Consider the following 57671-nt stretch of genomic DNA (forward strand, 5'->3'; position numbering starts at 1 on the left):
CACGATCTTGTGTGTCCATACTACCGACAACGTCGAGGTAGATGGTATCAGGTAAACCCCGTAGTACTTCTCCTAAGTCATCATCACCCATATCTTCCGTAGCGGCGGCAATAAGCTCAGGGTCCATTTTTGCGATAATGCCAAGACGCACATCTTCAGACAGTTCTTCCAGTACGTCACCTTGTATATCAGGGTCGACCAGCTTCCAAAGTTGCGTACGGACTTTGTGCGGTGAAGATTCAAGTAATAGGGCCGTATCACATGGAGCTGTTTCTGCTAAAATTCGCCTGACTTGAACAAATTGTCCACTATTAAGCGCAAGCGTGACTTGCTGGAGTTGTTGTAGCGTATAATCTTGTTCAAGCGCTTCAGGCATAGGCGTCCTAATGATGTTGTTTTGTTAGTATCTTTACGCGTACCCAGGTGATTTTATACTATATAATAAGAAATTGAGTGGTGCAGAGGTACGCAGCCTTTGGCTTGAGAGTTTAACGTACTTTAGAGTGTGTTGCCATGTGAGAGAGAGGTAATAATATTAACTTCTTGTGCTTGGAAAGTTATTCTTGCTCGTGAAATTTTTGTTCTATCAAGGTACCAATCGCGTTTAAGGCAGATTGAGCATCAGGCCCTTCGCACTTGATCCTTACGTATTTCCCTTGGCTACTTTCTAACAAAAGTAATGCCAAAACACTGTCGCCAGCAGCTTCTCTGTCATCTTGGTATAAGGTAATTTTTGCGTCGAACTTGATGGCCAGTTGTGCCAGTACTGTTGCGGCTCTGGCATGCAGACCACACTTATTCTGAATTAAGAAAGTATCCTCATAACACATTGTATTAATTGTTTTGCTCACGATGACGGATCTGAACATTTGGATGAGATCGTTGAAAACTTTCTCCAATTGTTTGCGCTAAATACACAGAGCGATGTTGCCCGCCTGTACAGCCGATAGCGATGGTAAGATAACTGCGGTTATTACGTTCAAGATGAGGTAACCACGTTTGTACAAAAGTTTGAATTTGCCAAGTGAATTTTTGTACGATGCTATGCCCAGCTAAATACTCTTGAACGGGTTGATCTAAGCCCGTTAGTGGTTTTAGTTCTGGTTCCCAATGAGGGTTAGGCAGGAAGCGTGCATCAAACACATAATCAGCATCTTTTGGCATGCCATGTTTAAAGCCAAAAGATAAAAAGGTAATAATTAGTTGTTTATCTTTTTTACCTAAAATCCGCTCACGGATAGATTCAGCTAACTGGTGGACACTGAGGTCGGTTGTATCAATAAATACATCGGCACTGGTGATCAGTACATCCAATAGCTGCTTTTCTTCTTTAATGGCTAGATCTAACGGTAAGTTATTTATAGAGAGTGGGTGTAGCCTGCGAGTTTCAGAAAAGCGTTTGATCAATGTTTGATCATCACTGTCCAAGTAAAATAATATCGGATTAGCAAACCCTGGTAAATACTCAAGAATATCGTTGAACTCTTGCTGTTGTTTTGGCAAGTTACGCACATCAATACTGACTGCAATTTTGTCATAGCTCTCAGACACGCTTCTAACCAAAGACGGAAGTAAATTGACAGGAATATTGTCAACACAATAGTAGCCTAAATCTTCTAACACTCTTAATGCAACGGACTTCCCAGAACCAGAGCGACCACTAATAATGATTAATTCCACAATTATCCCCTATTTACTAATCTTGAGCCTTAATAATACTATAGAGCTCGGTATCATTGCTGGCATGTCTCAATTGCTTACAGAACTCTTTATCTTTTAAGCTTTCAGCAATTGCAGCGAGTGTTTTCAGATGCTGTTGATTATCACCTTCAGGTACAATGAGTGCAACAAAAATATCGACTGGACGATTGTCTATGGCATCGAATGGAACTGATTTTTTACTAACTAATATCATCGCAAAAACTTGTTCGATACCTTGCATTCTGCCATGTGGAATAGCGATGCCTTTACCAATTCCAGTACTGCCTAGTTTCTCTCGAGACATGAGCGCAGATAAAACATCATGCTGTTCTAGGTGGGGTAACTGTTCATGTGTAAGTTCGCTAACGTATTCGAGAATACGTTTTTTGCTATTAAAAAGGACCGCAGCTTTACTGCAGTCCTTGTTGATTATTGAGCTAAGTTTCATGGTTAATGTCGAGTAAGCTTTTCTTTGTGTTTGATTACTTGTCTGTCTAGCTTGTCAACCAAACCATCAATAGCAGCATACATATCTTGATGCTCAGTAGAGGCAAATACTTCTGCTCCGCTTAAGTGTAAGGTCGCTTCGGCTTTTTGTACGAGTTTTTCAACATCTAAAATCACATGCACATTATTGATATGATCAAAGTGCCTTTCTAGCTTCGCAAACTTGGTGTTGACATAGTCTCTTAGTGATTCAGTTACTTCTACGTGACGACCAGTTAAATTTAGTTGCATAAGCATTTTCCTTCTTTGGTATTACGTCTTATATCAAGCTTTTACGCTGATTCGACGGTGGAATGGCTAACGACTCCCGATATTTTGCTATCGTACGTCGGGCCACTTTGATTCCTTGCTCTGCCAATATATCCGCAATTTTGCTATCACTTAATGGCTTAGCAGTATTTTCGGCGGCAATGAGCTTTTTGATCAATGCTCTAATCGCTGTGGAAGAGCATTCACCTCCGTTTTCGGTACTCACATGGCTCGAGAAGAAATATTTCAACTCAAAAATGCCCCTAGGTGTGTGCATATATTTTTGTGTTGTGACACGTGAAATAGTGGACTCATGCATCTCTACCATTTCAGCCACATCATTTAGCACCATAGGTTTCATTGCTTCAGGGCCATGTTCAAAGAATGCCTGTTGTTGCTGCACAATGCAATTAGTTACTTTCATTAACGTATCATTGCGGCTTTCTAAGCTTTTAATAAACCATTTAGCTTCTTGTAAATGCGAGCGAATAAATTGACTATCAGTGCTTGATTTCATTGAGCGAGACATCGCCGCATAGTGATCATTGACTCTAATTTTCGGCATTGAATCAGGGTTTAATTCAACTAACCATCGGCCTTTCACTTTTTTCACAGAGACATCTGGTATGACATATTCAGACTCTTCACGGATGATACTGGCCGCAGGTTTTGGATTTAAGCTGTGTATTAGAGTCATGACTTCTTTTAAATCGGACTCTTTCAGCTTAGTCTTTTTCATTAGCGTTCGATAGTCTCGACTTGCAAGTAAGTCGATATGTTCGGTGAGCACATGTTTAGTATGTTCCAGCCAAGGTGTACTTTTATCAAACTGATTAAGCTGGATACATAAACATTCTTGTAAGCTCCGAGCTGCAATGCCGACGGGGTCAAATAATTGAATGCGTTTCAGGACAGCCTCAATTTCATCAAGTTCAATGGCATCTTCTGAACTCTCGTCATTAAGGCTTTCTAAGATTTCATCGGTCGATAAGGTTAATAAACCACCATCATCCACGGCTTCCACAATGGCGACAGCGATCCCTCTATCAGTATCACTAAACGGGGTCAGTTCTAGTTGCCACATTAAGTATTCATGGAGCGATTCGGTGGTTGCGCCTTGGTACATGTTTTCGTCTTCAGGCATAGGGCCGCTGCTTGTTGCTGGTGCAGCACTCATGTATTCATCCCATGTGACATCCATCGCAAGTTCTTCGCTAACAGTGTCTTTACTCATAGCCGCGTCTGCATCAAGCTCATAGTCACTGACTGGAGCTTCTTCAATACTGTCTGAATTAGATTCTTCTTTCGAGAGCTCTTTATGTTCTTTTTCTATATTTTCGTTGTCGTTTTCATGCTCTGATTCTTCAACTTCCAGTAATGGGTTGCTGTCCAAGGCTTCTTGGATTTCTTGTTGGAGATCTAGCGTGCTCAATTGCAACAAGCGGATAGCTTGTTGTAATTGGGGTGTCATGGTTAATTGCTGACCCATGCGCAGCTGTAACGATTGCCTCATGTATCTCTAACAATCCTTTCTATTAATCAATTATTAAAATTACCTAGATACTATAACTATAGCCTGAATTGTTCACCTAGGTAGACATCTCGAACAGTTTGATCGGCAAGCACGTGTTCTGGAGTACCAGATGCAATTAATTCACCATGTGAAACTATGTATGCTTTTTCGCACACATCAAGTGTTTCTCGTACATTATGATCTGTGATCAGAACACCTATACCGCGTTTTTTTAAATGTTCGATAATTTTCTTTATATCTAACACCGAAATTGGGTCAACACCAGCAAAAGGCTCATCTAACAGGATAAATTTTGGGTTTGCGGCTAAAGCGCGAGCAATTTCGACTCTTCGACGTTCACCTCCTGACAATGCCATACCTTGACTTGTACGTATATGTTGGATGTTGAATTCATCTAATAATTCATTAAGAATTTGCTCTCGATCAGGTTTACTCAGCTCATTACGAGTTTCTAAAATAGCCATTAAGTTCTGGTAAACGGTTAACTTTCGAAAGATGGAAGATTCTTGCGGTAAATAACCTATGCCTAGCCTTGCTCGACTGTGCATCGGTAACAGGGTGATATCGTGGTCATCAATTGTTACGGTACCGTTATCGCTTGGCACTAATCCAACAATCATATAAAAACTGGTCGTTTTACCTGCCCCGTTGGGGCCTAGCAAGCCAACAATACTGCCGGCCTCGACGGCAAGGCTGACATTTTTTACGACTTGTCGTCCTTTGTAGCTTTTAGCCAAAGCGGTTGCAGTCAAAGTACTCATTTATTATTTGCCTTGTTCTTTATTCGATTTTTTTTCTGGGACTAGAATTGTGTGTACTCGGCCAGTATTTTCATTACCTTTTTCAGCATTTATTAATTGTTTATCCATATCGTAAATTATGGATTGTGCTTTTATGATTTGGCCTGCTTGGTTAATTTCTGCATCACCTTTGATTGTCAGCTTTTTATTCGCTACATCATATCGAACCTCACTCGCCGTGGCACTTAATACGGTGCCATCAACTTGTGTCTCGGTAAAACGCGCTGGATTACCTGTCGCGACAAGCAGTTGTTTATTTTCTCCTAATTCAGCCCGTCTATGCACTTCTAGGCGATCAGCGTTAATTTGTCTATTACCATGTATAATTTCAACATTTTGTTCAAAAATACCAATGTTGGTTTTTAATTGTGCGGTTTGCTTGCCTGCTTTAATTGATACTTGTGATGCAAAGTCATTATTGTTGGCCGCAAGCGCGCTGCTGAATGTAAGCCCAATAAAGGCTACGGTGACTATTAATCTATTGGTCATAATAAATGGTTCTAGTATGGTTAATTAGTTCTATAACATCGGTATTTAAATCGGCGTGCAGACCTTTACCTGTGATGAGTAAGTCTGGACCTGTGATTTCTACCGGTTGCTCCGATTGCATTAGTTTATTGATAATTTCAACTCGAATATGGTCCGCGTTGATATGTGTAATCATGGCTTTATCTGTTAGATTTTGCGCCACAACATTACCTTCCAAAATGAGTATGTTATTTTCGTATAATGTGGCTTCAGTTGCTGTGATTTTCCAGTTTTTAGGCCCGTTATATAAAGTAAAAATAGGTGCTTCAAAATGGCTAAAGCCAAGCTCTTGATATAATTCCATTTTATCCGCAGTTACTGTATGGCTACGAATACCCGTTTCATCATAAATTGTTTGTTGTAATTGTGTTGCTATATAATCTGGCTTAGCAATGACATCACTGGTACCGTTTTCTGATGAGGGGGGGTGGGTGAAGTAAGGGTACCACAACCATCCCATAATCATTGAAAAGATAATCAATAATGCAATTCGATTTATGGTCATGTGCTTGTTCCAGTGGTACCTAACGAGTGACCTTGTGCTAACATAATCAAATCGGTTAATTCACGCACAGCACCAAACCCCCCTGGTAACATGGTTGTATAATGCGCAACGCGTTTTATAAGAGGGTGGGCATCGTTAACTGCAACTGAAAAGCCCACTAATTGCATGACGGGCAAATCAGGGCCATCATCTCCGATATAAGCGATGTTTTCATCTTGTAAATCTAATGCTTGCTTTAGTGTGTCATATGCCTGCAGTTTATTTTCTTGGCCTTGATAAATATGCTGTACGTTTAAGCTAGTCATTCTTTGCTGAACAATCTGTGAATGTCGGCCAGTAATAACGGCAACTTGCACGCCACTATTGATTAGAGCTTTAATGCCAAACCCATCTTTTGTATTAAATGCTTTTAATTCTTCACCGTTGTTGCCAAGGTAAATCCGACCGTCAGAAAAAACGCCATCAATATCACATATCAGTAGCTTAATATTAGCAGCCTTGCTGTACGCAACATCACTGATAGGTTGATATAAGTCTGAGAATTGCATTATAAAACTCCTGCTCGTAGTAAATCTTGCGTATTTAAAGCACCGATCGGGTAGTGGTTATCATCTATGACAATTAAACCATTAATTCGTTTCGTTTCCATTATATTCAATGCTTCAGCTGCAAGAATATTTGCATGTACGGTTGCACAGCTTTTAGTCATTACCTCGCTAATGAGTGCGTTATGTAAATCAATTCTTTGTTCAATGATTCGCCTTAAATCCCCATCTGTAAAAATACCACATAAGCGAGATTCAGAGTTAATTACGGCTGTCATTCCTAATCCTTTGGCTGACATCTCGAAAAGCGCAGCTTTTACCGTGTCTTGAACAGTCACTACGGGTACTTCGGCGCCTTTGTGCATGATGTCATCGATGGTCAGTAATAGTCTTTTCCCTAATGCACCACCAGGGTGAGAAAGTGCAAAATCATCGGCTGTAAAGCCTCTTGCCTCTAACAAAGCGACGGCGAGTGCATCACCCATTACCAATGTTGCCGTTGTACTAGCTGTTGGAGCAAGCCCTAATGGGCAGGCTTCTTTCGATACGGCAATACATAAATGTACATCGGCTAATTTAGCAATGGTTGAGTGCGAATTACCGGTCATCGCGATCGTTTTTGCGCCAATGCGCTTAATCACAGGTATGATACTCAATATTTCGCTCGTTTCACCTGAATTAGAGATCAGCAGGACAACATCTTCTTTGGTGATCATGCCTAAATCACCATGACTGGCTTCTCCAGGGTGAACAAAAAAAGCGGGGGTACCAGTACTGGCAAATGTGGCTGCAATCTTATTCCCAATGTGACCTGATTTTCCCATGCCAATGACTATCGTTCTACCGATACAATTAAAGATAGTTTCACAGCCAGCTTCAAAGCTCTCATCGATATACTGCGTGATTTCATCTATAGCTTGGCGCTCAACTTTGATCACTTGTCGTGCAGTCTTAGAAAAATTTATTTGGCTCATCAGTGACTTCCTAGAATGAAATAATGTAATACATATAGCTAATGAAAGCGGCTAATAATAGCCCTCCTTCTATACGATTTATTTGTCTAGACCCTGTGAAACTTAGGCTCATAAGAATAAGCGCGACAGTGGCTGCTAACATGATATAGATGTCTCGCTGTGCAATATTCAAATCTAGAGAAGCTGGGTTTAAAATGCCAGCAATGGATAAAACCGCGAGTATGTTAAAGATATTAGAGCCGATGATGTTACCAAGAGCGAGGTCATCCTCTTTTTTTAATACGCCAGCAATACATGCAGCAAGTTCAGGCAAACTGGTTCCGATCGCTATGATTGTTAGCCCAATTAATAAGTCGCTCATGCCAAAAAATTTTGCGATATCTACAGCTGAACCAACAAGGTAGTGTGAGCTGACGGGTAACAATACCATACCAACGACTAACCAAAATACTGCTTTCTTCGTAGGGATATTTTCAGGTACTTCGTCACAAGCTTCATTAACTAGGGGGTCGTTTTGATTGCCTGTTTGTTTTGTGATGATGATTAACGTCAGTAAAAATAGTACAAAGCCGACTAATAGTAGGGAACCTTCAATCAAACTGAAGTAATTATCGCTTACGATGAACCACGCTGCTAATGAGACAATGACAAGTAACGGCATTTCACGCTTGAGGATCCCTGAACTAACAGATAAAGGGCGTAATAACGCAGTGATCCCTAATACGAGTAAAATATTTGCGATATTTGAGCCTATCGCGTTGCCAACAGCTGTATCCGTTTTATTAGCCAAAGCCGCTTGACCTGCTACCATCATTTCAGGTGCTGATGAGCCCATTGCTACGACTGTTAAGCCGACTATCAATGTTGGTACTCCAAAGTTACGAGCGAGTGCAGCCGCGCCAAAAACAAAACGATCAGCACTCCAGACTAGAGCTGCAAAACCAAGAATGAGGACAATAAAAGATAGAACCATTAAAATTATGCCAAGTGATAAAGTGTCATTGATGCAAATAGTAACAAATGCGACAAAAAAAGTATAAATAAAAGGAGGTTGTTCATATTGATAGCAAGGGGGCTCGGTAACATTGAAAGAGACATGTTATATTACAAAATTTTACGAAATGTATTTTCCCTCGGGCGGCAAAAAATCGTATTATGACATAATTAGTCAAACTAGATGTGGAGAGCGACTTGTCGCAAGCAATAGTTGAGATCAAGGATGTGACATTTTCACGTGGTGAAAAGACCATCTATAAGAATATGAGCTTCTCGGTACCAAAAGGGAAGATTACGGCGATTATGGGCCCCAGTGGTATTGGTAAGACAACGATGCTACGTTTGATTGGCGGTCAACTCAAGCCTGATAGTGGGGATATTTTATTTGAAGGCAAGAGCATTCCCAGTATGACACGTGCTGCATTGTATGATGCACGCAAGAATATGAGTATGCTTTTTCAAAGTGGCGCACTTTTCACAGATATGTCTGTTTTTGATAATATCGCTTTTCCGTTGCGTGAACATACTACATTAAATGAAGAATTGATCCGCTTAGTTGTATTAATGAAATTGCAAGCCGTCGGATTACGTGGGGCTCGTGACTTAATGCCATCAGAGTTGTCCGGAGGGATGGCACGTCGTGTTGCACTCGCGAGAGCGATTGCATTGGACCCTGAATTAATTATGTATGATGAACCTTTTGCTGGACAAGATCCTATTTCAATGGGGGTCTTGGTCAAGTTAATTAAATCCTTAAACGAAGTGCTCGGATTGTCATCACTTATCGTGACTCATGATGTAACTGAGGTATTAAGTATTGCCGAGCACGTAATTATTATTGCGGAACAAGGGGTTATTGGAAGTGGTACAGCGCAAGAAATGCTTGCTCATCGTTCTCCGCTAGTTCAGCAATTCTTACAAGGTTTATCTGACGGACCGGTGCCATTTCACCAACCTGCAAATCCTTATGAGCAAGAGCTATTGAGCGGAGGTGCTGTGTGATTAACTTTTTTCAGAAGTTAGGTCATAAAACACTGAGTCGATTTGCATCGTTAGGACGCTCGACTAGCATGTTATTTGGCGCATTGGTTAACATGCCAAATATAAGAAAGGGCACCCCGCTGCTCATCCGCCAGCTTTATATGATTGGTCACCAGTCACTTTTAATTATCATGGTTTCAGGACTCTTCATTGGCATGGTTTTGGCGTTACAAGGCTATACTGTGTTGGTTGGCTATGGTGCGGAGGATAGCTTAGGACCTTTGGTCGCATTGAGTTTATTACGAGAACTGGGTCCGGTAGTAACGGCATTGCTTTTTGCCGGAAGAGCGGGCAGTGCTTTAACGGCTGAAATCGGTTTGATGAAAGCAACAGAGCAACTTTCTAGTTTAGAGATGATGGCTATTGACCCATTAAAGCGCGTTATCGCTCCTCGGTTTTGGGCTGGATTTATTAGTATGCCATTGCTTGCTTTGATATTTTCCGCAGTGGCCATTTTAGGTGCGCATTTGGTTGGTGTTGATTGGTTAGGCGTTGATTCTGGTAGTTTCTGGTCGATCATGCAAGCACAAGTGTCGTTCGAAAAAGATATTCTTAATGGTATTATTAAGAGTTTTGTTTTTGCATTGGTAGTGACTTGGATCGCACTTTATAAAGGCTATGACTGTATCCCCACATCAGAAGGGATCAGTAAAGCAACAACAGAAACGGTTGTACATTCTTCATTGGCAGTGCTTGGGTTTGATTTCTTACTCACAGCTGTCATGTTTTCAGGTTAAAAGGTTTTAAATCGTCATGAATACACGGAAAATAGAAATTTTAGTTGGATTGTTTGTTGCTTTAGGCGTGCTGGCATTTGCGGTACTTGCACTGAAAGTGGCGAATTCAGGTATTAGCGGTAGTGGTGAAACATACACATTAAACGCTAAATTTGAAAATATCGGCTCCTTAAAAGCCAGAGCACCAATTAAAGTTGGTGGGGTTGTTATTGGTCGAGTTGAAGGTATTAGCATTCACCCTCAAGAGTTTGTGCCTGTGGTCAATATGACGATAGATGCAAATTATGAGTGTCAGTTTTCAGATACAACCTCAGTGTCAATTTTAACATCGGGGATTTTAGGTGAGCAGTATTTAGGCATTTCTCCGGTGATTGCTTCAGAGTCAGCTCGTCAGTCTTGTTTTGGGTATGAGGTTGCGCATGATGATGCTTCTGATGAGCTAGAAGACTTATTTGGAGTTGAAAGTAAAGCTCTGAGAAACGGAGACTTAATCACAGATACAAAATCAGCACTGGTATTGGAAGAGTTAATCGGTCAATTCTTATTTAACCAAGGTAGTGAATAATGATGATGCTTCGTAAGTGGATTTACGCATTTGCAGGGTTGTTGGCAATGGTTAGTATGCAAAGCCTGGCTAAAGTTGATTTAAGTGACCCTTATAGCATGGTGCAACAAGTTGCTGATAACACATTTAAGCGCGTGGCGCGAGATCAAGAAAAGGTGCAAAAAAATAAAGAGCACCTACGGGTGATCGTGAAAGAGGAGCTGATGCCGTATATTGATTATAAATATGCCGCTTATCGAGTGTTGGGAAGCTACATACAAAAAATTCGTACAATGGAAAATAAAGAAGATAAAGCACAAGCAATTAAACATGTGCGTACTTTTATTGATGTTTTTCAACGTTACTTAGTCGCAACGTATGCTGGCGTATTTACTCAATACACAGATCAGAAAGTAGAATTTGGGGCCGTAAAAGACTTTTCAAAAGATGATGTCGCAATCGTTAAAACGAAGATAATTGAAGCAGGTAAACCTGATATTCGTATCGATTTTAAAGTGCGTAAAGGGAAAAATAATGAATGGCGAGCTTATGACATGATGGCGGAAGGTATTAGTTTGTTGGATGCTAAGCAAACAGAACTGCACGGTATTTTACGTCAGCAGGGTATTGAGCATGTGATTCAGTTGCTCGATAAGAAAAGTCGACTTCCGGTACAATTTAGGGGGGATGATGGCAGCAACTAACGTTCACTTTAAATCACAAAGTGATGGCATCATTTATGTCAATGGTGAATTGACAAGAAATAGCTTAACAGATGAACGACTTCTTAACCGACAGTTAGAAAGTGCCCAATCAACCCTCTATTTTGACCTTTCTAACGTATCAAGGGTTGACACAGCGGGCTTAGCTTGGTTAATTCACTCTTTAGGTAAATTGCAGCAACAAGATAAACGTCTTGAGCTTAAGAATATACCTGAACAATTGCGCAATTTGATGGCATTGGGTCAGGTTTCAACCTTATTTGAGTGAATATAATGGAAATAAACGAAGTCGAAACATTATTAAAAGAGGCGCTGTCGCTTGATGAAGTGGTAGTTAAAGCGAATGGAAGTCATTATGAAGTGATTGCCGTTGGAGCATGTTTTGATGGGCTTAGCCGCGTTAAAAAACAGCAGTTAGTATATGGACCACTGATGGATACGATTTCAGATGGGACGATTCATGCTGTAAGTATTAAAGCATTTACGCCAACGGAGTGGCAAAGAGAACGTAAGTTTATCCTTCCACAATAAGAGGCCTCGATGGATCAGTTTATTATCCAAGGTGGCACTACTTTAGCAGGTGAAGTCACAATATCAGGTGCAAAAAACGCTGCATTGCCCATTTTATTTGCTGCATTACTAGCAAATGGTAAAAGCCGTTTTAGCAATGTCCCTCAATTACGTGATATAGGCACAACGGAAGCGCTTCTGAAGACACTGGGTGCTGGTGTTGCTTGGCAAGGAAGTGTACTTGAAGTAGATGGTAGTCGTGTTGATAAAGTGCTTGCTCCCTATGAGCTTGTAAAGCAAATGCGTGCATCAGTACTTGCTTTGGGACCTTTACTGGCTCGTTTCGGTGAAGCTCAGGTGTCTTTACCTGGAGGCTGTGCAATCGGTGCTAGGCCTGTTGATATTCATATTAAAGGCTTAGAGCGTATGGGGGCCGAAATAACTGTTGAAAATGGTTATATCAATGCCAAATCGAGCGGGCGCTTGCAGGGCGCTGAAATATATATGGAAATGGTGAGTGTTGGAGCGACAGAAAACCTGTTGATGGCGGCAACATTGGCTGACGGCGTAACGGTTTTAGAAAATGCAGCTCAAGAACCTGAAATAGTCAATTTAGCTGAGTGCTTGATTGCTATGGGGGCGAATATCAAAGGGGCTGGTACTAGTCGCATTGAGGTGCAGGGTGTCGAGCAGCTCTTAGGGTGCGAACATAGAATCCTACCAGATCGAATTGAAACAGGGACTTTCTTAGTTGCCGCGGCGATGGCGAAGGGCGAAGTCTTGTGTAAGAGCACGGATCACACGAGTTTAGAGCCTGTGTTAGAAAAGCTTAGAGCTGCGAATGCATTGGTGGAAGTGACTGCAGACAGTATTTATGTTGATATGCGACAGCGTGCGTTGCAGGCTGTAAACATTAAGACAATGCCACATCCAGGGTTCCCGACGGATATGCAAGCTCAATTTACCGCATTGAATGTTGTTGCGCAGGGTAGTGCAACTATCACTGAAACTATTTTTGAGAACCGTTTTATGCATGTGCCTGAGCTGCAAAGAATGGGCGCAAATATTCGTTTAGAGGGCAATACAGCGATCTGTGGTGAAACCGATAAACTAAGTGGTGCGCAAGTCATGGCAACAGACCTGCGAGCTTCTGCAAGCTTGATATTGACAGGGATAGTAGCTAGCGGTGAAACAGTGGTTGATCGCATCTATCATGTTGACCGCGGCTATCAAAGAATCGAAGATAAGCTAAGTAAGCTTGGTGCTAATATTAAAAGAAAGCACAATTAACACTTTCTGAGTGATTAAGAAAAAAGCGAGCTTAAGCTCGCTTTTTTCTTGGGTTATTATATATAAACCGCTACTGGGTTCTGCTTTCAAGTTTTGCAACTGTGACTTGAAAAGTTAATAGCTCGGTATTTCGGTATGCTTCGAACTCTAATATGGTGCCAGGGCGAGTGTTACCAATAAATTTAAGTGTTTGCTGCGGGTTGGTGACAGCATTACCTGCAACTTTGACAATGATGTCATTATCTTGCATACCTGATTGCCATGCAGGCCCTAAGGGGTCTATGTTATTAACTCTGAGCCCAACCACTTTGGTGTATAAGTCAGTAACGACTTTACCCGTGCTATCGACCGCATTTCCGGTGAATCCAAGGTATCCGCGAACCACTCTGCCATCACGTTTTAATTTCTCCATGACTTCTTTAGCAAGTGAGTAGGGAATCGCAAAGGAAATCCCTTGAATGTCGATATTATAGCGAGTTCTAAATTGGGCTGAAGTGAGCCCGACCAATGTGCCATTTGAATTTATTAATGCGCCGCCTGAGTTTCCGACATTCACGGCCGCATCCATTTGTAATAGGCTGCTATAAGAATTGTCCGGAGTCAGTTTCTTCCCCGTTGCGCTGATCACACCTTGAGTAATAGTTTGACCCAAATTTAGTGGATTACCAATCGCTAAGACAACATCACCAACTCGAGGATTGAAAGTGTCATCCATTGGAATAACGGGAAGGTGTTGCTCATCAATTTTTAATAAGGCTAAGTCAGTTACTGTATCAAAACCAATCACTTGAACTTCATTGAAAATACGTCCGTCAGTTAAAATGACCATGATTTGATCTGCATTATTGACCACGTGGTAGTTTGTTAATATGTAACCGTCGTTTGACATGATGACGCCAGATCCGAGCTCTTGTGTGGTATTTGCACGCTTAAACCTAGGAACAGAGGTGATCCCTTCAGAAAAAATAGTGACTACAGCGGGGGAGGCTTTTTCAACCGCATCTGCAAAGCTCATATGAGTATTACTATATCGGCTTGATACATCAATTTTAGGCAGCACTGCGCTGCGTAAGTTTGGCGTGAACCAAATGATTAAAAAAGCAATGCCGAGGCCTGCTAGCAATGGCGGCATAATAAAGCGAAGTAGTTTAAGCACAGTCGTAATCTATTTATATTTATTTATTGTTTATGATGGCACAAATAAAAACACAGCGGCAAGAACCACTGTGTTTTTTTATTGAAAAAGTGATTATTGAATTAAAAGAAATACCGAGTCGCGACCTCTTTTAATGCCGAGGACGATATTTCCTTGGATGTCCTCAATTAAGCTGCCCATTTCTCGGATGCTGTCAATCCGTTGTCGATTCACTTGCATAATTACATCGCCTTCTTCTAATCCAACGCGTGCAGCGGGAGAGCGAGCTTCCACTGATGAAACTATCACGCCTTTATTCCCCTCACGTTCTCCGCTTTCAAGTACTGCGCCGCGCAACATAGGATGGACTTTATCGGCTTGGGCTTGTAGTTCACCTTGTCCTTTGAGCGTGACGTTAATCGAACGGGTTTTCCCATCGCGGTAGACTCCCACTTTGACGGTACGTCCCTCTCCGATGGTTGCAATTTTACTTGCCAATTCGGCGAAACTTTGAATATCGTCACCATTGACTGACACAATAACGTCATTTGCTAATATCCCAGCTTCACTGGCTGCAGAATCATTGACAACTTGTGCAACATAAGCCCCTTGTTTTACATCAAAGCCTTGTGCTTTAGCAATACCTGCATCTAATGTTCTACCTTGAATACCGAGAGAGCCACGCCTAACCTGACCAAACTCCACTATTTGGTCAACTAAGTTCTTCATCATATTGGAAGGGATAGCAAAACCAATGCCCACATTACCACCAGATGCTCCTAAAATCGCAGTATTAATACCAATTAGTTCGCCTTTTAAGTTAACTAAAGCACCACCAGAGTTTCCTTGGTTAATTGCTGCATCGGTTTGTATAAAGTCTTCATACCCTTCAATGTTTAAACCACTTCGACCAAGCGCACTTACAATCCCTGATGTAACCGTATGGCTCAATCCGAATGGGTTACCTATTGCTACCGCAAAATCCCCAACCCGTAGCACATCGGAGTTCGCGAGTTTTACTTCTGTAAGTTCTTCTGATTCAATCTCTAATAATGCAATGTCAGACTCTTTGTCAGTGCCAACTAATTTAGCATCAAATTCTCTACCATCTTCTAAAGTAACAATGATTTTTTCAGCATCAGCAATCACATGGTTATTGGTGACGACATAACCTTCACTTGCATCAATGATGACACCTGAACCTAATCCACTGAATTGACGCTTTTGGCTGCGAGGTTGAGGTTGGCCAAAAAAATAATCAAATGGGTCAACGCGGCGACGCACTTCTTTTGCGCCAGAAACTTGGATGCTAACGACCCCTGGGGTAACACGCTCTAGCATAGGGGCTAGGGTCGGTAAGGTTTGGCCATCAACAGCAACAGGCAATTTAGCGAAAGAGACACTGGGATTTAATAAGAAAGTTGAAGATAAAAGTGCCGCTGATAATAACGAGAATTTCAATTTCATAGTCAATAAGTACTCCGAAAAAAGCAGTTAGTTATTGAAAAGACATTGGAACATAATTACCACATAATTATCGGACCAACGTCAATTCGCTATTTGGTTATCTGTACTTACTGACTATGGGGCCAAAAAAAAGTTCATCAAGATACTTTTGTTTGCTCATTTTCTAAACTTTCACCAGAAAAAATACCCGATTCGCCTTCTACATAGTCAACGGGTTGTGCAGAGTCATCAGAGCGATTATTTGCTCTTCTGCGTTCAGGCCGGCTTTTTAGAGAGGCATGAAGCTGCTCTGTTGTTTCTTTGGAAAAGAATGGCTCACTTGGGTGAGTTGGCTTTTCAGTTAATAGCACTTGATCTGTTTGTTCTACATGGCTAAATAGTTGCGTGTAGCTTTCTTGCATCTTGCTCATCAGTTTTTTTGTACTGGCTAAGTGATCAGAGACATCTTGACGATATTGTTCTAATTCACTTTTTGCTTGAATAGCTTGCTGTTCTAATTCCGTTTGTTTCAATTGTTTTCTAGTGACTTGAGCACCAATAAAAAAACTAACAACACCTGTAATAATCAAAAGTCCTAACCAAACGATGGTTGTCATATTTCTCTCCTATGAATTATCGCAGTCTCAGTTAAAAAATTAGAACCGTATATTTGCGATAAGAATAAAATCTACCTAGTTGTTCAATATACGCGTAGATTGGTTGCGTGTTAATATAGAGAACAAATAAAAACGGTTAACAGTGTAAAAAATGATGACTCCTTGGCAAAAATATCAACAAGACCTACAAACGGAAGATTTCCAGTATGACAGTGCACAAGAAAATGCGGTTAAGCATTTGCAACGTTTGTATGATGATTTATGCGCCCAACCAGTCGCCCCTTCGGGCAGTTTTCTATCTCGTATTTTTGCTAAGAAACCAGAGCCAAAAAAAATTAAAGGATTGTATTTTTGGGGAGGTGTTGGCCGAGGGAAAACATATTTAGTTGATACGTTTTTTGAAGCATTGCCCAGCGAGAGAAAAATGCGCGTGCATTTTCACCGTTTTATGCATCGTGTTCACGATGAATTAAAAAAACTTCAAGATGTTAAAAATCCACTTGAAGTCGTTGCTGATATTTTTAAAAAAGAAACTGATATTATATGTTTTGATGAATTTTTTGTGCAAGATATCACCGATGCGATGTTACTAGGAGGCTTGATGCAGGCGCTTTTTGCTCGTGATATAGTTTTGGTAGCCACCTCAAATATTGTACCCGATGATTTATATCGAAATGGCCTGCAACGCGCGCGATTTTTACCTGCAATAGAGCTTGTTAACGCCAATACTGAAGTCGTGAATGTGGACTCTGGTATTGATTACCGATTACGTACACTTGAACAAGCTGAAATATTTCATAGTCCCTTAGACAAAAAAGCGGATGATAATTTGTTTGCTTATTTTGATAAGTTATCTCCAGAGCCTGGGCGAGTGGATGAGGCCATTGAAATTGAAGGACGCTTAATTAACACGCGCAAAGTGTCAGACTGTATTGTCATGTTTGATTTTACACAGTTGTGTGAAACTGCGCGTTCACAAGTGGATTATATGGAAATTAGTCGTCTATATAACACCGTGATTTTATCCAATGTAAAGCAATTGAGCCAACAGAATGACGATGCCGCTCGGCGTTTTATTGCGTTAGTTGATGAGTTTTATGAGCGAAATGTGACGCTTATCATATCGGCACAAGCACCTATCACAGAGTTGTATTCTACGGGCACACTCGAGTTTGAGTTCAAACGGTGTATCAGTCGTTTACAAGAAATGCAATCGCTTGATTATTTGGCGCGTGAACATCTCGCCTAGTTCAATGATCAAGCCATCGTAACGGGTGAAACCAACGAAAAGCAATTTTTTTGTGGAAAAAACAATCGCGCGCTAGTCAATCTCCTTATGAGTTGCTATAATCCGCGGCCTGCCACGTTGCGTTCTATTGCCCTCGTCGGCTTAGCCACTGACTTGAGCGGCAAAAAGTCTTCAACTCGAAGGGGTTAAAGCACTATATAGTAAAGCGATAACCATTTTGGTTATCTGTGGTTTTAATTGAAAACATTGGATTTTTTAGATGAAAACGTTTGTTGCTAAACCAGATACAGTAAAACGTGACTGGTACGTAGTTGACGCTGAAGGTAAAACTTTAGGTCGTATCGCTACTGAAATCGCTAGTCGCCTACGCGGAAAGCATAAAGCTGAATACACTCCACACGTAGATACTGGTGATTATATCATCGTTATCAACGCTGAAAAAGTTACTGTAACTGGTAACAAATTCAAAAACAAAGTGTACTACGCACACTCTGGTTTCCCAGGTGGACTTAAGTCTGTAACTTTCGATAAGCTTCAAGCTGCTAAGCCTGAAATGATTATTGAGAAAGCGGTTAAAGGCATGTTACCTCGCGGCCCTCTAGGTCGTGAAATGTACCGTAAGCTTAAAGTTTACGTTGGTAATGAGCACAACCACGCGGCACAACAGCCGCAGGTTCTAGACATTTAAGGAGCACATCATGGCAAATCAATACTACGGTACAGGTCGTCGTAAAAGTTCAAGTGCTCGCGTATTCTTACGCCCAGGCACTGGCAACATCGTAATCAATAAGCGCTCACTAGATGAGTACTTTGGTCGTGAAACAGCTCGTATGGTTGTTCGTCAAGCTCTTGAGCTTGTAGACATGACTGAAAAGTTTGACCTTTACATCACTGTTGAAGGTGGTGGTACAACAGGTCAAGCTGGCGCAATCCGTCACGGTATTACTCGTGCACTTATGGAGTTTGACGAGTCACTACGTCCTACACTTCGTAAAGCTGGCTTTGTTACTCGCGATGCTCGTAAAGTTGAGCGTAAGAAAGTGGGTCTACACAAAGCGCGTAAGCGTCCTCAGTTCTCAAAGCGTTAATTTTTTACGTTTCAAGAATTCAAAAACCCAGCTTGTGCTGGGTTTTTTGTTTTTACTGATTAACCCTGCTCACCTAAAGTTGCCTTTTTATACGACGGTCTGTCGTTTAAATTATCCTCAATATACTAATATCCCGTTTTTATTGACAAAAAAAGTTCAATATTTATTACATTTAGTGCAAATCTGTCGATAACTCAGCGCTTTTTTTTGCTACAATTGCAGGGCAAGTAAAGTGAGTGAGTTTCAACGGGAATTCTGTAGAGGGCATTTTTTCATACAGAGGTTGATCTTGGTCAGTAAATTGTTGTTATTGAAGCGATATCATAAGAGATTAGCTTTTTGCTCTGGTTAACTTAGACTGTGTTGTTTGGTTTATCGGATCATTAGGTTTGAATAACCTTGTTTTAATCAAGGGATTTATTTATGATCGCGTCTATTTTGTAGTTTCTTAAAATTAACCTGCTGTAACGATGTTCTCAATATAGCAAGTGTTGAGATTCATAGTGGAGATAAGTGGATGAGCAATGCGCCTGTAGACAATGGCCGACGTCGCTTTTTAACCATAGCTACCTCTGTTGTAGGTGGTGTTGGTGCGGCTGGGGCTGCTGTTCCCTTTATTGCGTCTTGGAATCCAAGTGAGCGAGCTAAATCTGCAGGTGCGCCTGTAGAAGTGGATATCAGCAAACTTGAGCCTGGACAATTAATTCGTGTTGAGTGGCGAGGTAAGCCTGTTTGGGTTATTTCTCGTACCCCAAAAATGTTAGAAGAGATGAAAGCTCATGAAGGGCAACTTCGTGATCCTGCTTCTGAAGAACCTCAACAACTCGATTCAGCTAAAAATCCATATCGCTCTAAGCGTCCGGAGATTTTTGTTGCGGTCGGTATTTGTACACACCTAGGCTGTTCACCTAGCTTCCTGCAAGGTGGCTTTGGTGAAAAAGTTGAAGGTACAGAGGATGGTTTCTTCTGCCCATGTCATGGTTCTAAATTTGATATGGCTGGTCGAGTATTCCAAGCGGTTCCTGCACCGTTAAACCTTGAGATCCCTCCATACACCTTTATTGATGACACCACGATTATCGTTGGTGAAGAAGAAGGGGTAGCGTAATGGCTGAAAACTCTAAAGCAGCTTCAGGCGTTGTAGGTAACGTCATTAACTGGATCGATGACCGTATTCCAATGACTCGCGTCTGGAATATGCACATTGCTCAATATCCTGCACCAAAGAATTTTAACTTTTGGTACTTATTCGGTTCATTAGCGATTCTTGTGCTAGTAAACCAAATCCTAACGGGTATTTGGTTAACCATGAACTATGTTCCATCTGCTGAGGGCGCATTTGCTTCAGTGGAGTACATCATGCGTGATGTAGAGTATGGTTGGTTACTGCGATATCTGCACTCAACAGGCGCATCTGCGTTTTTTGTTGTCGTGTACTTACACATGTTCCGAGGCATGATTTACGGTTCTTATCAAAAGCCACGAGAGTTGTTGTGGTTGTTTGGTATGTTTATTTTCTTAGCGCTAATGGCTGAAGCATTCATGGGTTACTTACTACCTTGGGGACAAATGTCTTTTTGGGGAGCTCAGGTAATTATCTCGCTATTTGGTGCAATTCCAGTGATTGGTGAAGACTTAACTCAGTGGATCCGTGGTGATTATGTTATTTCTGGTGCAACGCTTAACCGCTTCTTTGCATTACATGTTATTGCATTACCTTTAGTCTTGGTTATTTTAGTATTCCTTCACATTGTAGCATTACATGAGGTAGGTTCAAATAACCCAGATGGTATTGAAATTAAACATAAAAAAGGCACTATTTCAGAAGATGAAAAGCCTAAGTTTAAGTTTCACGAGTATTATACTGATAAGAAAGATATTGTTGACGCAATTCCTTTCCACCCTTACTACACAGTGAAAGACATTTTAGGTGTAGCAGGTTTCTTAATTTTATTTTGTTGGGTTGTCTTTTTCTCTCCAGAGATGGGTGGTTTCTTCTTAGAAGCGCCAAACTTTGAAGCTGCAAATCCACTAAAAACACCAGAGCATATTTTCCCTGTTTGGTATTTCACACCATTTTATGCGATATTACGTGCCATCCCTGATAAATTAATGGGTGTTGCAGCAATGGGTGCCTCAATCGTGGTACTCGCATTGTTACCTTGGCTTGACCGTGGTTCAGTGCGCTCTATTCGTTATCGTTGTGCACTACACAAGTGGAATATAGCTCAATTTGTTGTAACGTTTGTTATTCTTGGCTGGGTTGGTGCTACACCACAAACAGACTTTAAGACAATCTTATCGCAAATTACGACTGTGACTTACTTCATGTTCTTCGTGTTACTATTTGTGTATTCAAAGAACGAGACGACTAAGCCATTGCCTACGAGGGTAACCAAATGATGAAAAAACTAGTTATCGGTTTGTTCGCATTGTTGCCAACATTTGTTATGGCAGCAGGACCATCAGTACCTTTGATGGAAGCTAATAATGATTTAACTGACAAGGCGTCACTACAACGTGGTGCTCAGTTATTCATGAATTACTGCCTTGGTTGTCACCAAATGCAGTACCAACGTTATGAACGTACGTTCCGTGACATTGGTATTCCAACAGACATTGGCCAGGAGCAGCTAATTTTTGATGGTTCAAAAGTGGGTAGCCACATTTTGAATGCAATGGATCAAGATGATGCCGCTAAATGGTTTGGTGCAGCGCCACCAGATTTAACTTTGATTTCACGTGTTAAATCACCAGACTACATCTATACGTATTTAAAGTCGTTTTACAAAGATGAGTCGCGTCCATTTGGTGTGAATAATATTGTATTCCCATTAGTGGGTATGCCACATGTACTACAAGAATTGCAAGGTTTACCATTGCCTATTACTGAAGAAGTAGAAGAGCATGGTAAAACGGTTACTAAAGTAGTTGGTTTAAAAACAGATGGCTCAGGTGAAATGAGCACTGATGAATATGACCATGCTGCACGTGACATTACTAATTTCTTAGCTTATGTTGGTGAGCCATCTCGCCTAGAGTCTGAGTCAATTGGTATTAAGGTATTAGGGTTTTTATTAATTCTATTTATCCTTGCATTCTTCTTGAAGAAAGAATACTGGAGAGATGTTCACTAAAGCGAACAAATCTAAGGTGATTTTGTAATAGGGGCAGTAGCCCCTATTGCTGTTTAAAGTGATTTATTACTTTTGTAATTATTAATGGAGGTAGGCATGGCCGTTGCTGCCAATAAGCGCCCTGTAATGACTCTTTTCTCTGGTGCGAACTGTATGTACAGTCACCAAGTACGTATTGTACTTGCAGAGAAAGGCGTAAGTGTTGATATCCACCTAGCAGAAAAGGACAATCTGCCAGAAGCTCTTCATGAGATAAACCCTTATGGCACTGTACCAACTTTAATTGATCGTGAGCTTGGTCTTTACCGTGCAGACATCATCATGGAATATCTTGATGAGCGTTTTCCACACCCTCCACTAATGCCTGTATATCCAGTTATGCGTGGTCGCAGTCGTTTAATGATGCACCGTATTGAAAATGATTGGTATAGCCTTGCAGAAAAAATCTCAGAGGGTGGTTCTGATGCTGCTCTTGCACGTAGGGATTTAACCGAGGCGTTGTTAGCGGTTGCAGCTATCTTTACTGAAGCACCTTACTTCATGAGTGAAGAGTTTAGCTTGGTTGATTGTTATTTAGCACCGTTATTATGGCGTTTGCCAGAACTTGGTATTGAGCTTAATGGCGCAGGTGCAAAAGAGATGAAAGATTACATGCTACGTTTATTCGAGCGTGATTCGTTCCAGGCATCATTAACTGAAGCAGAACGCGAGATCAGATCATAATGACGCCAAATCGCCCATACTTATTGAGAGCATTTTTCGACTGGATTGTTGATAATGAATGCACCCCTCATTTAGTGGTTAATGCTGATTATCCTGAGGTACAAGTACCAACGCAATTTGTTCAGGATGGGCAAATAGTTTTGAATATCAGTCCTTCAGCAGTTACTGCATTTTCTTTGGATAATGAGCAACTTAGTTTTAATGCGCGATTTGGTGGTCAACCTATGCAGGTCTATGTACCTTTAGGTGCCGTATTGGCTATCTACGCTCGAGAAAATGGTGAAGGTACTGTCTTTACTCAAGAAGTATTTGATGATACTGAGTTTGAAGAGACGCTAGAGCCCGTAGAAAGTGAAGAAACAGGATCGCCTGATCCTGTTGAAAAACCTGAGAAAAAGAAAGGTTCTCATCTACGAGTGGTCAAATAGCGACTATTTAGTCAGTAAAAAACCCGCATTCAGCGGGTTTTTTTATGCGTACTTTAGTCTTTATTAAATTGGGAAAATTAGGTTCACTATTAGAGGTATTCGAATGCCTTAATAACGCGCTCCACACCACTGATATTTCTGGCAATCTCAACAGCTTGTTCTGCTTCAGCTGGCGCAACTAAGCCCATTAAGAAAACCTCTGAGTTCTCGGTCACAACTTTTATATTGTTACCACTGACGTTTTCGTCGGCTAAGAGTCTGGTTTTTACTTTAGAGGTAAGCCATGTATCGTGTGTTTGTGTTGTTAGCCCGATGTTTGTTCCAATTCGTAGTTGATTATGAACGCTACGTATTGCTGGTATCGTTTTTAATGCATTCTCAGCTTCAGCCTGCATTTCAATATTACTCACTTGCCCAACCATAAGTACAATACCATTAACACTGACCAGGCTAATATTGGCATGTTTAGATAGGCGGTCAATGCTTTTTATGGCAAGCGTTCCTTTTATTTCGATATTGTTGTCATCAATTTGTGTACCAATGGTACGACGATCATTCGCAGCCGACATTGCGCTGGCTGTACCTGCGACAACGGCTGCGGCACAGCCTTGTAAGAGAGTAAGGCTGAGTAATAACGCAATCGGTTTTATACGCATTTATTGTTCTTCCTGTGGGAATAAGGTGTCATCAATGAGCTGAGTTAAGCAGTGTATGGAAAATAAATGGGACTCAACAATACGACTTGGACGCTTACTCGGTACTCTGATTTCAACATCGGTTGGGCCAAGTAGCCCGGTCAGTTCGCCACCATCATCACCAATTAATGCAATGACTTTCATATCTTTAGTTAATGCAGCTTCCGCTGCGCTCACCACACTTTTCTCATTCCCATTTACACCGATGACGAGCAGTAAATCACCTTGTTGGCCAAAGGCTCTTACTTGACGGGCATAATGCTCCATATCATCGTCGGAGCCCATACTGCCAAGGTGTATGCTGTTCTGCGTTAAGGCAACCGCAGGTAAGCAAGGTCTTTCGGTTTCGTAGAAGTTGACTAATAACCCAGCCATATGAGTGGCCAACATATGGCAACTGGGCACGCCACAACACACCACTTTATTACCATTAATTAAACTTTGCACAATTGTCAGTGCTGCAGCTTCAAGGGAACTGGGGAGTACTTCACCAGCTGCAATTTGTGCTTGAATACTTTCTGTAAAAATCGCTTTAATAGATTCTTGCATATCAAAAAACGCTCTTAATCCATTGTATATTGGGAGGATTCTCACCCTCGATTGCTACAAAGTCTACGCGTACTTGAGTATTATGCAACTGTTGCTCTGTCAAATACTGATAAATACTGCGCTTTAACCTTTGTTGTTTTTTATATGATAAAGCCGATAAAGCCCCACCAAATTGTGTATGTTTGCGATATTTTACTTCAATAAAAACCAAAGTATTGTTATCTCGCATAATTAAATCAATTTCACCATATCGGCAATAATAATTGTTTGTTTCTGGAATCAACCCATGTTGCTGTAAGTATGATTCGGCGAGACGTTCGTAATATGAACCTTTATCTCGTGAGTTGCTAAATAGTCCTTTTAGCATATGTCTTCCTTAACGGTATAATTATTTCTTCAAGATCCTATTTTCAGCTGCGGCACTTTGCATAAATAAAGGCAACGGTGCTTGCTCGTTTAAATTGATTGTGCGGATCTGTTGTTTGTAATACTGAGCCCATTTCAACCTTCTGTGAATAGTATTATCGGATTTAATACTCAATTGCCCAGTTAGACCAATAAACTCTTTACCTGGTATTTTTGCCAGTTGCTTTATTTCACCTATAAGTGCAACCGCATCAAATGCCATTGCAAATAAACGTTGTTCTATATCAGCTTGTTCCGGCCACAGTTGCATATATTGATTTCTCAGCGCGCGGTTATCTGTTGTATTGGGCAACATCCACGGCTGTTCCGTAAAGTATAAGCCTTCTAGATCGCTTTTATCGGTAGTATCGATACGTCGGCTATAGCTACGAGAGCTTGCATATAAAGGGATTTTAGGAGCGAATGTACTGACATTGACGTCTAAATAGGGTTTCAACAGACGTGTCTCTGAAGCGTTCCCAAGTATATAAATCACATCAATGTCTCTACGAGAACGTGTTTCACTTTCTATATCCGTTTTACGATATAAACTTTCAATCGTTTTTATGCGTTGTTTAGAGTTCTCTACTTCTAATAAGTTGGCGATAACTTTGGCCATGTTCTTACTGTCGGTATATAAGCCAACTTCAGGCGCTGCTTCACTGTACAACCGCCATTGCTCGCTAAAGTGTTCCACGAGTCTTTTTCCAGAGTTAGAGTCAGGCGCGAGTAACATGGGTTTTTGGTATTTCTTTGCCAAAAAGTGAACTAAAGCCTGCTCTACTTCATGCTCAGGGTTTAGTGCAAAGTAGTAATGATTTGGGTTTTTCTGGCTCTGTGAACTTTTTGTATTGAGGTGAATTGTGGGCAATACATGCAGTGTGCTGCTATCACTGAGTTTTTCAATATTGTTTTTTAATAGTGGACCAATAACAAAGTCAGCCTGGTTTTGCGCTAACTGTGCTTCTATTTCTATATTCGTTTGCATTTCATCAATAAAAAAAATTTCGCTATCAGGCCAATTATCACTGGCGGCTAAAAAGCCATTCTTTAATGCTGCACCTAGTCGCTCGCTTGGCCCTGACTGAGGTAAAAGTATCGCCAACTTTTTAGTTTCATACGGTGACAATAATACCGCTTGTGTAACCTCTTTGGGCAGAATATAGCTAGCAGGGTGGTTGATAAAGCGGCGTTGCCAATTGTTCATCGCTTGGTGAAGTTCAACACCAGTACCGAGGTAAATCTGTTGGTACTTGGCTAATTTTGTCCAGCCTTGTTGCACAACAGAGCCAGTATCAAAGCGTTCTAACGCGTAGGAAGAAAGCTGTTGCAATGCCCGCCAAGTTTCGTCGTTTAAGCTCGCAAAGGTTAAGTTGTTTTGAAATGCAATATCCGAAGCTTTGAAGTAATGAACCAGTGCTTTTTTGGGCAATTGCTGAGAGGCATATATGCTGCCCATTAAATACTGATGCCAGCCTTGATGCTCGGGAAGTTTGAGTTGCTCTGAAAGGGTTCTTAAAATGGATAATGCATCAGTGTAATTCGCCATTTCTTTACGAGCGAGTGCGATGTACAGCTTATTTTGTACATGGTCGACACTGTTTTTACTTTCCAGCGCTAAACAGGCTTGTTCTAGTGTCTGCCAATCTTGTTCGATGATAGCGGCTTCTCGGGCACTATAGAGTAACTGAATTTTATGAATGCCTTGTTTGGAAATCGCTTTATTGAAAAGGCCAGATGCATTTAGTACATCAGGTATACGTTGTTGTTGATTATCTTCCGTAACTGTCACGTTTGTTGCTTTTTCGGTTGTGCTACAGGCGGATAAGCCTGACAATATACCAATTACAAGACTAATTACTTTCAGTCGCACTATGGACCCTTGATGAAGTTCTCTATTAAGGCCTATCTTACTGATTGAAACTGGAGAGCTCAATGATTAAAGCACACAACACAGATAAAATAGGCACCCTCTACGTGGTTGCAACGCCAATTGGTAACTTAGGCGACATCAGCGAACGCGCCTTAGCAACATTATCTGACGTTGACTTAATCGCGGCTGAAGATACACGCCATACAGGTAAATTACTTAGTCACTTTAATATTAAAGCAAAAACATTTGCGCTACATGACCACAATGAAAAACAAAAAGCACAGCAGGTGCTTGATTGGCTAAATGAAGGCTTGGATATTGCGTTAGTATCAGATGCAGGCACGCCTCTGATTAGTGACCCTGGTTATTCGGTTGTAAACTTATGTCGAGCACAAGGTGCGAATGTCACACCCGTGCCGGGAGCATGTGCGGCGATAACGGCAGTCAGTTGTTCAGGGCTACCGACAGACAGGTTTCAGTTCGTGGGATTCACACCTGCGAAAAGCCAAGCACGCCAGCAGTTTTTTATCGATGCTTACGAGAGCCACATTACCAGCATCATGTACGAAAGTACGCACCGGATCATGGCCAGTTTAGATGACTTGAAAGCGGCATTGGGTTCGCAGCAACAGGTGGTTTTTGCCAAAGAGCTGACGAAAACCTATGAAACATTTTTCAGTGGCACGGTCACAGACTTGATTGAGTTTTTAACCGAAGAGCCGGAAAAGCAACGGGGTGAATTAGTCCTGATGTTACCTGGTAAGCCAAAGCAGCAAGAAGAAATTCCAGCCGATGCAAAGCGGATGCTATCGCTACTAGAACCTGAAATGCCATTGAAAAAAGCATGTGGTGTGGTGGCTGAGTACTTTGGTTTAAAAAAGAATGCACTATATAAAGCGGCAATTGCAGAAAAAGAGCAGTAAAAGCGTGAGCTTTGCCTCGGTTTACCGTATAATCCGCCGCGAGTCAGCCGGATAATCGCTGCCTGTGACGAAAATGATCAGGGGGAGGAAAGTCCGGGCTCCACAGGGCAGGGTGCCAGCTAACGGCTGGGAGGCGAAAGCCTACGACAAGTGCAGCAGAGAGAAGACCGCCAACTTTCGAGTTGGTAAGGGTGAAAGGGTGCGGTAAGAGCGCACCGGGCCACTGGTAACAGTTGGTTGCAAGGTAAACTCCACCCGGAGCAAGACCAAATAGGGTTCCTTATGGCGTGGCCCACGTTGGAACCGGGTAGGTTGCTTGAGCCTAGGAGCGATCCTAGGCCTAGACGAATGATTATCTATTACAGAACCCGGCTTATAGGCTGACTCACTCATTAAGAAAAAAGCTCACACATTAGTGTGAGCTTTTTTTTATGCCATTTTCAAGCGGGACCAAATAATTTGTACTTTAAAAAATAAAAAGGCTCATTCTAATAATGAGCCTTTATTTAAACTGTTTGTTCAATATGGATGAGTGTGCTTACGCTTTTTTACTCGCAACCCATTCATCAACGAACTTTTCTAATACGTTCAGTGGTAATGGACCACTCTTAAGAACAACATCATGAAATTGGCGGATATCAAACTTATCACCTAGTTCTTTCTTAGCCGCTTCGCGAAGCTCTACTATCTTTAACATACCAATTTTATATGCCGTTGCTTGCGAAGGCATAACAACATGACGCTCTACCATTTTCACCGCATCAGATTTTGCATTCGGTGTGTTGTTTACATAATAATCAATACCTTCTTGGCGAGTCCATTTCATCGCATGAATACCAGTATCAACAACGAGACGACATGCACGCCATAATTCCATTGCTAGACGACCAAAATCAGAATAAGGGTCTTCATATAATCCCATTTCTTTTGGAACTAACTCTGAATATAGTCCCCAACCTTCAGTGTACGCTGTATAGCGACCGAACTTACGGAACTTAGGCACACCCTCAAGTTCTTGTGCGATGGCAATTTGCATGTGGTGGCCAGGAATACCTTCATGGTAAGCCAATGCTTCCATTTGGTAAGTGGGCATTGCTTCCATGTCATACAGGTTTGCGTAATAAACACCTGGACGAGAGCCATCTGGCGCAGGTTGCTGATAGAAGGCTTTACCCGCTGCTTTTTCTCTAAATGCTTCAACACGTTTAACAGTCATGTCTGCTTTTGGTTTGATAATAAACAGTTCATCAAGACGAGACTTCATGTTATCTATCATCGCAGTTGCATCTTTAAGGTACTTCTCTTTACCTTCTTCGGTGTTCGGTAAGTAAAACTGCTTGTCAGTTTTCATGAACTCCATAAATGCCGCTAAGTCGCCTTTAAAGCCTACTTTTTCTTTTATTTCACGCATTTCGTCATGAATACGTGCAACTTCCGAAAGCCCTATAGTGTGGATTTCTTTGGCTGTTAAATCAGTGGTCGTAGTACGAGCTAGTGCGTTGTTAAAGAATTGCTCACCATTAGGAAATTTCCATGCACCATCACGGCTATCTGCTTTTTTCTCTAGTTTGGCTAAGTAGTTAATTAGTTTGCTGTAAGCAGGCTTAACCGCTACCTTTAATGCTTGAGTTGCGTCATCGATAAGTGCAGACTTTTCACTCTCCGTAATTTCTAGCTTGGCAACTTTACGTTTAAAGTCAGCCAGCAGAGTTGAATCATCACCTTTTTCAAAAGGTGCACCAACAATGATGTTTTTACTTGATTCAATGACGTGTGGGAACACAAACTTTGGCGCAATAATGCCTTTATTCATTCGAGTTTCTAAACCATCAATCAATTGGTCAAAAACCACTGGCACACCATTTAATCGAGCAATGTAATCTTTTGCTTCTTTTACATTACCAATTTGGTGCTGATTGATTAAAAATGCCGGTATCATCGAATGTGTACCAAACATCTGGTTTACTGGGTAGTTATGATGACGCCATTTAAAGTCGGCAATGTCATTTTCTAAACTTTGTTGCATTAAGTCGTAACTAACCTGAGTCGCTTCATCGAGTTTGTTACGGTCAATACTGTTAAGTGTGACTAGATTCTTTTTCGTGATCGCAAGTTCTTTAAGCGTATTTTCTTCAGTATCATCATCCCACTTATCGTAGTCTTGTTTGATCCCCATATATGTTTGGTATATGGGGCTGCGCATTACACTGCTTGTGAATACTTCTTCGAAAAACTCGTTGGCTTTGGTGATTTCACTCTGTTCAACTTGAACTTGTGGTGCAGGAGCAGGTTTATCAGCTGTTTGCTGACAACCACCTAATAAAGCTACGCTAATTGCAGCAGCAATAAAGGTCAGTTTACGCATCATTATACCCTTTTTTATTTATGTGCCATATGGCGGTAATTTGTCATTTAGTATTGGTTCATTGGCGGGTAAGTCGCCAACCTAGACAAATAATTCTAGCAGGTCATTTAAATATCTGTGGCCCTTATTTGTAACCAACCATGACAAACCGTTATCTGAAAGTAGTCCTCGGGCCAATGCTTGCTCTATCGGAGCATGTACATCAGCGAATGAAAGCCCAGTAAAATCAATAAATGCTTGTTTATCACAAGGGGCTTGTAATCGAAAGCAATTCATAAAAAATTCAAATGCTCGATCGGATTTATCGACTTGCCAACTTTTATATACGTAGGGTTTAGATAAGTCCATATACCCGCGAGGGTGTTTTACTTTTTCAGTTCGTAAAATATGATTTTTTTCAGGCTGTGTAATTTTGCCATGAGCACCACAACCAATACCAAGATAATCGCCGAACTGCCAATAATTGAGATTATGGCGACACTGAAACTGGGGTTTAGCATATCCCGATATTTCGTAGTGTTGATACCCAGCCTCAGCTAACATAGCTTGGCCTTGCTCTTGTATATCCCAAAGCGTTTCATCTTCAGGAAGGGTTGGGGGTTTTGAGGCAAATTGCGTATTGGGCTCAATCGTTAATTGATACCAAGATATATGAGGTGGCTCAAGCTCTATTACACGCTTTAAATCGCTGAGTGCGTCATCAATGTTTTGCCCTGGTAGGCCATGCATCAAGTCCATATTAAATGATCGGAGGCCGGCAGATTGAGCTTCATAAGCTGCGTTAATGGCTTCTTGTTCCCCATGGATCCTACCAAGCGCTTTTAGTTTATCTGTTTGTAAGCTTTGTACGCCAATAGAGATACGATTAATGCCTGCGTCGGCATACCGCTTAAAGCGGTCGGTTTCTACCGTTCCTGGGTTAGCCTCTAGAGTAATTTCAATACCATCCTCAAACCCAATTAAGCGCTCCACTTCAGAAAGTAGTCGGACATAGGCGTCTGCTGACAATAAACTCGGTGTGCCGCCACCAATAAATATACTGTGGAGCTTTCTACCTTGCACGAGTGACAAATCCGCTTTTAGGTCGTCAATAAGGTGTTGGACATACTCTTTTTCGGGAATGGTGCCTTTTTTACTATGGCTGTTGAAGTCGCAATAAGGACACTTTTGCACGCACCAAGGTACGTGCACATATAAACTTAACGGAGGTAACTTCACATAATCGCCTTAAACTGCGCAAGTAGCATCTGCAATGCTTGACCACGATGGCTAATTGCATTTTTTTGCTCCTTCGTTAATTGCGCTGATGTACATCCTTCACTTGGTACATAAAATACGGGATCGTATCCAAACCCTTCACGGCCTTGTTGTGTTAGGGTAATTTCCCCTTCCCAACTGGCTTGGCAGATGATTGGCGTTGGGTCGTGTTCGTGGCGCATGTAAACCAGTACACACCAAAAACGTGCGGTTCTTTGCTCTATATTGATTAATTCTAGCAGTAATTTATCGATATTGTCTTGATCGCTTGCATCGGATCCTGCAAAGCGTGCTGAGTAAACGCCAGGCGCGCCTTTTAGCGCATCGACTTCAATGCCTGAGTCATCGGCTATTGCCGGTAGACCAGTTATTTTTGCAGCATGACGCGCTTTAATTATGGCATTCTCTACGAAAGTGGTCCCTGTTTCGGCAATTTCACCGACGTTAAATTGACTTTGGGGTAACACGTCAATATGGAGTGAGGCGAGCATTGCAGCGAGTTCTTTTACTTTGCCTTGATTACCCGTTGCGAGAACAACTTGTTGACTCATATTTAATTAATCCACATAAAATTTTTGTTGGAAGCTTAATACTTGATGGTTATTCCCTTGCGAAATATTGACTTTAAAGCGATAAACCTCTTCATTTCGAAAATCGACTTGGGCAAGGTAGTATATAGCATCGCCGTCTACTACCTCCTTAAATTCCAAGGTTTGTTTACTGCCAAGCAAGTTGCGAGCTTCGCCTGTTAAATTTGCTTTTAACGCGGGGTTGCCCTGTTTCTTTGCTAATACTGAAATATTAATTATGCCTTTGTAATTACTGCGTTCAAGGCCATAGGCTTTGGCGATATTGGGCTGAATAAACGTTGATGGAAATGCGATGTAATGCACTTGCCATGGGCCTAAGTTTTTAAATTGCCCCCCTTGTGTTGAATTTGCATAACAAGATAAGCTAAAAGCTAAGGTAACGAGTAATAGAAATAATTTTTTCACTGGTCTTCCTGAAGGGCACTAATCAGTGCCCAAATTAAATTAGCGCAACAAATCGGTTACTAAAATTTGTAAAAACTGCATACCAATAATAAGAACTAGAATCGATAAGTCTAAGCCACCTAGCGGGGGAATGACTTTACGGATAGGGCGCAACATAGGTTCTGTAAGTTGTTCAAAAACAGCGGCAGTTGGATTATAACCTTGTGAAACCCAACTCAAAACAGCACGAATTATCAGGATCCAAAATACTAAGCTGAAAGCTTCTTTAAACACTGTCATAACGCCCGATATGGCCGCGCCTATGCCATTCCAACCGCCATAAAATAGCACCATTAATAGAGATACTTTGGCAAAGCCAATTAAAAAAGCTAAGACTAAAGATGCTAAATCTAACCCGCCAGCGCCAGGAATTATCTTACGCAGGGGATTAACCGCAAACGAGGTTGCTTTTACAACGGTTTGACTTAATGGATTATAAAAATCAGCCTTCGCTAGTTGTAGCCAAAATCTCAACAAAACCACCATGAGAAAAAGATCAAAAATGATCCCGATTAAAAATTGCATTGCGTTCATAGTAAACCCTTATAATTCTTGTTCCATTTGTTGAGCACGTGTGATGCATGAGTCCATAGCATCAGCAACAGTTGTATGTAAGTTACATGATTTTAAGTGTTCAACTGCAGCATGAGTGGTTCCCCCTTTTGATGTGACATTCGCACGCAACTGGGAAATACTTATCTCTGGCTGAGACACCGCCATTTGTGCAGCCCCAAGAGCTGTTTGTTGCACAAGAGCACGCGCTTGCTCAGCACTGAACCCCAATGCTCGCGCTTTTTCTTCTATCGCTTCCATAAACAGGAAAAAATAAGCGGGAGAAGATCCCGTCACCGCAATAATATCATTTATTTGTGATTCTGTTTCTACCCAGGTTGCAATACCGGTGCTTGAAAATACTTGCTCTATAAATGTGTGCTCATCACTGGTGAGTCCTTGGGCGAATAACCCAGATACGCCTAAGCCGAGTAAACTTGGTGTATTTGGCATACAGCGAACCATTTTAACCGGCTGGCCGAGCATCTCTTGCAATCTAGCAACGGTGATACCAGCAGCAACGGATACAAATAGTTTAGTGCTTAAATCGATGTCTGCAGTTTGCAGCGTTTCGCAAAGCTGCGCCATCATCTGAGGTTTGACTGACAATACAATGACGTCAGCATCTTGTAGTGCTGCTATATTGTCTGTGGTTGTTTTTACCTTAAAATCTGCAGCGACTTTGGCTAGCTTCTCTTCATTACGGTTGGTCGCGATAATACTTTGCGGTGCAAAGCCGCTCTGAATCATGCCGCCAATTATCGCGTAGCTCATGTTACCAGTACCGATAAATGCAATTGTTTTGTTGGACATTGCCTTGCTTACCTTATTGTCTTTTTCCAAATATGTCAGTGCCAATGCGTACCATGGTGGTGCCAGCAGTGATTGCCGATTCCAAGTCGCCACTCATACCCATTGATAAAGTATCTACTTGAGGATATTGGTCCTTTAGTCTATCAAAGCAAGCACGCATTTGCTGAAAATATTCTAATTGTTTGGCTTTATCTGGGGTATTTTTGGTAATCGTCATTAATCCGCGTAAGTTTAACTGCCTGCTGTTATCGATAAGCGCTGCTAAGGGCTCTATTTCGTTGATAGTACAGCCGGATTTATTGTCATCATGACTGATATTCACTTGGATCAGAATGTTAAGCGGCATTAGGTTATTGGGCCGTTGCTCATTGAGTCGCTTTGCAAGTTTCTCCCGGTCAACACTTTGCACCCAACTAAAATTCTCTGCCACTAAGCGAGATTTATTTGATTGAATCGGACCGATAAAGTGCCACTCAATGTCACGATGATGCTTCAATGCATGAACTTTTTCTACGGCTTCTTGCACGTATGATTCGCCAAACTGACGATGACCTGCAAAATACGCATTTTCGATCATTTCTAAGGGTTTGGTCTTAGATACTGCTAATATTGTCACAGGGTGATCAAGTTGACAGTTTTGCTGGGCTATTTCGACCCGAGAATAGGCGGACGTTAGTCGTTCTGCTATTGTAACCATATTAATTATCAGCTCGTTGTGGAGTCATACATGGATATTACGGAATTATTGGCCTTTAGTGTTCAACATAAAGCCTCGGATTTACATTTATCATCAGGCGTTTCGCCAATGATAAGAGTTGATGGCGATGTTCGCCGAGTCAACATTCCTACCTTAGAGGCCAAAGATGTTAACTCGTTAGTTTATGATATTATGAATGATAATCAACGCAAAGACTATGAGCAAAATCTTGAAGTTGACTTTTCTTTTGAGGTTCCTAATTTAGCACGTTTTCGTGTGAATGCGTTTAACACCAGTCGTGGTCCTGCAGCGGTATTTCGTACCATCCCAGCAAAAGTGCTAACACTTGATGAGTTAGGCGCGCCTGATATTTTTAGAGATATAGCTGAAAATCCAAGGGGGTTAGTATTGGTTACAGGACCTACAGGGTCAGGTAAATCTACGACGTTGGCCGCCATGGTTGATTACATAAATGCGAATAAACACCATCATATTTTAACGATTGAAGATCCAATCGAATTTGTTCACCAAAATCAATTGAGTTTGATCAATCAACGAGAAGTTCATAGAGATACGCACAGTTTCAATGCGGCACTGCGCAGCGCTTTACGCGAGGATCCGGATGTGATCTTAGTGGGGGAGTTGAGAGATTTAGAAACGATTCGTTTAGCCATGACTGCAGCTGAAACTGGCCATTTGGTTTTTGGCACACTCCACACCACTTCAGCGCCAAAAACCATTGACCGTATCGTCGATGTATTTCCTGGTGAAGAAAAAGATATGGTGCGATCTATGCTGTCTGAATCATTACAAGCGGTGATATCACAAACTTTGGTTAAAAAAGTGGGGGGAGGGCGTGTAGCCGCTCATGAGATCATGTTAGGTATTCCTGCAATTCGTAACTTGATCCGTGAGGACAAAATTGCGCAGATGTATTCGGCGATTCAAACCGGTGCAGTTCATGGTATGCAAACAATGGATCAATGCTTAACGAATTTGATTAATCGGGGCCTAATCACGCAACAAGATGCGCAGCAAAAAGCACAAGATAAAAAACAATTTGGGACAGGATATTAAGAGGTTAATCCATAATGTTAAGTAACTATTTGCAAATGATGGTAGAGCAACAAGCCTCTGACTTATTTGTGTCCAGCGGGTTGGCTGTGAGTGCTAAAGTAGACGGAGAACTCAGGGCATTTGATGATCAAGTACTAGATGCAGAAACATCACTTTCGCTCGTTGAATCAGCAATGAGTGAGAAGCAAAAAGTACAATTTCATACTGAAAAAGAATGCAACTTTGCAATTGCAACTGAACAAGGGCGCTTTCGTGTTTCTGCATTTTGGCAACGAGATTGTGCGGGCATGGTATTACGGCGCATTGTCACACAAATTCCAGATGTAAATGACTTAGGCTTACCTTCAACACTGACCGATGTGATCATGGCAAAGCGAGGATTATTACTGTTTGTTGGTGGAACTGGCACAGGTAAATCAACGTCATTAGCGGCATTAATAGGGTATCGAAATCGTAATCAGCGTGGACATATTCTAACCATTGAAGATCCAATTGAGTTTGTTCATGAACACGCTAAGAGCATTATAACACAAAGAGAAGTTGGTCTAGATACTGAAAGCTTTGAGGCGGCGCTAAAAAGCTCTTTGCGCCAAGCTCCAGACGTTATTTTGATAGGGGAAATTCGCTCACAGGAAACCATGGAGTATGCGTTAAGCTTTGCTGAAACTGGGCATTTATGTGTCGCTACCTTGCATGCGAATAATGCAAACCAAGCAATAGATCGAATCATGCACTTGGTTCCAAAAGAGAAGCACGACAAATTAAAGTATGATTTAGCCCTGAATTTACGTGCGATTGTGGCGCAGCAATTGGTACCTTCGTCAAAAGGGGATGGGCGAGAAGCAGCGATTGAAGTGTTACTTAATTCGCCTTTGGTGGCTGAATTGATCAAAAAGGGGGATATTGGGGGTATTAAAGAAGCAATGAGTAAATCGCGTGATATTGGTATGCAAACCTTTGATCAGGCTTTGTTTGAGCTGTACAAGCAGCAACGCGTTAATTACGCTGATGCGCTTCATCATGCAGATTCACCGAATGATTTACGTTTGATGATTAAGTTACAAAATAATGAACAGCAAGGCGCAGGATTTTTGCAAGGTGTGACAGTAGATGGCTTGGATACAAAAAGCTAGCTATACGTTTATACTCGTTCTATTGTCACTATTTCCTAATGCATATGGTAATAGTGACAAGCATGTGCAAATGTATATTCGAGACGATGTATATAATGACTACGTGCGTTTTTTAGATGGTCGTTCCCCTTTAGAAATTACCGATTTTCGAGGGGGGTATATTCGCCGAGATGTGGTTGACATGATTTTGGTTCAACAGGCGCTACTACTCGGTGGTTTCAATAAATCATTTATATACCAGACCGGCAATGTAAATTTCAGAAATACTTCTTTGCTACGTCAAGGTAAACTATTACTGAGTTTTGATAGTTATTGGTTAGCGGATGCACAGGCCGAAAAAAAAGATGTGTTTATCAGCGATGCGGTCATTGAAGAAGGCGAGTATTTTGCAGGGATTTATTATGCGCCCAATAATGCATCAGTAGAGAAAATAGAACAAATTAACGATCTAAAAGGCCTTTCGGCGGTCAGTACACCACGTTGGCGCACGGATTGGCAAACATTGAGCTTATTACCACTTCAGCGCTTAGCCGTCGAGCATGAGTGGGTAGCACAGGCGCATATGGTCAGCAGAAAATGGGTAGACTTCATGCTGATGCCGTTGATGCCGAGTAAGGGCAATGAATATAAGTTAGAGGATATCCATTTAATTGCACATAAAAAATGGATTGTCCTGTTACTAGGAAGCCGTCACTTTGTGGTCTCTCGCCATCATGTTGACGGAGAGCGGGCATTTAAGGCATTACAAATAGGACTTGCACTTTTAAGGCAGCAAGGAGCAATAAAAAAAGCCTACTTACAGGCAGGCTTTACTCCTGATCTGACGAAATTTAAAATTTTAAACGCCTCAGAAGTTCAATGAGTGAGGCGCGTTTACGGTTACCGCTTTATTTACTGCCATACACTTTCAAAGTAACTCTCTAAAATAATAACAGCAGACATACCATCGACATTACCTTTACCAAGGTTTTTATAACCACCTTGTTCAAATAATCGGGCTTTGGCATCTGCGGTGGTTAATCGCTCATCTTGAGTTTCGACGGCAATTTTGAAATGATTGTTTAAGCGATTCCCAAATTTTTTCGCTGCAAACGTCACATGTTGGTTGGTACCGTCCATATTGAGAGGCAGACCTACGACTAATAAATCAGGTCTCCATTGTTCTATATGTTTGGCAATGTCATTCCAATTAGGGATCCCATCACGCGCTTTTACAGCGCCAATACTGCTAGCAGTCCCCGTTACTTCTTGTCCAATAGCAATGCCAATACTGGTCGTGCCAAAGTCAAAACCCATAATTGTACGCTGACCTTGCGGTGTTGATTCTTTTTTTGTCATGTTTATTAAGCATGCCCGGCTTGCGAACTGAGTTGCGCAATATCAATACCAAGCATTTGAACTGCTTTTTCCCATCTTTTTTCTGGTGGTGTGTTAAAAATAATGCCTGATTCGGCTTCAATCACTAACCAAGAGTTTTCGAGTAATTCAAGCTCCAGCTGCCCCCTTTCCCAACCTGCATAGCCTAAAGTAATTAAAAAAGAATCAGGACAGTTATGTGATGTGAGAGAGGCAAGTACATCTTTCGATGTGGTGATCATGATATCTGAACTAAGCTCTTGGCTAGACGCGTATCCAGGGGTGGGTGTATGCAACACAAAACCTCTGTCAGTATGGACGGGCCCGCCAGCAAACACTTGTTGATCTGCTGCTGAATTAGATTTGTCATTATCAATTTCAATTTTATCAAGCAACTCGCCAACGGTAACATCAATAGGGTGATTGACGACTAAGCCCATCGCCCCCTCTTCATTGTGTTCACAAATATAAGTGACGGTTTGTTTGAAAAAAGGGTCTTGTAAGTTTGGCATTGCGATTAAAAAATGATTTTCTAATGATTGCATAAGCTGACCCTCTAAATATTTTAATGAGTATGGTTTAGTTTTCGTTCAATCGCATCAAAAAGCTTGTCCATAATTGATATATCGTATGCAGCTTCAATTTCTTTAACACAGGTAGGTGCTGTGACGTTAATTTCTGTCAACTTGTCGCCGATAATATCTAACCCTACAAAAATAAGCCCTTTTTCTTTAAGGATTGGTGCAACAGCCTCGGCAATTTTTTTATCATCATCGCTAATTGGGCGAGCTTCTCCACGGCCTCCTGCGGCTAAATTACCACGAGTCTCACCGCCTTGTGGGATACGAGCTAGGCAATATGGCATGACCTCGCCATCAACCACGAGGACGCGTTTATCACCTTGTTTGATGGCTGGAATATATTGTTGAGCCATGGCGAAGCGGCTACCATGCTCCGTTAATGTTTCACAAATAACACCAATGTTAGGGTCGTCATGCTTAACTCTAAAAATAGACGCCCCACCCATACCGTCAAGTGGTTTTAGAATGATATCTTGATGTTTGTCTAAAAACGTTCTAATTTGCGCTTGTGATCGCGTCACAAGCGTATCCGGCGTGTGCTCGCTAAACCAAGCTGTGAATAGCTTTTCATTCGCATCGCGCAGACTTTGTGGTTTATTGACAATTAATGTACCCGCTTCTTCAGCACGTTCGAGCATGTAAGTAGCGTATATATATTCAGTATCAAATGGCGGATCTTTACGCATAAGAATAACGTCTAAATCACTGAGTGAAATATCTTGTTTCTCTTCTAGTTGGTACCAGTTTTTTGCGTCATCAAATACAGTGGCTTTAGCTGCGGTAGCCATAGCATTACCTTGATATAAATAAAGATCATCCATTTCCATATAAAAGAGCTCGTAACCACGAGATTGCGCCGCCATCATCATGGCAAAACCAGTGTCTTTTTTAATGTTGAAACCATTAATTGGATCCGAGATGATCCCTAATTTTTTTGCCATGTTGATACCTATATTAGCTTAGAATTATTTTATTCTGATATGGGGGTCGTTAGTCAGAATTAAAGAGCTAAATCACCAAATTGTAATTGCAGTGCACTAAGCACAGTAAGTGCCGCAGTTTCAGTGCGTAGTACTCTTGGTCCTAAACGTACATCAATAAACCCTTGTTCAGACGTAGTTGTCATTTCTTGATCAGTGAACCCGCCTTCTGGACCGACAATAAAGCGGATCCCAGAGCGGGGTTCTGGCAATGTTTTTATACTGTGTTGTGCTCTTGGGTGTAAGGTTAATTTAAGAGCATCGCATGGTTGAGATAACCAGTCATTGATATCAACAGGTGGATGGATGGTGGTAATGGTGTTTCGACCTGATTGTTCCGCAGCGGCAATGGCTATTTTTTGCCATTGAAGGTGTTTTTTTTGTAATCGTTCACCAGACAACTTGACCCCACAACGGGAAGTAAACAAAGGGGTAATTTCTGTTATACCCAGTTCCACCGCTTTTTGAATGGTAAAATCCATTTTATCACCGCGGGAGATCCCTTGGCCCAAGTGAATTTTTACTGGAGACTCACAGTCACGATCATTGAACTCAATTGGCGTCACAATCACTTTCTTTTTACTAATTTCTGTTATTTCAGATAAATATTCACCACCAAGGTTATTAAACAAAGACACATGCTCACCAACTTGCATACGCAGCACTCTCGCGATATGACCTGCTGCGTCATCATCAAGTGAAATAGGGGTGTTTAATTCAAAATTAGAGGGTTGAAAGATGTGTGGAACGCGCATAGTAGTCCTGTAATAACGGGGGAATAGAGCAATACTAAGCGTTAGTGACGCGATCGTCTAGTTATTCTCTGTTAGGAATAAGCGGCATTGGTTAAGTAATGTCTTCACTCTCGCTAAATTGACAAGATAAGTGATTATTGTGGCTATTTGATGATATTAACTGGTATTGATATCCATCAGTAAGCTGTTCAACTAAATATCGTTTAGGATGCAACGAATCTAGGATAAAAAGCTGTGCTTCATTGGCAAGCTTATAATCTAAAGATGAAATGAGCACACCTTGGATTTTATGGTGGTCATGTAAATAGGTCGCCAGTTCAGAGACGCTAATTTCGTTGGCAAAGTCGCAATAGCAATAATCGCTTATCAAGTTATCAAACATCATTTTAACTAAGTGGCGAGTATTATCGCCCGCAACAATGAGGTTCTCAGCTTGGTCGTTTGCTTTGAGATGCTCTGCAAGCTCTCGGCTAAATTCTGAATTACTATCTACCAACAAAAAATTGTCGAGGTTAATGGGCATAAATCCACCTTGTGAAGTCTTATCCAATTGCAGACTACACAGAAAACATATTTATAAGTAAATAGCCTATTGCGGCGAAAACAGCAAACTCTAAACAAGCAACACCGATATTATCTTGGTGGTCAACTTCAAGTCCAATGTCAACTTTTGGCAACGAAAGTTGGAGCAAAATCGTGCTTGCTACATAAAGTAGCACCCACATTGCACCACAGTGTAAAACGACGGAAAAGAGGTTTTCAACCACAGTAGCGCCATGGTAAGGCGCACTGTGCAGGCCTGCATATATGGCTAATGCGAGCCCAATAGTTTTGCCAGCGTAGCGTATTCCAATGGAAGTATTTGCTAAATTAAAGTTTTGTTGTAAAGATGCCCCTTGGTTAACTTTCGCAAATCGACTTTCGCGTAACTTACTGTCTAAAGCAAAAATACCTTGCAGTAAAATAAAACCAAGTGTGACCACCAGTAAATCACTGATGCCACGCGGGTGCACCCAGTGATATAACGCCAAAACCAAAATACAATTAGCGATCAGCATGCCTGAGTCTACTAAAGCGGCACAAATATTCTGCTTTAAAATGGCTTGTTCTTCGTTGAACTTATATAAAATCCATTTCCGGTGGATATATTGACCCGCAGAAATGTACGCCAAAATAAGTATCAACAATACCGCAGCCCGCAGAGGTTGCTTTTGCGCAGCGGCCATACTGATATCATCAAATAGATAGGCAATACTAATGCAGATAACTGCAATTTGGCAGGCGTAATTAATACCTAGCGCAAAATTGTCTCTTTTTGCCACTTCTTCATGCAGTATTTGCTTTGCTTTATATTGAATGATTAAACGCAGTGCAGTAACCACCAAGCAAATAATTAAAAAACTACTAATAATCGCAAAAAAATTGATATTGGCGAGAGACAAATAACTCATGGGCAGTGTACTTTTGGTTACGAATATTATTACTATAACGACTCCCAACTTATTGAGCCACCAAGCAATGGAGTTTTTTCATGTCGGATATTGAATTGCCACCTATTTTACAGTCATTAGCTTTAGCGCGTTGGCATGGTTTATATCCAGAGCATACAGTGGTAAAGCCTTTGGCCAATTTGTTGGCATTGAGTGATTTTGCATTTCGAGTGCTGCAAAAGCAGCCTGAATTAGCTTGGTGGTTATTAGATACCGCGCAAATGAACACACGCGAAGTCCTTGAGCCTTTACCAGCGGATTTACTCAGCGTCACTGAGTCGGAGTGTTTTCAACTGCTAAGACAATATCGACAGAGGTATTGGTTAAAAGTTATGTGGCTAGATTTGGTCAAAGAGAACGATATATCAGACAGCATTGCGTACATTTCAAATTTATCTGAATGCTTGATTGATGCCGCGAATCGTTGGGCATTTGCACATACGGTAAAACAGTGTGGTACTCCACTGGATGAGGCGGGGCAGGCACTTCCTATGTTAGTTCTCGGTATGGGAAAGCTCGGGGGGGCGGAGCTTAATTTTTCTTCTGATATTGATTTGATTTTCACTTATCCAAAAAATGTCTCTACAACTGGTGGGCGAAAACCTTTTGAAGCTCAAGTGTTTTATACCAAGGTGGCGCAAAAGCTGATTGCGGCATTAAACCAAGTTACTGTTGATGGGCAAGTTTTTCGAGTGGATATGCGATTGCGTCCTTTTGGGGAAAGTGGACCTTTGGTAATGAGTTTTGCTGCCATGGAAGACTATTACCAAGATCAAGGGCGTGAGTGGGAGCGATATGCAATGCTTAAAGCGCGACTGCTTGGCCATCACAGCAAATATAATGAAGAGTTTAAGCAACTATTAAGACCGTTTGTGTACCGTCGTTATATCGACTTTTCAGTGATCGAGTCATTAAGAAAAATGAAGTATATGATTGCACAAGAGGTGAGACGTAAAGGGCTTATCAATAATATTAAACTGGGTGCTGGGGGGATTCGTGAGGTGGAGTTTATTATTCAAGCCTTGCAAATGGTCAGAGGTGGGCGTGATGTTACATTGCAAACCCCATCACTACTTATTGCGCTTGAAGAATTAAAAAAGCTGGATGTGCTACCTCCTGATACCGCGCAATTATTGATTGATAGTTACTTGTTTTTAAGAAGAGTTGAGCAATATTTACAAGCGTTTGATGATCAGCAAACGCAAACATTACCTGAGAATAACGTTGGTATTGCACGCTTAAATACCTTATTAAAAACGGCAGACTTTGATGCAAGCTTGGCTGCTATTAGTCATAGAATGACTTCCGTGAGAGAAGAGTTTGCGCAAGTTATTGGTGAGGAACCACAAGAACAAAATCCCTGTGAGGAAGTGTATGGTTTTGCTTGGCTGGAAAGCGATTTTTCAGGCTTTTCGCAACAACTAATAGACACCCAAGCGCAAAAATGGAAGTTGAGACTGGATGATTTTAAAGTGAGTTTGCTTAAGCGTCAAATGGGCGCGCGAGGCCGCGATATACTCGATAAATTGATGCCTCACTTGCTGGAGCAATTAATCACACAACACGTTTCTTTTGAGGTATTTAGTGATGTACTGAAGGTGGTTATCACTGTCGTCTCGCGAACAACTTATTTAGAGCTGCTTTACGAAAATCAAGGGGCTTTAAAGCAATTAGTAAAGTTGTGTGCCCACAGCCGCTGGATTGCTGAGCATATTGCAAAATATCCTATCTTATTGGATGAGTTACTTGACCCAGCGGCGCTTTATAAGCCGTTACCATTATCAGCTTATAAAGATGAGATTAGGCATCAGTTTTTACGTATCGAACCTGAAGATTTAGAGTTACAAATGGAGGCGCTACGTCAATTTAAGCAGACCCAGCAACTACGGATTGCTGCGGCAGATGCGACTGGCGTGACTAGTGTAACGAAAGTGAGTGATCATCTTACTGCGCTGGCTGAGTCGATAATAACACAAGCCGTTGAGTTGGCATGGCAGCAAATGAAAGTACGCTATGGTATACCCTGTGGTGCATCGGAGGGAGAAAAAGGATTCGCAGTAATCGCCTACGGTAAAGCGGGCGGGTACGAGCTGGGATATGATTCAGATTTAGATTTAGTATTTGTACATAACCGAGATGGAGACAGTCATACGGATGGTATAAAGTCCATTTCAGCACGGCAATTTTACTTAAAATTGGCACAGCGATTAATGCATTTATTTAATACTAAAACAGCATCAGGTATTTTGTATGAGTTAGACACACGTCTTCGCCCAGAAGGGAATTCAGGGTTACTGGCTATCAACTTAGAGAGTTATTTTAATTACCAACAAACGCAGGCGTGGACGTGGGAGCATCAGGCGCTTGTACGTGCAAGAATGGTACTCGCAGAGGCAAGCATGCTACAGCGCTTTAATGAAATAAGAAATAGTATTTTGAGGCAACGTCGTGATAAGGAAAAATTACAACAAGATGTGTCGCAAATGCGAGAGAAAATGCGTCGGCATTTGTCTCAAGATTCAGAGTCTCAATTTGACTTAAAGCAAGGTCATGGAGGTATGACTGATATTGAGTTTGTTGCGCAATACTTAGTGCTAAATTATGCTCATCAGTCACCTGAACTAACACGTTACACTGATAATATTCGTATTTTTGAATGTGCAGAACGAGACGGTATTCTCTGCCAAGAGGAAAAGCAGCTATTAATAGATGCGTATTGTTTATATCGAGACAGTTATCATCAGCAAAGTTTAGATCAGCAAGGACGATGTATTGAAATGAATAATACCTTCAAGCTGCTTGCAAATGGTGTGCGCGGCATATTTGAAAAGTGTTTATAAAATAAGATGCAAGATATTGTCATTGATCGTTGAGACTGTACTAAAAGCTTATCCGGGTTCTTATATCGTCATAGCATAGGAGTTTTTACAGCACCTATGTTACCTTTCTTGCAGTGATTGGAAGTTCAAACACACTTGGCTGAAAGCGCAGTTGGGTATTCACTATGGATACCTCTTAAGCTGAGTTGCCCAATGATAAAAAACAACAGTCCCTAAATGTCCTGTTGCATTGTACTTTTACCACAGTATACCGCTCATACTAAATCCAGCCTGTTACGCTGCATATATTGGTGAATGATATTCTTGAATATCTATTGTTTTTATAACAATAAAAAGTTAAACGAGTTTGGCTGAAGATTGAGATTTTTCGTATAAATCAGCTTGTAGAGAGTGATTGTTTTTTGTTGTTTTAATAATAAATTATTTTAAAACAGCAGTTTACCCTTTTTTGTTATGAATAATTTATAAGTATTCATAAGTTGTTTAATTCCCCCTCTATCCCTTAAAGTTCACTTAAGCCCAGACTGATATGGTCATGGACGAATTAACGAATTTTAAAGGAATATAAATAAAGCATGTGGTGAAACAGTAACGGTGTCAGTAAACATACTGATACTTTACAACATACAGTGACCGTGGTGAGTTCATGTAAATAATGATGAGTTGAAAAAGGTACATATCACTCAAACTTTTGTTTATAGAGAACGGGCATAGATGCAAACCACTTCATTTTATGTGGTAAATGGTTCAAATTAATTTCATAAAAATAATTAAGGGAAATACAATGATAAAAAAAGCAGCGTTAGTATTAGGGGTTGCGTTGGGTATTATGAGTACAGCGGCAGAGGCCCGAGGGTACTGGGAATATAAAACTGTTTGTGATTACGAAACAGTGTACAAAGATGTAGACTTTACATCTTGTAGTTACGGGGGCTGGGAGAGTCAGAAGTACTTTAGAAGTTCTAGCATTCTCAATGGTCATGTTTCTTGTAGTAGTAGTATAAATAGCTCTCAGTGGGTCGATAAAGAGACATGTAATTGGGAATATCAAGGTGTTTATCCAAACCAAAAGTATGTGAGAGTATGTAAAATGACCCCAACATTTACATCAGTGTGGCTTAATTTAGAATCTCAATCACATCAGACTCGGCAAGATGCAGTGCGTCAAAAAGTACCAGGTTCTTGTCGTGAAGAGCGCGTATGGATCCCACTCTGTTCCAACTGTCAGATCCCTTAATTGATGGTTGAAATGGTACTCAGCCCATAAGTTAGTTTATGGGCTTTTTAAGATTAATTGGTGAGTTTTCGGCAGTTCTCTCTCACAAATTGAGAGGGTTTTTTAGTGATCACTGCAGCTCGTTGACGGTGGCAAAAAAAAGTATACACTTCGTATTCAAAGTCATCATTAATGGCTCGTCCAACCTGGTAGAGTGTTGATACAAAGTTTGTATCGACTCTAAAATTCTGCTTTACTACATAGTCACGTTCGAGATACCAAAATAATTCAATGTCTTCTTTTTTTGCATAGGCAGCAAGTGCACCTTTGAGTGTGTTTCCCATCTCAAATCGACGTGGTGCAACTTCGCCAGTCCAACGTTGGTTTGAAGGCTTTACGACTAAACCACGCTGAGCCAGTGCGTCATCAAGTGGAAAAGTAGGTTTACCAATTTCGATCACAAACTGCTCTCGTTCAGTATCTCGCTCATTAACCCGATTCTTAAAGCTCTCATAAAATTGTGATAACCCTTGAGCAGCGGCATTGGTGGATTGCCTCATGTCCATTTTTGGTAATGCACCGTATAAAAAATAATATGCAGCCCAAATCAAGATAATGGCAAGCGATAGGTGCTTTACCCAAAAAAGAACGGATGAAAGTGTTTTATTTTTTTTTGCCATGATTTCAAATGCTCAACATTTAGTAATATGATGGTGCGTCTTTGTCAGCACGCGTTTTAAAACGTCGGTGTAACCACATGTATTGTTCTGGGGCATGCATAATCGCTTCTTCCATTCGAGTGTTAACCCTGATGATATCGTCATTAGCGTTATCACTTGGAAAGTGCTCAAGCGCTGGGAGAATGGTTAAATGATATTTTCCTTTAGCATCCCTAGTACCACTTAAACTGAGCGTTTCACAATGTTTACTGCTAGCAAAAAGCAAGGTTCCTGTGGTGTTTGCTGCATCAGCAACCTTAAAAAAAGGGGCAAATTCGCAGCGGTTGCGTCCATAGTCTTGATCAGGTAAGTAATAACAGAGCTTTTTGTTTTTCAAAGCTTGCAGCAGGCCCTTTACATCTCGCTTGCCAATTAAAAACTCATTTGACCGTAATCGCCCTTTGGTCATAAAGAACTCCATGAGCGCGTTATTATGAGGGCGATAAAATCCAACACCTTGTTGTTTTACACCTAAGATGCGCCCAAGCATTTCAAGGTGAAGCATATGAGGCACAAGTAATAACACCCCTTTTCCGCTGTGCTGTACTGCTTCAATGTGTTCTATACCAGATATAGAGCCAATGACGCGATTTATACGCCACTGTGGCCACCACCAAGCCATACCTGTTTCCAAAGTAGCCAATCCGGTATTTTCCATGTTGGTACGGACCATGGCTGCTTGCTGAGCAGCAGACAAATTAGGAAAGCATAACTTTACATTCACTTCGGCGATATGACGACGCTTTTTAAGAAATCGATGTACTAGTCGGCCTAACCCTTTACCAAGTAAAAATTGCGTTGATTGTGGCAACCAAGAAATGACATACATAAAACATACGCCTAACCATGTTAACCAGTATCTAGGCGCAAAGAATGCCAATTTTAAAGCGGGGTTTTTGACCACAAATATGTTCTCTTGCTGATATGATGAGGGTAGTTTATCTATATGTGCCGGAAAATACAAAAGCCGGCTAGGCCGGCTTAATAAATATACGATTTATGTATTAGAAACTATTGCAAATTAACTTTGCTTCAAACCTTTGTTAATTGCTTCTAAATCTGTACGAGAAAGCGTTCCGGCAGCTTGCTTTAGTTTCAGTGATGAAAGTACATATTGATAACGTAAATTAGCCAGATTCTTTTTCGCGTTATATAAATTCTGCGTGCTCACTAAAACATCAACAATAGTACGAGTTCCCACTTCAAAGCCAGCTTCTGTTGCCTGTAATGCGCTTTCGGCTGAAACGACGGCTTGCTCTAGCGCGCGATATGTTGCCACGTTAGACATCACTTGGTTGTATGATGTGATCACAGAACGGGTAACTTCTCTCATGCTGGCTTCTAGATCTTCACTTGCGCCAACATACAGCGCTCGAGCTTGATCAGTTGCAGCTTGAGTACGACCACCAGAGTAAATAGGTACATTAAATGTTACACCAACCGTGGTTTGATCTTCACGAGGTTTATGTAATGCGCCATTGCTGTCAGCCAGAGAATCACCGTAACTCGCATTGAGTGAGAGTGTCGGGTAGTGTCCTGCTTGAGCTTGTTTAATTTGATCTTCAGCTATTTCCAAACTTGCTTTAGATATCGCAAGAGATAGGTTTTTATCTTTTGCTATATTAACAAAGTCAGTTGCTTTTCTACTCGGAGATACAGTTGAAAATGTGTCGGTATTGAGGGAATCAAGTTTACTGTGGTATTTACCTGTAATGGTACGCAGTGATTCTCGGGCAGTTTCAACATCATTTTTTGCGACAATTTCATTTGCGACAGCTCTGTCAAACTGTGCTTGTGCCTCGTGCACGTCGGTAATTGCTGTTAAACCAACTTCATAGCGTTGCTTTGTTTGCTCTAATTGACGCTCAATAGCCCGCTTTTCGGCTTGTACAAACTCCAAATTATCGAGTGCACTTAAAACATCAAAATAACCTTGTGCTATGCGGACAACTAAATCTTGTTGAGCCAGTTCGTATTGGGTACTCGCTTGCATAGCTTGTTTTTCAGCGATGCTTAGAGATTCCCAGATGGACATATCAAAAATTGTTTGTTGTAGTGATAGAGTTCTGCTAAAAGTATCAGTAAAGCCACTACCTAGGGTATATCCGCTCAGATCATTTTGCTGACCGTACCCATCAGAGTCGACTTGCTGATATCCAGCTTCAAAACCTAGTTGTGGTAACAAAGCACCTAATGCACTGTCTTGTGCAAACTTTTGTGCATCAGCTTGTGCTTTAGCTTTAAGTACGATTGGATCATTTGCAGTCGCAATGTCGTATACTTGCAATAAATCTTCTGCGTACGTTAGGTTGCTGGTTAATGCACAAGATAAACCAACAAAAAGAGATAGTAAGCTTTTTTTCATTTTCGCTCAGTCCTTAGACAATTTTTTATACTGGAAGCATGTTACCCTGTTTTTTTTAGAAACGATAAACTTAATACGTAAATCAAAGCCAACAAGTGTAACAGAATATATAAGGCTCAAATTGGTTTACTAAGCCTCGCACGATAGTTTTAGCATATTGGGCCTTATGGTTAATTTTTAAACCCCAAATTTGAATTAAACAGGAAATAAAATGAACTCTATTAATGAATTTGATAACCAGCATGTAGAAGTGGAGTCAATCCATAGTGTTTATGAAGGTTTTTTTAAAATTCAGGCGTATTATTTTAAACATGCCTTATTTGTTGGTGGGGTTTCAAAGACTGTTCGGCGCGAGATTTTAGAGCGGGGACATGCGGTTGCGGTTCTGCCTTATGATCCAAAAACTGACACTGTGCTTTTAATTGAGCAAATACGTATTGGCGCAATGGCCACGAAGTCTTCACCTTGGTTATTGGAATGCATTGCTGGTATGGCTGAGGGGTCAACAGATTACAAACATGTTGCGCGTAAGGAGGCCCAAGAGGAAGCGGGGTTAACTTTAGACAAGTTGCACTTTATGACTTCTTATTTATCAAGCCCAGGGGGCACGACAGAACGGATTTATTTATATCTAGCTGAAACGGATTTATCACAAGCTGGTGGTATCTATGGATTAGAAAGTGAAGGGGAAGACATTAAAACTCATGTACTTCCTTATGACGATGCACTTGCCAGATTAAATACTGGCGAAATTGATAACGCTGCAACAGTGATTAGTCTACAATGGTTAGCATTAAATAGGGCGAAAGTCTTAAGTGAAGTAGCTGTAAAAAGTTGAGGTTTGACTTTGAGTGAAGTAGCAACTAGGCAAGGATATATTCAATCCTTACCTAAATATATTACATTATGTGAGCGTAATTACTTGCGTGTTTTGAAAGTACTACCACCGGAGGAACCCGGTGCTCAACGTACGATTGAACTTGCAAATGCGCACTATGACATAGTTGTGGACGGGTGCGCCAAATACACCACAGACATTACTATTCGACAAACGGTTAGTATCAGTGACTTTTTGCCTGAGTTTCAGTTATCAGTGCGTTTGTATCATGATGCGAAGGTTGCTGAAGTTATTCATCATGATTTTCATCAACGTATTAAACCATCATATGGTTACCCTAACCCGAGCATGCATCAAAAAGATGAGAAGTATCAACTGAATGCTTTTTTGGCTGATTGGTTGATGGCTTGTTTGGAAAGTGGCAGAGTGCCATTAAACTGGGATGTAAACAATGGCATGGTTTAGGCACCCGTATCACTTTGATAAATCGAGTATAAAGTTGGCACATATCACAGATAGTCATTTGTTCTGTGATGAAATGGGGACGTATTTTACGGTTAATACTGCCGATAATTTTAAGCGTACGTTGTCATATATGGCCACATGCCACCTTGATGCCGTGATTTTTGGTGGTGATTTGACCCAAGATCATAGTGTTGAATCTTACCAATTGTTTGCTGAGCTAGTGCGAGTCTCTGAATTAGATTGCCCCGTATTCTGGCTTCCAGGCAATCATGATGAATTAACTGAGTTAGAGCAAATTAGCCTTGGTCAAATTCATTCAAATAAACACCTTAGGTTAAATGGTGCGGATATTTTTTTAATTAACTCAAAAGGTGAGACACCGGCTGGATGGTGTGAACAGCAGCATCTATTTGAGTTGCATCAGATGTTATTGTGCAGTTCAGAACAAGTTTTAGCATTTAGTCATCATCACCCCGTGCCTATTAATGGCTATTTAGATAAGCATATTTTGGAAAATGGTCCAGCGTTACTTAATTGTCTAGTCAATAGTAATAAAGCGGTAAGACTTGTGCATGGACATGTTCATAATGATTACCAAAGCACCTATCGAACAATGCATGTTTTAGCAACCCCTGCGACGTCAATACAGTTTAACAAAGGCACATCTCAGTGGCAGCAGCAAGACCGTGGCCCTGCGTTACGTATTATTAATTTTGGTATCAATGGGTTTGATTCTGAGGTGATATGGCTCGACGAGTAATCTACATTCATGGCTTTAATAGTTCAGAATTATCATTTAAAGCCCTGCAATTTGGTGAGTGGTTTGCGTCGCAAGGGTATTCGTGTGAGTATTTAACACCTAGGTTGAGCTTTGACCCACGTATAGCCATATCACAGCTAGTTGCATTAATTGAACCAGATACGGTACTAATAGGCAGTTCTTTAGGTGGATATTATGCGACATATTTATCACAATTGTATGGTTTAAAAGCAGTTGTGATTAATCCAGCGGTTAAACCTTTTGATTTATTAGCGGATTATTTAGGAGCACAGTATAATCCCTACCAAAAGGTACATTATGAATTAACGTTAGATCATGTAGAGGCTTTAAAGCAACTACATTACGCAACGTTAGTGCACCCTCAGTTGGTGATGTTGTTGCAGCAAATGGGAGATGAAGTATTACCTTATCAGCAAGCTGTGCGGTATTTTATGGCATGTGAACAACGTATCGAGTTTGCTGGAGATCATAGCTTTATGGCTTTTCAGCGCTATTTTGACACCATAGTCAATTTTTTAGAAATCACATAAAACTGAACGAATTTAATAAAAAGAATCCATTTATGAGCGAGCAAAACTATAACGCAGAAGCGATTGAGGTTTTAAATGGTTTAGAGCCAGTTAAACGCCGACCTGGGATGTATACGGATACCACTCGACCAAACCATTTGGGACAGGAGGTTATCGATAACAGTGTTGATGAAGCTCTTGCGGGTCATGCGACAAAAATAGATGTTATTTTACATGAAGATAACTCTTTAGAAGTGTGTGATGATGGTCGTGGTATGCCGGTTGATATTCATCCAGAAGAAGGCTTACCTGGGGTTGAGTTAATTTTAACCAAATTGCATGCTGGTGGTAAATTTTCAAATAAAAACTACCAGTTTTCAGGCGGTCTACATGGCGTGGGTATTTCCGTTGTGAATGCTTTATCGACGCGTGTACAAATCACCGTAAAAAGAGAAGGTCAAGTACATGAAATGGCATTCGAAAGTGGTGACAAAGTACAAGATTTAGAAGTGACAGGTACTGTCGGAAAACGTAATACTGGTACCTCGGTGCACTTTTGGCCCGACGCCAGTTATTTCGATTCAGCAAATTTCTCGTTATCCAAGCTTAATCATATCCTCAAAGCAAAAGCGGTACTGTGTCCAGGTTTAAAAATTCGTTTTATTAATAAACAAACCAAAGAGACACAAGAGTGGCACTATGAAGCAGGCCTAGAAGATTACTTAAAAGACAGTGCCGCAGGCTTTGAAGTTTTACCGAAAAGCCCTTTTATAGGGAATTTTAGTGGTTCAACAGAAGGGGTCGAATGGGCATTGCATTGGTTACCTGAGGGGGGGGAGTCGATCACAGAGAGTTATGTTAACTTGATCCCTACTGCTCAAGGTGGCACACATGTCAATGGTTTGCGTCAAGGGTTACTTGAAGCAATGCGCGAGTTTTGTGAGTTTCGAAACTTGTTGCCAAGAGGGGTTAAATTAACACCTGATGATATTTGGGATAGGTGTAGCTATGTGTTGTCTGCAAAAATGCAAGATCCACAATTTGCGGGGCAAACAAAAGAAAAACTGTCGTCACGTTCTTGCGCCACATTCATTTCGGGTATTGTGAAAGACGCGTTTAGCTTATGGCTAAATGAACATACTGATACGGCCGAATTGCTTGCTGAATTGTGTATTAGCAACGCGCAAAAGCGTATGCGTGCCGCGAAAAAGGTGGTTCGTAAAAAAGTTACGTCAGGGCCTGCCCTACCAGGTAAGTTGACGGATTGTTCAGGAACAGAAACAGAGCGTTCAGAATTATTTTTAGTAGAAGGTGACTCTGCTGGTGGCTCAGCAAAGCAAGCCAGAGATCGTGAATTTCAAGCGATAATGCCACTTCGAGGTAAAATTTTAAATACATGGGAAGTGGAGTCAGGCCAAATATTGGCATCTCAAGAAGTACACGATATTTCGGTTGCCTTGGGCATAGACCCTGACTCAGATGATTTATCTGGTCTGCGATATGGCAAAATATGTATTCTCGCGGATGCTGACTCTGATGGATTACACATCGCGACTTTGTTATGTGCATTGTTTGTACGTCATTTTCAAAACCTAGTTAATAAAGGGCATGTATACGTTGCTATGCCGCCATTATTTCGAATTGATGTCGGCAAAGATGTATTTTATGCACTAGATGAAGATGAGAAAAAAGGCGTATTAGCGCGGATTGAGGCAGAGAAAAAACGTGGCAAAGTGAATGTTCAGCGATTTAAAGGATTGGGTGAAATGAACCCGCTTCAACTACGAGAAACCACCATGGATCCTAATACCCGTCGTTTGGTGCAATTGACACTGGATGAACCAGAGCACACGATGGAAATGATGGATATGTTGTTGGCTAAAAAGCGCTCAGGGGATCGTAAAGTTTGGTTAGAAAATCATGGCGATAAAGCCGAGTTTGACGCTTAAGGTGGTTATATGAAACACATATTGATACTGCTAAGCTGTCTTTTAGCACCTTTAAGTTCTGCACAAATATTAGACAAACTATCACTGCCGAGTGGTTATGAAATTAGCTACTTCGCACAAGATGTTGATAATGCTAGGCAAATGGCTGTGTCAGCCAATGGCATCGTATATGTCGGCTCGAGAAAAGCAGGCAAAGTGCACGCATTAATTGATGATAATAAAGATGGCATAGCAGATCGTAAAATTGTTTTAGCTGAAAAGCTAAATATGCCATCTGGATTGGCAATGAAAAATGGCAATTTATTTGTGGCTGAGGTTAGTCGAGTTATTCGCTTCTCTGATATTGATCTGCAATTAAAGCGCCAAGCGAAGTCGTTTGATTATGATGTGGTGTTTGACGATTTGCCAGACAAACGGCACCATGGCTGGAAGTTTATTCGTTTTGCCAATAATGGTGAATTGCTTATTCCGGTTGGTGTGGCGTGTAATATTTGTGAGGAAGACCCCAAATTTGGTCGAATTTTTTCTCTGAATTTAACCACCAAGAAACTGACCACGGTTGCCCAAGGTGTTCGAAATTCAGTGGGTTTTGATACAAATCCAAAAACGGGCAATTTGTGGTTTAGCGACAATGGCCGAGACATGATGGGAGATGATATACCTCCCGATGAAATCAATCGAGTGAGTAAGCCACAAGAGCATTTTGGTTTTCCATTCGTTCACGGTGGCAGTGTACTTGATCCTGAGTATGCAAAAAACAAAACTTTAATGGATTTTCAGCACTTTAGCGCGCCAAAACTTGCATTGCAAGCACATGTAGCGCCGTTAGGGTTGCACTTTTATCGCGGTACACACTTTCCTGAAGAGCGGCATAACACTTTGCTTGTTGCAGAACATGGTTCGTGGAATCGTAGCAAAAAAGTTGGCTATCGTGTGATGATGGCGACAATTAAAGGCGGTGAAGTCACCGCTTATGAGCCGCTGGTAAGTGGTTTTTTATCTAAAGAGCAAACCTTAGGTCGTCCGGTTGCATTTGCTGAATTGGCAGATGGTACTTTGTTGGTATCGGATGATTATGCGAATGCGATTTACCGTATTCGCTATAACAATAAATAGGGTGTTACATGACTGATCCTCAAGCCTTGTCGTTACAAGGCATTGAACAACAGACTATGGGGCGTTTTACTGAAGACGCTTACCTTAACTACTCCATGTACGTGATCATGGACCGCGCATTGCCACATATTGGCGATGGATTGAAACCTGTACAGCGACGTATTATTTATGCAATGAGCGAGCTTGGCCTTTCGGCGTCGGCGAAATATAAAAAGTCTGCGCGTACGGTTGGTGACGTATTGGGTAAGTATCACCCTCACGGGGATAGTGCATGTTATGAAGCCATGGTTTTAATGGCGCAACCTTTTTCTTATCGTTACCCCCTCGTCGATGGGCAAGGTAACTGGGGGGCTGCTGACGATCCTAAATCATTTGCGGCAATGCGTTACACCGAAGCTAAACTCTCTAAATTTGCAGAAGTTTTATTAAAAGAGCTGGGGCAGGGGACTGTTGATTGGACACCAAACTTTGACGGTACAATGGATGAACCTAAGGTACTACCAGCACGGTTACCGCATATTTTGTTAAATGGGGTGACGGGTATCGCGGTTGGTATGGCAACAGATATTCCACCACATAATGTAAAAGAACTCGCAGCTGCAAGTTGTTTATTGTTAGATAAACCTAAAACGACGTTAGATGAATTATTGGATGTGGTTCACGCGCCTGATTATCCAACAGATGCAGAAATTATTACACCGAAAGCCGATATCAAAAAGATTTATACAACGGGCCGTGGCTCGATAAAAATGCGTGCAGTGTACACTGAAGAGCAAGGTGAAATCGTCATTACTGCATTACCTCACCAATGTTCGGGTGGTAAAGTTTTAGAGCAAATTGCAGCGCAAATGACGGCGAAAAAACTGCCTATGGTGGCTGATTTACGTGATGAATCTGATCATGAAAATCCAACACGCATCGTCATTGTACCCCGTTCAAACAGGATCAAATTTGAACCCTTAATGGCACACTTGTTTGCGACTACGGATCTTGAGAAAAGTTACCGTGTTAACTTGAATATGATTGGACTTGACGGTCGCCCACAGGTAAAGGACTTACGTCAGATTTTATCTGAGTGGTTGATTTTCCGTCGTGATACGGTAAGGCGCCGTTTACAGCACCGATTAGATAAGGTTTTAGCTCGACTACATATTTTAGAAGGCTTAATGACCGCCTTTTTGAATATCGATGAAGTAATTGAAATCATTCGTACCGAGGAAAAACCAAAAGTAGAACTGATGTCGCGATTTGCGTTATCCGATCGTCAAGCTGAGGCTATACTCGACCTTAAATTACGTCATTTGGCTAAGCTAGAAGAAGTAAAGATTCGTGGTGAGCAAGATGAGTTATCTATAGAGCGAGATAAACTTGAATTGACGCTAGGCTCTGAGCGCCGTATGTCAACTTTAATGAAAAAGGAAATTCAAGAGGCTGCTGAATTGTATGGAGATGAGCGTCGTTCTCCAGTCATTGAACGTGGAGAATCTAAAGCGCTCAGTGAAAAGGATTTAATTCCATCAGAAGCCGTGACAGTGGTTTTATCTGAAAAAGGGTGGGCACGAGTTGCCAAAGGTCATGATATTGATGCGCAAGGGCTAAATTACCGCTCTGGGGATGCGTATAAAGGCGCTGCGAAAGGAAAAAGCAATCAACCAGCCGTTTTTTTAGATACATCAGGTCGCGCATTTGCGACAGATGCTCACAGTTTACCCTCTGCGCGTAGCCAAGGTGAGCCGATGACAGGTCGTTTTAATCTGGCATCAGGATGTAATTTTGAACATGTTCTCATGGGCGAAGAAAATACCTTGCTCTTGATGGCAACGGATGGTGGTTATGGCTTTATTACTGAATTTAGTGATTTGATCAGTAAAAATAAAAACGGCAAAGCCCTTGTGAGCGTGCCAAAAGGTGCTGAGTTAATTGCCCCAATTGAAGTGCATGATGTTGCTTCTGATATGTGTATGGCCATTTCAAATGAAGGTCGAATGTTGTTGTTCCCACTACGTGACTTACCTAAGTTGACCAAAGGAAAAGGAAATAAGATCATTTCAATACCAAGTGCAAAAGTACAGGCCCGAGAAGAGTTTGTGAAGGTTTTAGCATGTGTACCTGAAGGTTGTGCAGTCACTTTACATGCAGGAAAGCGCAAATTGACATTGAAGCCGAGTGATTTAGAGCATTATTACGGTGAACGTGGAAGACGTGGAAATAAGTTACCTCGAGGGTTGCAGCGAGTGGATGAATTTGAAATAGAAATCCCTAGCTTAGAAAGTAAGGGAGGCTTAGAGGAAGAAAATGACGGGACAGCCTCATAGTACTTAATTTATTTGACTATAAAAACGGCCCATTGTGATGGGCCGTTTTTAGTTAAATAACCTAAACTTTGGACAATGGATACGCAAAAATAATTGCTTGTGAGTTCAGCGCGGCAATATCCAGAAGAAACCGCACTGAAACATTTTACTCAGGGCAAGTAGACTGTAATTCTCTGTAATACGCATTGTCGACATTGTGAACTATCTTGTAAGACGATTTGATTCGTTTTTATAGCTAGGATGCACAATGTTACAACCGCAGCATTGGTGCATCTCGCCACATTGTTTTTAAAGGAGCAAACCAATGGCAGAACATCAATCTAGAGCACAATTTCATCAAAACAACCCCCAAGCTAAAGCGCATGCTGCGTTAGATGACGCGACTAACCTGCAATTAAAATTAACGCCTGGCCCTGTAAAACTCTCGGCACATAAGTATCAAGGCAAAACTGCTGTGATAATAGGCGCTGGGGTATCGGGGCTAACGACGGCATATGAGTTATTAGCGCAAAAAACAGGGATGGATGTGGTGGTGCTCGAAGCACAAAATCGCACTGGTGGACGCTGTTTAAGTTTACGTACTGGCGATACGTTGACAGAAGATGTAAATAGCGACTTGTTTAATTCCACCCCAGGTCAAACACAAATGGTCCATTTTGAACAACCAAAAGGCGACAGTCGCCCGTATTTAAATGCAGGTCCAGGCCGTATTCCATCAGGCCATAAACGTTTACTTTCGTATTTGAAAGAGTTTGGCGTCGATGTTGAAGTGTATGTAATGAATAGTGAATCAAATTTAGTACAGATGAAAGATAGTTTTGCAGGTTTGCCATTGGTATATAGGCGCTTAGATCATAATACACGCGGCTGGTTGGCCCAGATGGTTTATGAAAATGCTCATAGTTTAATTAAAGCGACAGAATGTGGTGTTGCCGCCGAAAAGGTGGATGAACGTGCTGGGCAGTTACAAGATCTGATGATTTCGTTTGGGGAGTTGGTGCCATCTGGTGAATATAA

Annotated in this window: 64 protein-coding genes and 1 other RNA gene (2 of these 65 cut by a window edge); 30 read left to right on the plus strand and 35 right to left on the minus strand. The window is 41.3% G+C overall.

All coding sequences use genetic code 11. The features are described from left to right. The 12 genes from mgtE to PAUR_RS02870 form a co-directional block, all read right to left on the minus strand. Window positions 1-376, minus strand: partial view of a magnesium transporter gene (gene mgtE / locus PAUR_RS02815; RefSeq protein WP_192506309.1) — the start only. 983 nt of this gene lie to the left of the window's left edge; the window shows 376 of its 1359 coding nt (coding positions 1-376); its start codon is at window positions 374-376; its stop codon lies beyond the left edge, outside the window. 181 nt (window positions 377-557) lie between these two features. Continuing rightward, window positions 558-830 (minus strand): HPr family phosphocarrier protein, encoded by a 273-nt coding sequence (locus PAUR_RS02820; protein WP_192506543.1) that lies wholly within the window; start codon window positions 828-830, stop codon window positions 558-560. 4 nt (window positions 831-834) lie between these two features. After that, complete coding sequence (gene rapZ / locus PAUR_RS02825; RefSeq protein WP_192506310.1) at window positions 835-1680, minus strand: RNase adapter RapZ; 846 nt, start codon at window positions 1678-1680, stop codon at window positions 835-837. Window positions 1681-1696: 16 nt separating this feature from the next. Next, on the minus strand, window positions 1697-2149 hold the full coding sequence (locus tag PAUR_RS02830) for a PTS sugar transporter subunit IIA (RefSeq protein ID WP_192506311.1): 453 nt from the start codon (window positions 2147-2149) through the stop codon (window positions 1697-1699). A gap of 2 nt (window positions 2150-2151) precedes the next feature. Then, window positions 2152-2439: a ribosome hibernation promoting factor gene (gene hpf, locus PAUR_RS02835; RefSeq protein WP_010361359.1), complete on the minus strand. Its 288-nt coding sequence runs from the start codon at window positions 2437-2439 to the stop codon at window positions 2152-2154. A gap of 28 nt (window positions 2440-2467) precedes the next feature. Next, complete coding sequence (locus tag PAUR_RS02840) at window positions 2468-3970, minus strand: RNA polymerase factor sigma-54 (RefSeq protein ID WP_192506312.1); 1503 nt, start codon at window positions 3968-3970, stop codon at window positions 2468-2470. 56 nt (window positions 3971-4026) lie between these two features. Further along, window positions 4027-4752, minus strand: a complete 726-nt coding sequence (gene lptB / locus PAUR_RS02845) for an LPS export ABC transporter ATP-binding protein (protein ID WP_192506313.1) — start codon at window positions 4750-4752, stop codon at window positions 4027-4029. Between the two features lie 3 nt (window positions 4753-4755). Next, entirely contained in the window at window positions 4756-5280 is a 525-nt protein-coding gene (lptA, locus tag PAUR_RS02850; RefSeq protein ID WP_192506314.1) for a lipopolysaccharide transport periplasmic protein LptA, read from the minus strand. Beyond that, window positions 5270-5824, minus strand: a complete 555-nt coding sequence (gene lptC, locus PAUR_RS02855; protein WP_192506315.1) for an LPS export ABC transporter periplasmic protein LptC — start codon at window positions 5822-5824, stop codon at window positions 5270-5272. The genes lptA and lptC overlap by 11 nt, the downstream gene beginning before the upstream one ends. Next, window positions 5821-6372, minus strand: coding sequence for a 3-deoxy-manno-octulosonate-8-phosphatase KdsC (gene kdsC, locus PAUR_RS02860; protein ID WP_192506316.1), 552 nt, complete (start codon window positions 6370-6372; stop codon window positions 5821-5823). The genes lptC and kdsC overlap by 4 nt, the downstream gene beginning before the upstream one ends. Then, on the minus strand, window positions 6372-7343 hold the full coding sequence (locus tag PAUR_RS02865) for a KpsF/GutQ family sugar-phosphate isomerase (RefSeq protein ID WP_192506317.1): 972 nt from the start codon (window positions 7341-7343) through the stop codon (window positions 6372-6374). The genes kdsC and PAUR_RS02865 overlap by 1 nt, the downstream gene beginning before the upstream one ends. Before the next feature lie 10 nt (window positions 7344-7353). Then, a complete protein-coding gene (locus PAUR_RS02870) occupies window positions 7354-8316 on the minus strand; it encodes a calcium/sodium antiporter (RefSeq protein WP_192506318.1) in 963 nt (320 codons plus the stop codon). Window positions 8317-8534: 218 nt separating this feature from the next. Here PAUR_RS02870 and PAUR_RS02875 point away from each other — a divergent pair, with 218 nt between their 5' ends. The 7 genes from PAUR_RS02875 to murA are packed head-to-tail and all read left to right on the plus strand — an operon-like array spanning window position 8535 to window position 13183. Beyond that, entirely contained in the window at window positions 8535-9341 is an 807-nt protein-coding gene (locus PAUR_RS02875) for an ATP-binding cassette domain-containing protein (RefSeq protein WP_192506319.1), read from the plus strand. Continuing rightward, window positions 9338-10117 carry a lipid asymmetry maintenance ABC transporter permease subunit MlaE gene (mlaE, locus tag PAUR_RS02880; protein WP_192506320.1) on the plus strand — a complete coding sequence of 260 codons (780 nt, stop codon included), beginning with the start codon at window positions 9338-9340 and terminating at the stop codon, window positions 10115-10117. Before PAUR_RS02875 ends, mlaE begins: the two co-directional genes overlap by 4 nt. A gap of 16 nt (window positions 10118-10133) precedes the next feature. Continuing rightward, entirely contained in the window at window positions 10134-10682 is a 549-nt protein-coding gene (mlaD, locus tag PAUR_RS02885; RefSeq protein WP_192506321.1) for an outer membrane lipid asymmetry maintenance protein MlaD, read from the plus strand. A 5-nt stretch (window positions 10683-10687) separates the two neighbouring features. Then, the gene (locus PAUR_RS02890; protein WP_192506544.1) at window positions 10688-11365 is read left to right on the plus strand and encodes an MlaC/ttg2D family ABC transporter substrate-binding protein; all 678 of its coding nucleotides are present in this window, start codon (window positions 10688-10690) and stop codon (window positions 11363-11365) included. Then, the gene (locus PAUR_RS02895) at window positions 11352-11651 is read left to right on the plus strand and encodes an STAS domain-containing protein (protein ID WP_192506322.1); all 300 of its coding nucleotides are present in this window, start codon (window positions 11352-11354) and stop codon (window positions 11649-11651) included. The genes PAUR_RS02890 and PAUR_RS02895 overlap by 14 nt, the downstream gene beginning before the upstream one ends. Window positions 11652-11656: 5 nt before the next feature. After that, window positions 11657-11914 carry a BolA family iron metabolism protein IbaG gene (gene ibaG / locus PAUR_RS02900; protein WP_192506323.1) on the plus strand — a complete coding sequence of 86 codons (258 nt, stop codon included), beginning with the start codon at window positions 11657-11659 and terminating at the stop codon, window positions 11912-11914. Between the two features lie 9 nt (window positions 11915-11923). Then, entirely contained in the window at window positions 11924-13183 is a 1260-nt protein-coding gene (gene murA, locus PAUR_RS02905; RefSeq protein WP_192506324.1) for a UDP-N-acetylglucosamine 1-carboxyvinyltransferase, read from the plus strand. Between the two features lie 70 nt (window positions 13184-13253). On the opposite strand, the gene PAUR_RS02910 is transcribed toward murA, so the two are convergent. From PAUR_RS02910 to PAUR_RS02920, 3 genes are all read right to left on the minus strand, one after another. Then, window positions 13254-14339: a trypsin-like peptidase domain-containing protein gene (locus PAUR_RS02910; protein WP_192506325.1), complete on the minus strand. Its 1086-nt coding sequence runs from the start codon at window positions 14337-14339 to the stop codon at window positions 13254-13256. A gap of 93 nt (window positions 14340-14432) precedes the next feature. Beyond that, entirely contained in the window at window positions 14433-15785 is a 1353-nt protein-coding gene (locus PAUR_RS02915) for a DegQ family serine endoprotease (protein ID WP_192506326.1), read from the minus strand. 137 nt (window positions 15786-15922) lie between these two features. Further along, window positions 15923-16381 carry a YhcB family protein gene (locus PAUR_RS02920; RefSeq protein WP_192506327.1) on the minus strand — a complete coding sequence of 153 codons (459 nt, stop codon included), beginning with the start codon at window positions 16379-16381 and terminating at the stop codon, window positions 15923-15925. A 154-nt stretch (window positions 16382-16535) separates the two neighbouring features. Between PAUR_RS02920 and zapE the strand changes: the two genes are divergently transcribed. The 8 genes from zapE (at window position 16536) to PAUR_RS02960 (ending at window position 23006) form a co-directional block, all read left to right on the plus strand. Then, window positions 16536-17630, plus strand: coding sequence for a cell division protein ZapE (gene zapE, locus PAUR_RS02925; protein WP_192506545.1), 1095 nt, complete (start codon window positions 16536-16538; stop codon window positions 17628-17630). Window positions 17631-17889: 259 nt separating this feature from the next. Continuing rightward, complete coding sequence (rplM, locus tag PAUR_RS02930) at window positions 17890-18318, plus strand: 50S ribosomal protein L13 (protein ID WP_010361380.1); 429 nt, start codon at window positions 17890-17892, stop codon at window positions 18316-18318. Window positions 18319-18325: 7 nt separating this feature from the next. Then, on the plus strand, window positions 18326-18718 hold the full coding sequence (rpsI, locus tag PAUR_RS02935; RefSeq protein ID WP_171041054.1) for a 30S ribosomal protein S9: 393 nt from the start codon (window positions 18326-18328) through the stop codon (window positions 18716-18718). Between the two features lie 517 nt (window positions 18719-19235). Beyond that, window positions 19236-19826, plus strand: a complete 591-nt coding sequence (petA, locus tag PAUR_RS02940; protein WP_119860956.1) for a ubiquinol-cytochrome c reductase iron-sulfur subunit — start codon at window positions 19236-19238, stop codon at window positions 19824-19826. Then, complete coding sequence (locus PAUR_RS02945; protein ID WP_192506328.1) at window positions 19826-21121, plus strand: cytochrome b; 1296 nt, start codon at window positions 19826-19828, stop codon at window positions 21119-21121. The genes petA and PAUR_RS02945 overlap by 1 nt, the downstream gene beginning before the upstream one ends. After that, window positions 21118-21855 (plus strand): cytochrome c1, encoded by a 738-nt coding sequence (locus tag PAUR_RS02950; protein ID WP_192506329.1) that lies wholly within the window; start codon window positions 21118-21120, stop codon window positions 21853-21855. Before PAUR_RS02945 ends, PAUR_RS02950 begins: the two co-directional genes overlap by 4 nt. Window positions 21856-21951: 96 nt before the next feature. Next, window positions 21952-22578 carry a stringent starvation protein SspA gene (sspA, locus tag PAUR_RS02955; RefSeq protein ID WP_192506330.1) on the plus strand — a complete coding sequence of 209 codons (627 nt, stop codon included), beginning with the start codon at window positions 21952-21954 and terminating at the stop codon, window positions 22576-22578. Further along, window positions 22578-23006 carry a ClpXP protease specificity-enhancing factor gene (locus PAUR_RS02960; RefSeq protein WP_192506331.1) on the plus strand — a complete coding sequence of 143 codons (429 nt, stop codon included), beginning with the start codon at window positions 22578-22580 and terminating at the stop codon, window positions 23004-23006. Before sspA ends, PAUR_RS02960 begins: the two co-directional genes overlap by 1 nt. Before the next feature lie 89 nt (window positions 23007-23095). On the opposite strand, the gene dolP is transcribed toward PAUR_RS02960, so the two are convergent. Genes dolP through PAUR_RS02980 form a run of 4 tightly spaced genes read right to left on the minus strand, consistent with a single transcriptional unit; the run spans window position 23096 to window position 26528 of the window. After that, entirely contained in the window at window positions 23096-23662 is a 567-nt protein-coding gene (gene dolP, locus PAUR_RS02965; RefSeq protein WP_192506332.1) for a division/outer membrane stress-associated lipid-binding lipoprotein, read from the minus strand. After that, window positions 23663-24250, minus strand: coding sequence for an SIS domain-containing protein (locus tag PAUR_RS02970; protein WP_192506333.1), 588 nt, complete (start codon window positions 24248-24250; stop codon window positions 23663-23665). It abuts the gene before it with no gap. 1 nt (window position 24251) lies between these two features. Then, complete coding sequence (locus PAUR_RS02975; protein WP_192506334.1) at window positions 24252-24617, minus strand: YraN family protein; 366 nt, start codon at window positions 24615-24617, stop codon at window positions 24252-24254. A gap of 21 nt (window positions 24618-24638) precedes the next feature. Beyond that, a complete protein-coding gene (locus PAUR_RS02980) occupies window positions 24639-26528 on the minus strand; it encodes a penicillin-binding protein activator (protein WP_192506335.1) in 1890 nt (629 codons plus the stop codon). A gap of 62 nt (window positions 26529-26590) precedes the next feature. Here PAUR_RS02980 and rsmI point away from each other — a divergent pair, with 62 nt between their 5' ends. After that, window positions 26591-27451 (plus strand): 16S rRNA (cytidine(1402)-2'-O)-methyltransferase, encoded by an 861-nt coding sequence (gene rsmI, locus PAUR_RS02985; protein ID WP_192506336.1) that lies wholly within the window; start codon window positions 26591-26593, stop codon window positions 27449-27451. Window positions 27452-27490: 39 nt separating this feature from the next. Then, window positions 27491-27843, plus strand: an RNA gene (rnpB, locus tag PAUR_RS02990) — RNase P RNA component class A. A 146-nt stretch (window positions 27844-27989) separates the two neighbouring features. Here rnpB and PAUR_RS02995 read toward each other — a convergent pair. The 7 genes from PAUR_RS02995 to PAUR_RS03025 form a co-directional block, all read right to left on the minus strand. Continuing rightward, window positions 27990-29816 (minus strand): DUF885 domain-containing protein, encoded by a 1827-nt coding sequence (locus PAUR_RS02995; protein ID WP_192506546.1) that lies wholly within the window; start codon window positions 29814-29816, stop codon window positions 27990-27992. A gap of 81 nt (window positions 29817-29897) precedes the next feature. After that, window positions 29898-31034 carry a radical SAM family heme chaperone HemW gene (gene hemW, locus PAUR_RS03000; RefSeq protein WP_192506337.1) on the minus strand — a complete coding sequence of 379 codons (1137 nt, stop codon included), beginning with the start codon at window positions 31032-31034 and terminating at the stop codon, window positions 29898-29900. Beyond that, complete coding sequence (locus PAUR_RS03005; protein WP_192506338.1) at window positions 31031-31624, minus strand: XTP/dITP diphosphatase; 594 nt, start codon at window positions 31622-31624, stop codon at window positions 31031-31033. The genes hemW and PAUR_RS03005 overlap by 4 nt, the downstream gene beginning before the upstream one ends. Window positions 31625-31630: 6 nt before the next feature. Then, window positions 31631-32068: a DUF4426 domain-containing protein gene (locus PAUR_RS03010; protein ID WP_192506339.1), complete on the minus strand. Its 438-nt coding sequence runs from the start codon at window positions 32066-32068 to the stop codon at window positions 31631-31633. A gap of 39 nt (window positions 32069-32107) precedes the next feature. Then, a complete protein-coding gene (locus tag PAUR_RS03015) occupies window positions 32108-32641 on the minus strand; it encodes a YggT family protein (RefSeq protein WP_192506340.1) in 534 nt (177 codons plus the stop codon). A gap of 9 nt (window positions 32642-32650) precedes the next feature. Further along, a complete protein-coding gene (gene proC, locus PAUR_RS03020; protein ID WP_192506341.1) occupies window positions 32651-33472 on the minus strand; it encodes a pyrroline-5-carboxylate reductase in 822 nt (273 codons plus the stop codon). 13 nt (window positions 33473-33485) lie between these two features. Then, on the minus strand, window positions 33486-34169 hold the full coding sequence (locus PAUR_RS03025) for a YggS family pyridoxal phosphate-dependent enzyme (protein ID WP_192506342.1): 684 nt from the start codon (window positions 34167-34169) through the stop codon (window positions 33486-33488). A gap of 30 nt (window positions 34170-34199) precedes the next feature. Between PAUR_RS03025 and PAUR_RS03030 the strand changes: the two genes are divergently transcribed. The 3 genes from PAUR_RS03030 to PAUR_RS03040 are packed head-to-tail and all read left to right on the plus strand — an operon-like array spanning window position 34200 to window position 37241. Continuing rightward, complete coding sequence (locus PAUR_RS03030; RefSeq protein WP_010362491.1) at window positions 34200-35246, plus strand: type IV pilus twitching motility protein PilT; 1047 nt, start codon at window positions 34200-34202, stop codon at window positions 35244-35246. A gap of 14 nt (window positions 35247-35260) precedes the next feature. Continuing rightward, window positions 35261-36379, plus strand: coding sequence for a PilT/PilU family type 4a pilus ATPase (locus tag PAUR_RS03035; protein ID WP_192506343.1), 1119 nt, complete (start codon window positions 35261-35263; stop codon window positions 36377-36379). Continuing rightward, window positions 36357-37241: a hypothetical protein gene (locus PAUR_RS03040; protein WP_192506344.1), complete on the plus strand. Its 885-nt coding sequence runs from the start codon at window positions 36357-36359 to the stop codon at window positions 37239-37241. Before PAUR_RS03035 ends, PAUR_RS03040 begins: the two co-directional genes overlap by 23 nt. 29 nt (window positions 37242-37270) lie before the next feature. On the opposite strand, the gene ruvX is transcribed toward PAUR_RS03040, so the two are convergent. The 6 genes from ruvX to PAUR_RS03070 form a co-directional block, all read right to left on the minus strand. Further along, window positions 37271-37717 (minus strand): Holliday junction resolvase RuvX, encoded by a 447-nt coding sequence (gene ruvX, locus PAUR_RS03045; RefSeq protein ID WP_192506345.1) that lies wholly within the window; start codon window positions 37715-37717, stop codon window positions 37271-37273. A 5-nt stretch (window positions 37718-37722) separates the two neighbouring features. Beyond that, window positions 37723-38280 carry a YqgE/AlgH family protein gene (locus PAUR_RS03050; protein ID WP_192506346.1) on the minus strand — a complete coding sequence of 186 codons (558 nt, stop codon included), beginning with the start codon at window positions 38278-38280 and terminating at the stop codon, window positions 37723-37725. Window positions 38281-38300: 20 nt separating this feature from the next. Then, window positions 38301-39257, minus strand: a complete 957-nt coding sequence (gene gshB / locus PAUR_RS03055; protein WP_192506347.1) for a glutathione synthase — start codon at window positions 39255-39257, stop codon at window positions 38301-38303. A gap of 59 nt (window positions 39258-39316) precedes the next feature. Next, window positions 39317-40051 (minus strand): 16S rRNA (uracil(1498)-N(3))-methyltransferase, encoded by a 735-nt coding sequence (rsmE, locus tag PAUR_RS03060; protein WP_192506348.1) that lies wholly within the window; start codon window positions 40049-40051, stop codon window positions 39317-39319. A gap of 91 nt (window positions 40052-40142) precedes the next feature. Continuing rightward, window positions 40143-40574 carry a hypothetical protein gene (locus PAUR_RS03065; RefSeq protein WP_192506349.1) on the minus strand — a complete coding sequence of 144 codons (432 nt, stop codon included), beginning with the start codon at window positions 40572-40574 and terminating at the stop codon, window positions 40143-40145. Between the two features lie 34 nt (window positions 40575-40608). Next, on the minus strand, window positions 40609-41502 hold the full coding sequence (locus PAUR_RS03070) for a DUF350 domain-containing protein (protein ID WP_192506350.1): 894 nt from the start codon (window positions 41500-41502) through the stop codon (window positions 40609-40611). Window positions 41503-41582: 80 nt separating this feature from the next. Between PAUR_RS03070 and glnE the strand changes: the two genes are divergently transcribed. Beyond that, window positions 41583-44381 (plus strand): bifunctional [glutamate--ammonia ligase]-adenylyl-L-tyrosine phosphorylase/[glutamate--ammonia-ligase] adenylyltransferase, encoded by a 2799-nt coding sequence (gene glnE, locus PAUR_RS03075; RefSeq protein WP_192506351.1) that lies wholly within the window; start codon window positions 41583-41585, stop codon window positions 44379-44381. A gap of 784 nt (window positions 44382-45165) precedes the next feature. Then, complete coding sequence (locus PAUR_RS03080) at window positions 45166-45618, plus strand: hypothetical protein (protein WP_192506352.1); 453 nt, start codon at window positions 45166-45168, stop codon at window positions 45616-45618. 53 nt (window positions 45619-45671) lie between these two features. Here PAUR_RS03080 and PAUR_RS03085 read toward each other — a convergent pair whose 3' ends face one another. The 3 genes from PAUR_RS03085 to tolC all read right to left on the minus strand — a co-directional run bounded on the left by PAUR_RS03085 (window position 45672) and on the right by tolC (window position 48681). Next, window positions 45672-46277 (minus strand): TcpQ domain-containing protein, encoded by a 606-nt coding sequence (locus tag PAUR_RS03085; RefSeq protein ID WP_192506353.1) that lies wholly within the window; start codon window positions 46275-46277, stop codon window positions 45672-45674. A gap of 19 nt (window positions 46278-46296) precedes the next feature. Next, entirely contained in the window at window positions 46297-47220 is a 924-nt protein-coding gene (gene lpxL / locus PAUR_RS03090) for an LpxL/LpxP family Kdo(2)-lipid IV(A) lauroyl/palmitoleoyl acyltransferase (RefSeq protein WP_192506354.1), read from the minus strand. A gap of 117 nt (window positions 47221-47337) precedes the next feature. Continuing rightward, the gene (gene tolC / locus PAUR_RS03095; RefSeq protein ID WP_192506355.1) at window positions 47338-48681 is read right to left on the minus strand and encodes an outer membrane channel protein TolC; all 1344 of its coding nucleotides are present in this window, start codon (window positions 48679-48681) and stop codon (window positions 47338-47340) included. A 211-nt stretch (window positions 48682-48892) separates the two neighbouring features. On the opposite strand from tolC, the gene PAUR_RS03100 reads away from it, so the two are divergent. The 8 genes from PAUR_RS03100 to PAUR_RS03135 all read left to right on the plus strand — a co-directional run. After that, a complete protein-coding gene (locus PAUR_RS03100; RefSeq protein ID WP_192506356.1) occupies window positions 48893-49519 on the plus strand; it encodes an NUDIX domain-containing protein in 627 nt (208 codons plus the stop codon). A gap of 9 nt (window positions 49520-49528) precedes the next feature. Then, a complete protein-coding gene (locus PAUR_RS03105) occupies window positions 49529-49984 on the plus strand; it encodes a DUF1249 domain-containing protein (RefSeq protein ID WP_192506357.1) in 456 nt (151 codons plus the stop codon). Continuing rightward, window positions 49971-50744 carry a metallophosphoesterase gene (locus PAUR_RS03110; RefSeq protein WP_192506358.1) on the plus strand — a complete coding sequence of 258 codons (774 nt, stop codon included), beginning with the start codon at window positions 49971-49973 and terminating at the stop codon, window positions 50742-50744. Before PAUR_RS03105 ends, PAUR_RS03110 begins: the two co-directional genes overlap by 14 nt. Continuing rightward, window positions 50729-51295: a YqiA/YcfP family alpha/beta fold hydrolase gene (locus PAUR_RS03115; protein ID WP_192506359.1), complete on the plus strand. Its 567-nt coding sequence runs from the start codon at window positions 50729-50731 to the stop codon at window positions 51293-51295. Before PAUR_RS03110 ends, PAUR_RS03115 begins: the two co-directional genes overlap by 16 nt. Before the next feature lie 32 nt (window positions 51296-51327). Continuing rightward, entirely contained in the window at window positions 51328-53223 is a 1896-nt protein-coding gene (gene parE, locus PAUR_RS03120) for a DNA topoisomerase IV subunit B (protein WP_192506360.1), read from the plus strand. A gap of 9 nt (window positions 53224-53232) precedes the next feature. After that, on the plus strand, window positions 53233-54339 hold the full coding sequence (locus PAUR_RS03125; protein ID WP_192506361.1) for a PQQ-dependent sugar dehydrogenase: 1107 nt from the start codon (window positions 53233-53235) through the stop codon (window positions 54337-54339). An 8-nt stretch (window positions 54340-54347) separates the two neighbouring features. Beyond that, the gene (parC, locus tag PAUR_RS03130) at window positions 54348-56654 is read left to right on the plus strand and encodes a DNA topoisomerase IV subunit A (protein WP_192506362.1); all 2307 of its coding nucleotides are present in this window, start codon (window positions 54348-54350) and stop codon (window positions 56652-56654) included. 304 nt (window positions 56655-56958) lie between these two features. Beyond that, window positions 56959-57671: the start of a flavin monoamine oxidase family protein gene (locus PAUR_RS03135; protein ID WP_192506363.1), read on the plus strand. The gene runs 1195 nt beyond the window's last position; the window shows 713 of its 1908 coding nt (coding positions 1-713); it begins with the start codon at window positions 56959-56961; its stop codon lies off the right edge, out of view.

The organism is Pseudoalteromonas aurantia 208 (genome assembly GCF_014858725.1).
GTDB lineage: Bacteria > Pseudomonadota > Gammaproteobacteria > Enterobacterales > Alteromonadaceae > Pseudoalteromonas > Pseudoalteromonas aurantia.

Coding starts and splice junctions, on each gene's coding strand:
- PAUR_RS02820 (WP_192506543.1), bottom strand. CDS start 830: ATGTGTTATGAGGATACTTTCTTAATTCAGAATAAGTGTGGTCTGCAT.
- PAUR_RS02830 (WP_192506311.1), bottom strand. CDS start 2,149: ATGAAACTTAGCTCAATAATCAACAAGGACTGCAGTAAAGCTGCGGTC.
- hpf (WP_010361359.1), bottom strand. CDS start 2,439: ATGCAACTAAATTTAACTGGTCGTCACGTAGAAGTAACTGAATCACTA.
- PAUR_RS02840 (WP_192506312.1), bottom strand. CDS start 3,970: ATGAGGCAATCGTTACAGCTGCGCATGGGTCAGCAATTAACCATGACA.
- lptB (WP_192506313.1), bottom strand. CDS start 4,752: ATGAGTACTTTGACTGCAACCGCTTTGGCTAAAAGCTACAAAGGACGA.
- lptA (WP_192506314.1), bottom strand. CDS start 5,280: ATGACCAATAGATTAATAGTCACCGTAGCCTTTATTGGGCTTACATTC.
- lptC (WP_192506315.1), bottom strand. CDS start 5,824: ATGACCATAAATCGAATTGCATTATTGATTATCTTTTCAATGATTATG.
- kdsC (WP_192506316.1), bottom strand. CDS start 6,372: ATGCAATTCTCAGACTTATATCAACCTATCAGTGATGTTGCGTACAGC.
- PAUR_RS02865 (WP_192506317.1), bottom strand. CDS start 7,343: ATGAGCCAAATAAATTTTTCTAAGACTGCACGACAAGTGATCAAAGTT.
- PAUR_RS02870 (WP_192506318.1), bottom strand. CDS start 8,316: ATGGTTCTATCTTTTATTGTCCTCATTCTTGGTTTTGCAGCTCTAGTC.
- mlaD (WP_192506321.1), top strand. CDS start 10,134: ATGAATACACGGAAAATAGAAATTTTAGTTGGATTGTTTGTTGCTTTA.
- PAUR_RS02890 (WP_192506544.1), top strand. CDS start 10,688: ATGCTTCGTAAGTGGATTTACGCATTTGCAGGGTTGTTGGCAATGGTT.
- PAUR_RS02895 (WP_192506322.1), top strand. CDS start 11,352: ATGGCAGCAACTAACGTTCACTTTAAATCACAAAGTGATGGCATCATT.
- ibaG (WP_192506323.1), top strand. CDS start 11,657: ATGGAAATAAACGAAGTCGAAACATTATTAAAAGAGGCGCTGTCGCTT.
- murA (WP_192506324.1), top strand. CDS start 11,924: ATGGATCAGTTTATTATCCAAGGTGGCACTACTTTAGCAGGTGAAGTC.
- PAUR_RS02915 (WP_192506326.1), bottom strand. CDS start 15,785: ATGAAATTGAAATTCTCGTTATTATCAGCGGCACTTTTATCTTCAACT.
- PAUR_RS02920 (WP_192506327.1), bottom strand. CDS start 16,381: ATGACAACCATCGTTTGGTTAGGACTTTTGATTATTACAGGTGTTGTT.
- zapE (WP_192506545.1), top strand. CDS start 16,536: ATGACTCCTTGGCAAAAATATCAACAAGACCTACAAACGGAAGATTTC.
- rplM (WP_010361380.1), top strand. CDS start 17,890: ATGAAAACGTTTGTTGCTAAACCAGATACAGTAAAACGTGACTGGTAC.
- petA (WP_119860956.1), top strand. CDS start 19,236: ATGAGCAATGCGCCTGTAGACAATGGCCGACGTCGCTTTTTAACCATA.
- PAUR_RS02945 (WP_192506328.1), top strand. CDS start 19,826: ATGGCTGAAAACTCTAAAGCAGCTTCAGGCGTTGTAGGTAACGTCATT.
- PAUR_RS02950 (WP_192506329.1), top strand. CDS start 21,118: ATGATGAAAAAACTAGTTATCGGTTTGTTCGCATTGTTGCCAACATTT.
- sspA (WP_192506330.1), top strand. CDS start 21,952: ATGGCCGTTGCTGCCAATAAGCGCCCTGTAATGACTCTTTTCTCTGGT.
- PAUR_RS02960 (WP_192506331.1), top strand. CDS start 22,578: ATGACGCCAAATCGCCCATACTTATTGAGAGCATTTTTCGACTGGATT.
- dolP (WP_192506332.1), bottom strand. CDS start 23,662: ATGCGTATAAAACCGATTGCGTTATTACTCAGCCTTACTCTCTTACAA.
- PAUR_RS02970 (WP_192506333.1), bottom strand. CDS start 24,250: ATGCAAGAATCTATTAAAGCGATTTTTACAGAAAGTATTCAAGCACAA.
- PAUR_RS02975 (WP_192506334.1), bottom strand. CDS start 24,617: ATGCTAAAAGGACTATTTAGCAACTCACGAGATAAAGGTTCATATTAC.
- rsmI (WP_192506336.1), top strand. CDS start 26,591: ATGATTAAAGCACACAACACAGATAAAATAGGCACCCTCTACGTGGTT.
- PAUR_RS02995 (WP_192506546.1), bottom strand. CDS start 29,816: ATGCGTAAACTGACCTTTATTGCTGCTGCAATTAGCGTAGCTTTATTA.
- PAUR_RS03005 (WP_192506338.1), bottom strand. CDS start 31,624: ATGAGTCAACAAGTTGTTCTCGCAACGGGTAATCAAGGCAAAGTAAAA.
- PAUR_RS03015 (WP_192506340.1), bottom strand. CDS start 32,641: ATGAACGCAATGCAATTTTTAATCGGGATCATTTTTGATCTTTTTCTC.
- proC (WP_192506341.1), bottom strand. CDS start 33,472: ATGTCCAACAAAACAATTGCATTTATCGGTACTGGTAACATGAGCTAC.
- PAUR_RS03025 (WP_192506342.1), bottom strand. CDS start 34,169: ATGGTTACAATAGCAGAACGACTAACGTCCGCCTATTCTCGGGTCGAA.
- PAUR_RS03030 (WP_010362491.1), top strand. CDS start 34,200: ATGGATATTACGGAATTATTGGCCTTTAGTGTTCAACATAAAGCCTCG.
- PAUR_RS03035 (WP_192506343.1), top strand. CDS start 35,261: ATGTTAAGTAACTATTTGCAAATGATGGTAGAGCAACAAGCCTCTGAC.
- PAUR_RS03040 (WP_192506344.1), top strand. CDS start 36,357: ATGGCTTGGATACAAAAAGCTAGCTATACGTTTATACTCGTTCTATTG.
- ruvX (WP_192506345.1), bottom strand. CDS start 37,717: ATGACAAAAAAAGAATCAACACCGCAAGGTCAGCGTACAATTATGGGT.
- PAUR_RS03050 (WP_192506346.1), bottom strand. CDS start 38,280: ATGCAATCATTAGAAAATCATTTTTTAATCGCAATGCCAAACTTACAA.
- gshB (WP_192506347.1), bottom strand. CDS start 39,257: ATGGCAAAAAAATTAGGGATCATCTCGGATCCAATTAATGGTTTCAAC.
- rsmE (WP_192506348.1), bottom strand. CDS start 40,051: ATGCGCGTTCCACACATCTTTCAACCCTCTAATTTTGAATTAAACACC.
- PAUR_RS03065 (WP_192506349.1), bottom strand. CDS start 40,574: ATGCCCATTAACCTCGACAATTTTTTGTTGGTAGATAGTAATTCAGAA.
- PAUR_RS03070 (WP_192506350.1), bottom strand. CDS start 41,502: ATGAGTTATTTGTCTCTCGCCAATATCAATTTTTTTGCGATTATTAGT.
- glnE (WP_192506351.1), top strand. CDS start 41,583: ATGTCGGATATTGAATTGCCACCTATTTTACAGTCATTAGCTTTAGCG.
- PAUR_RS03080 (WP_192506352.1), top strand. CDS start 45,166: ATGATAAAAAAAGCAGCGTTAGTATTAGGGGTTGCGTTGGGTATTATG.
- PAUR_RS03085 (WP_192506353.1), bottom strand. CDS start 46,277: ATGGCAAAAAAAAATAAAACACTTTCATCCGTTCTTTTTTGGGTAAAG.
- tolC (WP_192506355.1), bottom strand. CDS start 48,681: ATGAAAAAAAGCTTACTATCTCTTTTTGTTGGTTTATCTTGTGCATTA.
- PAUR_RS03100 (WP_192506356.1), top strand. CDS start 48,893: ATGAACTCTATTAATGAATTTGATAACCAGCATGTAGAAGTGGAGTCA.
- PAUR_RS03110 (WP_192506358.1), top strand. CDS start 49,971: ATGGCATGGTTTAGGCACCCGTATCACTTTGATAAATCGAGTATAAAG.
- PAUR_RS03115 (WP_192506359.1), top strand. CDS start 50,729: ATGGCTCGACGAGTAATCTACATTCATGGCTTTAATAGTTCAGAATTA.
- parE (WP_192506360.1), top strand. CDS start 51,328: ATGAGCGAGCAAAACTATAACGCAGAAGCGATTGAGGTTTTAAATGGT.
- PAUR_RS03125 (WP_192506361.1), top strand. CDS start 53,233: ATGAAACACATATTGATACTGCTAAGCTGTCTTTTAGCACCTTTAAGT.
- parC (WP_192506362.1), top strand. CDS start 54,348: ATGACTGATCCTCAAGCCTTGTCGTTACAAGGCATTGAACAACAGACT.